Below are 43,006 nucleotides of genomic sequence, written 5' to 3'. Positions count from 1 at the left end.
GGCTACACCCTGGGCCAGGCCGACATCCTGCGTCGCGCGATGGGCAAGAAGAAGAAGGAGGAGCTGGACAAGCAGTTCGCCGGCTTCTCCGCCGGCATGACCGAGCGCGGCTACAGCGGCGCGGCGATCAAGGCCCTCTGGGACACCCTGCTGCCCTTCTCCGACTACGCCTTCAACAAGGCTCACTCGGCCGCCTACGGCCTGGTGTCCTACTGGACCGCCTACCTCAAGGCCAACTACCCGGCCGAATACATGGCGGCCCTGCTGACCTCCACCAAGGACGACAAGGACAAGTCCGCGATCTACCTCAACGAGTGCCGCCGGATGAAGATCCAGGTGCTCCCGCCGGACGTCAACGAGTCCTCCCACCACTTCACCCCGGTCGGGCACGACATCCGTTTCGGGCTCACCGCGGTGCGCAACGTCGGCGCCAACGTCGTCGACGGCATCGTCTCCGGCCGCACCGAGAAGGGCCGCTACGAGTCCTTCGACGACTTCCTCTCCAAGGCGCCTGCCCCGGTCTGCAACAAGCGGGTCATCGAGTCGCTCATCAAGGCCGGCGCGTTCGACGCGATGAAGCACCTGCGCCGGGCCCTGGTCGCCATCCACGAGACCGCTGTGGACCAGTACGTCGACATCAAGCGCAACGAGGCCATCGGCCAGGACTCCCTCTTCGGCGGCATGGAGGACGAGCCCGGGGGCGGCTTCGGCATGACCGTCGCCATCCCCGACATCGACGAGTGGGACAAGACCACCCTGCTCGGCCACGAGCGCGACATGCTCGGCCTCTACGTCTCCGACCACCCCCTGCTGGGCCTCGAGCACGTGCTGTCCAACGGCACCGACTGCACCATCGGTCAGCTGATGCTCGACGAGGAGCGCGCCGACGGGTCCACGGTGACCATCAGCGGCCTGGTGACGACGGTTGCGCGCAAGATCACCAAGCGCGGTGACGCGTGGGCGATGGTCACGCTCGAGGACCTCGACGGCGCCATCGACGTGCTGCTCTTCCCCAGCTCCTACCAGCTGGCCAGCGGCTACCTCGTCGAGGACGCGATCATCACCGTCAAGGGGCGACTGAGCCGGAGCAAGGACACCCCCGAGCTGCACGGCCAGGAGGTGAGCGTCCCCGACCTCTCCGACGGCCCCAGCGGACCGGTCGTGATCAGCCTGCCCTCGACCCGGTGCACGGCGCCGGTGGTCGAGCAGCTCAAGGACGTCCTGGGCACCCACCCGGGGATGACCGAGGTGCAGCTGCGACTGCTGACGCGCGACGCCACCAAGGTGATGCGTCTCGACGACCGGCTGCGGGTGACCCCCACGCCGGCCCTCTTCGCCGACCTGAAGGCGTTGCTAGGCCCCGGGTGCCTGGCCGGATGACGGCAGGCGCGGTGGACGACCGGCTCGGGCGCGCCACGCGCGGGCCGGAGGTCGCGCAGGCCGCCGCGGTGCTCGCGCTGTGCGCCGCGGTGGGGGCCGGGTGCGGCTGGCTGTGGTTCACGATCTGGGACCCGCCGGTGGGGGTCGTCTTCGAGGGCATGTGGTACCTCGACGAGCAGGGCCTGCGCGACGAGTTCACCGCGACCGGGTGGTTCGTCGTCGTCGGGGCGGTGGCAGGGCTCCTGCTCGGCCTGCTCTGCGCGCTGGCCCTGAGCCGCTCGGAGCTCGTGACGCTGGGAGCGCTGCTGGTGGGGGTCGCCCTCGCCACCTACCTGATGTGGCAGGTCGGCCTGCTCCTCGGTCCCGACGACCCCCGCGAGCTCGCCAAGGCGGCCTCCGACGGGGACCGGCTGCCGGGTCAGATCGAGGTGTCGGGGCGCAGCCCCTTCCTGGTGCTGCCCGGCACCGCGCTGGCCGCCCTCGCCATGACCTACGCCACCGTGCCGAGGCGGATCCGCTCCCACGCCTGAACGGAACGCCCGTGGGTAGAGTGCCGTCGAAGCAGCACGGCCCGGCCCGTCGGCACGACGCTGGACCGCACATCCGCACCCGTCCCCTGGGGGTCATCGTGTCCAGCAACCACCCTCCTTCCGGCCCACCATCCGGCCCCCCGTCTGGCCCCCCGTCGGGCCCCCCGTCGGGTCCGCCCGCGGGGCCACCGTCGTCCGGCCCACCGCCAGGGTGGGGACCGCCGTCCGGCCCACCACCGCCACCCGAGTACCTCGAGGCCGGGGGCGGTCGACCGCTGCCTCCCGGTGCACGCGCAGGGTCCGGCAACCGCAAGAAGGTCCTCATCGGTGCCGGCGCGGTCGTCGGCCTCGCCGCCATCGGCACGGGTGTCTGGGCAGCGATGAGCTTCCTCGCCACCGGTCCTCAGCCCGCGGAGGCGCTCCCGGCCGGCACGATCGGCTACGTCAGCGTCGACCTCGACCCCAGCGGCGGCCAGAAGATCGAGGCGCTCCGCACGTTGCGCACGTTCCCCGCCTTCAAGGACGAGGTGGGCCTCGACACCGACGACGACCTGCGCGAGCGGATCTTCGAGGAGATCCAGTCGTCCGGGGCCTGCGAGGGCCTCGACTACGCCGACGACGTCGAGCCCTGGCTGGGTGACCGCTTCGCCGTCGCTGCCGTCGACCTCGGGGAGGAGACCCCCAGCGCGGTCGTCGTGGTGCAGGTGAAGGATGCCGACGCCGCCGACGAGGGCTTCGCCCAGGTGCGTGACTGCGCCGTCGGCGAGGACTCCGCCGACTCCGAGGACGCCGGTGCCGTGGGTGGATGGTCGATCGACGGTGAGTGGGCGGTGATCGCCGAGACCCAGGAGATCGCCGACGACGTGGCCGCCAGGACGGCCGAGGGGTCCCTCGCCGACGACGAGGACTTCCGGACCTGGACGGACGAGGCAGGCGATGCTGGCATCCTGACGGCCTATGCCGCCCCCGAGGCAGGAACGGTCATCGCCGACGCGATCGGTGGCTTCGGCCTCCTCCCGTTCGGCGGCTCGAGCGGCTGTGCCTACGAGGTGGAGCCCTTCGACCCCGAGTCCAGCGAGATCCCGGAGCTGCCGTCCCTCGACAGCTACTGCGACGACACCGGCGGCTCGGAGATGCCGGGAGAGATGATGTCGGCGCTGGAGGACTTCCGCGGCGGTGCGCTCACCGTGCGCTTCGACGACGGATCCCTCGAGGTCGAGGCTGCCTCCGGCACGGACGCCCTGGGGCTGCCGACGCTGCTGGGCAGCGACCAGGGCGGTGCCGCCATGGCGACCCTGCCCGAGGACACCGCCGCCGCCTTCGGCCTGGGCTTCGAGGAGGGCTGGTTCGACGAGGTCCTGGACTACGTCAGCTCGACCATGGGCTCCGAGATGGACATCGAGGGCCTGCTCGCCGACGCGGAGGAGGAGACGGGGCTCTCGCTCCCCGAGGACGCAGAGACCCTGGCCGGGGAGTCGGTCGCGGTGGCGCTCAGCCCCGGCTTCGACCCCGAGCTGTTCTTCAACTCGGGCGGCACCGACGTGCCGGTCGCGGTCAAGATCAAGGGCGACGCCGAGGAGATCCAAGGCGTCCTCGACAAGCTCGTCGAGTCGGCCTCCGCCTCCGACCCCGAGGCGTCGACCATCTTCGGCAGCGACGGCGAGGGTGACTACGTCGTGATCGGGCCCGACGCCGACTACCGTGCCGAGGTGCTCGAGGACGGTGGCCTGGGCGACAGCGACGTCTTCCAGGACGTCGTGCGCGAGGCCGGTGAAGCAGGCTCGATCCTCTTCGTCAACTTCGATGCGGGTGATGGCTGGCTGGCCGGCCTGGCTGAGGGCGACACCGAGGTGCGCGACAACCTGGAGCCGCTCGAGGGCCTGGGCCTGACCGGGTGGCTCGACGACGAGGTCGGTCACGTGCTCCTGCGGGTCACCACCGACTGACGCGGCGACCGACTCTCAGCTCCGACCTCTCAGCTCCGGCCGATCTCGGCCGTGATCGCCCCGGTGATCGCGACCAGGTCGGCCGGAGCGACCTCCACGTCCAGCCCGCGCCGCCCGCCCGAGACGAAGACCGTCGGGTGGGTCAGGGCGGAGGTGTCGAGGACGGTCGGGTGCGCCTTCTTCTGGCCGATCGGGGAGATCCCGCCGGCGACGTACCCGGTGGCCCGCTCGGCGACCTTGACCTCCGCCATCGCGGCCCTGCTCGCGCCGAGGGCCCGGGCCAGCGCCTTGAGGTCCAGCTGGCCGGAGACGGGGACGATGCCGACGGCGAGCCGGCCGTCGACGGTGACCATCAGTGTCTTGAGGACGCGGGCCGGGTCGAGCCCGAGCGCCTCGGCGGCCTCGAGGCCGAACGAGGCGGCCCGGGGGTCGTGCTCGTAGGGGTGGACCCGGTGCTCGATGCCCGCGGCGGTGAGGGCGAGCGTGGCGGGCGTGCCTCCGGACGCTGTCTTCTTGGCCATCGAGGCGTGCGGCGCTAGTTGGGCGACCAGCGCGTGCGAGCCACCTCGGTGGCCGGCAGCGACGGGATCACGTTCATGGCCTGGAGCTCGGTGCGCAGCAGGTCGGTGACCATCACCAGGCGCTCCGTGGCGTCGTCGGCCTCGAGCAGCGCCTGCCGCTCGGGCATCGGCAGGGGAGCGCAGGCGGCCAGCGTCCAGGAGAGGTACGACGGGTCCCGCGGCAGGCTCCCGGAGTAGGGGTCGTTGGCGATCTCGGAGAGCGCCTGTCGATAGGCCGTGAACGTGGCGCGCGCCCGCTCGAGCACCTCGTCCGCGACGGGGTCGACGTTCTCCTGCAGCTCGACCACGTGGCCCACGGGGAAGAGCCCCGTGGTGTCGAGGCGGTCCAGCTTGATCCGGTCCAGGCCCACCGCGACGATGTCGAAGGTCCCGTCGGCGTTGGACTCGACCTCGGTGAGCTGCACCCGGCAGCCCACGCGGTAGAGCGACTGGGCCCCGTGGTCGCCCACCTCGTAGCCCTCGCGGATGCCCACCGAGCCGAAGACCCGCTCGATCGGGTCCTCGACCCGCAGCAGGTGGTGCACCAGGGCGCGGTAGCGGTCCTCGAAGACCCGCAGCGGCACGCTGACGCCGGGGAAGAGCACCGAGTTGAGCGGGAACATCGGCAGCGTCAGGGTCACGGTCGCCACGGTAGTCGGTGCTGCGAGCGGACGGCGGTGGCCCCGGACTGTCCAGCCCAGGTCGCCGATGAGGCAGTGGTGGGGCCGCCTTCGTAGAATCGGGGCATGATTCGGCGCATCGACCTCCGCGGGGCGGCCCAGACCGGCCCCGTCGACTACCGGACTGCCGTGCCTCGGGCCGAGTTCGACATCGAGGCTGCCATCCCCGCCGTCCACGCGATCTGCGAAGCGGTGCGCACCCGTGGCCTCGAGGCCATCTTCGAGATGTCCGCGAAGCACGACGGCGTGACCCAGACCGACATCCGGGTCCCGCGCCAGGCGCTCCTCGACGCCCTCGAGCAGCTCGACCCCGCCATCCGGGCCGGCCTCGACGAGTCGATCCGCCGGCTGCGCGCCACGTGCGCCCAGGAGCTCGAGCAGGACGCCGTCACCGACCTCGGACCCGGCGCGACCGTGACCCACAAGAAGGTGCCGGTCGGGCGCGTGGGGCTCTACGTCCCCGGGGGCCTGGCCCCCCTGGTCTCCAGCGTGCTGATGAACGTCGTCCCGGCCCAGGTCGCCGGCGTGGAGTCGATCGCGCTGAGCTCCACCCCGCAGAAGGCCTTCGGCGGCCTGCCGCACCCGACGATCCTGGCGGCCTGCGAGCTGCTCGGGATCGACGAGGTCTACGCCGTCGGCGGCGCCCAGGCGATCGCGATGTTCGCCTACGGCGTCGGCCCGTGCGAGCGGGTCGACCTGGTCACCGGTCCGGGCAGCATCTGGACCGTGACGGCCAAGCGGCTGCTCAAGGGGCAGGTCGGCATCGACTCCGAGGCCGGTCCGACCGAGATCGCGATCCTCGCCGACGACACCGCCGACGCGGCCTACGTCGCCGCCGACCTGATCAGCCAGGCCGAGCACGACCCCCTCGCCTCGGCCGTGCTCGTCACGACCTCGGAGCGCCTCGCAGCCGATGTCGATGCCGAGCTCGACAAGCAGATCTCGACCACCAAGCACGTCGAGCGCATCCTCACCGCGTTGAGCGGGCCGCAGTCCGGCATCGTCCTCGTCGAGGATCTCGAGCAGGGGCTCAAGGTCGTCGACGGCTACGGCGCCGAGCACCTCGAGATCCACACCGTCGACGCCGCCGCGTGGGCGGCGCGCGTGCGCAACGCCGGCGCGATCTTCGTCGGGTCCCACGCCCCGGTGTCCCTGGGCGACTACTGCGCCGGCTCCAACCACGTGCTCCCGACCGGCGGCTGCTCGTGCCACTCCTCGGGGCTCTCGGTGCGCGCCTTCACCAAGTCCATCCACGTCGTCGACTACGACCGGGGTGCATTGGCCGAGGTGGCCGACCACGTGGTCACCCTCGCCGAGGCGGAGGACCTGCCGGGCCACGGCGCGGCCGTGCGGGTGCGCTTCTCGTGACCTTCCCTCCTCTGCGTGAGGAGCTGCGGGGGATCGAGCCCTACGGCGCGCCGCAGCTCGACGTCCCCGTCCAGCTCAACGTCAACGAGAACCCCTACGCGCCCTCCGACGCCGTCGTGGACGACGTGGCCCGATCGGTCGCCGAGGCGACCCGCACGCTCAACCGCTATCCCGACCGGGAGTTCCTGGAGCTGCGGGGCGCGCTGGCCGACTACCTCGGCCACGGGGTGCGCCCGGAGCAGGTGTGGGCGGCCAACGGGTCCAACGAGATCATGCTCCAGCTGCTGCAGGCGTTCGGCGGTCCTGGGCGCACGGCGCTGAGCTTCGCCCCGACGTACTCGATGTATCCGGAGTACGCCCGCGACTCCAACACCTCCTGGGTGCAGGGGCGTCGCGAGACGGACTTCGCGCTCGACCTCGAGGTCGCCCGTGAGCTCGTCGAGCGGGAGCGGCCCTCGGTGGTGCTGCTGCCCTCGCCCAACAACCCCACCGGCACCGCGCTGCCGCCCGAGGCGGTCAGCCTGCTGTGCGAGGCCGTGGGGGAGACCGGGATCGTGGTGGTCGACGAGGCCTACGGCGAGTTCCGTCGCGCCGGCACCCCGAGTGCGCTCGAGGTCCTGCCGGAGCACCGCAACCTGGTCGTCACACGCACCATGAGCAAGGCGTTCGCGCTGGCCGGTGCGCGGCTCGGCTACCTCGCCGCCGCGCCGGAGATCTGCGACGCCATCCGCGTCGTGCGACTGCCCTACCACCTCTCGGCAGTGACCCAGGCGGTCGCGCTCGCGGCGCTGCGCCACGCGCCCGAGCTGCTAGGCAGGGTCGACCAGCTGCGCGTCGAGCGCGACGCCACGGTGGCCTGGTTGCGCGAGCAGGGGCACCAGGTCGCCGACAGCGACGCCAACTTCTGCCTCTTCGGCACGTTCGCCGACCGCCACGCGGTCTGGCAGGGCCTGCTCGACCACGGTGTCCTGATCCGCGAGACTGGCCCCGACGGGTGGCTGCGGGTCTCGATCGGCACCGCCGAGGAGATGACAGCCTTCAAGCAGGCACTCACAGCAGTCACGGAAGAAGGACAGGCATGAGCAGGACCGCACGCATCGAGCGCCAGACCAGCGAGTCGAAGGTGCTCGTCGAGGTCGACCTCGACGGCACCGGCCGCCACGACATCTCCACGGGTGTCGGGTTCTACGACCACGTGCTCACCGCCTTCGCCCGCCACGCGCTGCTCGACCTGACGGTGCAGACCTCCGGCGACACCCACATCGACGCCCACCACACCGTCGAGGACACCGCGATCGTGCTCGGCCAGGCCCTGCGCGAGGCGCTCGGCGACAAGGTCGGCGTGCGTCGATTCGGCGACGCCACCGTGCCGCTCGACGAGGCGCTGGTCCAGGCCGTCGTCGACGTCTCGGGTCGTCCCTACTGCGTGCACACCGGTGAGCCCGAGGGCCAGGTCTACGTCCAGCTCGGCGGCACCACGCCGGCCTACCTCGGCTCGCTGACCAAGCACGTCTTCGAGACCATCGCGTTCCACGCCCACATCGCCCTGCACGTGCGGGTGCTCGCCGGTCGCGAGCCGCACCACATCGTGGAGACGCAGTTCAAGGCGTTCGCCCGCGCGTTCCGCGACGCGGTCGCGATCGACCCGCGGGAGACCGGGGTCCCCTCCACCAAGGGCAAGCTCTGAGCACCTCGGCCCCCGACGTCGTCGTCCTGGACTACGGGTCCGGCAACCTCCGCTCGGCCGTCCGGGCGCTCGAGCGGGCCGGGGCGAGCGTCGAGCTGACCGGCGACTTCGACCGGGCGCTGGAGGCCGAGGGACTCGTGGTGCCCGGTGTGGGGGCCTACGCCGCGTGCATGTCGGGGCTGCTGGGCATCAAGGGCGAGCGGATCATCGGGCGCAGGCTCGCCGGCGGCCGCCCGGTCCTCGGGATCTGTGTCGGCATGCAGATCCTCTTCGCCCGCGGCGTGGAGCACGGTGTCGAGACCGAGGGCTGCGACGAGTGGCCGGGCGTGGTCGAGCGCCTGCAGGCGCCCGTCGTGCCCCACATGGGGTGGAACACCGTCGACGTACCCGCGGAGACCGCGCTCTTCTCGGGGATCCGCGACGAGCGGTTCTACTTCGTGCACTCCTACGGCGTTCGCGAGTGGACGCTGGTGACCAACGACCGCACCCGCCCCCCGCTGGTGACCTGGGCCGAGCACGGCGGCGACCGCTTCGTCGCGGCCGTCGAGAACGGGCCGCTCAGCGCCACGCAGTTCCACCCGGAGAAGTCCGGCGACGCCGGTGCCGCGCTGCTGCGCAACTGGGTGACGTCGCTGTGAGGCCGGGACGAGCATGAGCAAGGAGCGGGCCCGGCGCCGGGAGGAGCGCGAGCGCGAGGCGGCGGTGCGGGCAGCGGCACGAGCCGCGGAGGCCGAGCGCGCCGAGCGTCGCGCGGCACGCAAGAAGTCGCTCACATCGGTGCTGCCCAAGCCGCGGTCTCGCCCGGCGGGCGTCCTCACCCGGCGGGCGCGTCAGCAGACCTGGGCGACGATCCTGGTCGTGGTGCTGGTCAACCTCGTGGCGTGGGCCTTCCTCGACCACTGGGCCGCGCGGCTGCTGGTCATCATCGTGAGCCTCCTCGGCGCTCCCGTCCTGCACACCCTGCTGTTCCGCCGCCGCTGAGCGCCGGTCCCACCTCACGAACTGGAGACGAGACACCCATGAGCGACTACCTCGAGCTGCTGCCCGCCGTCGACATCGCGGGCGGCCAGGCCGTCCAGCTGGTGCAGGGCGTCGCTGGGTCGGAGAAGCGCTTCGGCGACCCGATCGAGGCCGCGCTGCGCTGGCAGGAGGCCGGAGCCGAGTGGCTGCACCTGGTCGACCTCGACGCAGCCTTCGGCCGGGGCCACAACCGTGAGCTCCAGGCGCAGATCGTCGGCACGCTGGACATCCAGGTCGAGATGAGCGGCGGCATCCGCGACGACGAGTCGCTGGCCGCGGCGATGGCCACCGGGTGTCGCCGGGTCAACATCGGCACCGCCGCCCTGGAGCAGCCAGAGTGGTGCGCCGCCGCGATCGCGGAGTACGGCGACCGCGTGGCCGTCGGGCTCGACGTACGCGGGCGCACGCTCGCGGCCCGCGGCTGGACCCGCGACGGCGGCGACCTCTACGACGTGCTGACCCGTCTCGACTCCGAGGGATGTGCGCGCTACGTCGTCACCGACGTCAACAAGGACGGCATGCTGCAGGGGCCCAACCTCGACCTGCTGCGCGACGTCTGCGCCGTCACCGACCGCCCGGTCGTGGCGTCGGGCGGCATCACCGAGCTGACCGACCTCGAGGCGCTCATCGGCCTGGTCGACCTCGGCGTCGAGGGCGCGATCATCGGCACGGCGCTCTACGAGGGCCGCTTCACCCTCGAGGACGCGCTCGCCCTGACCCTGCCGAAGGCGCAGGCATGAGCCTGGCCATCCGCGTCATCCCGTGCCTCGACGTCGACGCCGGGCGCGTGGTCAAGGGCATCAACTTCCGTGAGCTGCGCGACGCGGGCGACCCCGTCGAGCTGGCCCGCACCTACGACGCGGAGGGCGCCGACGAGCTGACCTTCCTCGACATCTCCGCCTCCCACGAGGGCCGCGCGACGACGATGGAGATCGTGTCGCGCACCGCCGAAGAGGTCTTCATCCCCCTGACCGTCGGTGGGGGAGTGGCCTCCGTCGAGGACGTCGACCGGCTGTTGCGCGCGGGCGCCGACAAGGTCGCGGTCAACACCGCCGCGATCCACCGACCCGAGCTGGTCGCCGAGATCGCCGACCGCTTCGGCAACCAGGTGCTCGTGCTCTCCGTCGACGCCCGGCGTGCCCCGGGCACCGACTCGGGCTGGGAGGTCACCACCCACGGAGGCCGCAAGTCCGCCGGCCTCGACGCGATCGCGTGGGCCGCACGGGCGTGCGAGCTCGGCGCGGGGGAGATCCTGCTCAACGCGATGGACGCGGACGGCACCCAGGACGGCTTCGACCTCGACCTGATCCGCGCCGTACGACGTGAGGTCACCGTGCCCGTCATCGCCTCCGGTGGTGCCGGGGCGACCGAGCACTTCGCGCCGGCCGTCGACGCCGGCGCCGACGCGGTCCTCGCCGCCACCGTCTTCCACTTCGGCACGCTGCGCATCCGCGACGTCAAGGGCGCGCTCGACGCGGCGGGCCACCCCGTCCGCTGAGCCTGGCAGAGTGACGGGCATGGAACTGCGCGTCTTCACCGAGCCCCAGCAGGGCGCCACCTACGACGACCTCCTCGCGGTCGCGCTTGAGGCCGAGGAGCTCGGCTTCGGGGCGTTCTTCCGCTCCGACCACTACCTCGGCATGGGCACGGCCGGGCTGCCCGGTCCCAGTGACGCGTGGATCACGCTCGCCGCGCTCGCCCGCGAGACCAGCACCATCCGGCTCGGCACCATGATGACCAGCGCGACCTTCCGTCACCCCGGGCCGCTCGCGATCAGCGTCGCGAACGTCGACCAGATGAGCGGCGGCCGCGTCGAGCTCGGCATCGGCGCCGGCTGGTTCCAGGCCGAGCACGAGAAGTACGGCATCCCGTTCCCGGGCACGAGGGAGCGCTTCGACCGTTTCGAGGAGCAGCTCGCGATCATCACCGGCCTGTGGGCGACCCCGCTGGACGGTGCGGGCTTCTCGTTCGACGGGCAGCACTACCAGGTCATCGACTCACCGGGACTGCCGAAGCCGACCCAGGCCAAGCCCCCGGTGCTGATCGGCGGGGTCGGCAAGGTGCGCACCCCCGCCCTCGCCGCGTCGTACGCCGACGAGTTCAACCTGCCGTTCGTCGACCAGGCCACCACGACGGCCCAGTTCGGCCGGGTGCGCGCGGCGTGCGAGGCGATCGACCGTGACCCCGACGACCTGGTCTACTCCAACGCGCTCGTGCTCTGCGTCGGCGCCGACGAGGCGGAGGTCGAGCGTCGCGCGGCGGCGATCGGTCGCGACAAGGACGAGCTGCGGGCCAACGGCATCGCGGGCACGCCCGAGGAGGTCGTCGAGCGGATCGGTGACTACGCCGCTCTCGGCAGCGATCGTCTCTACCTCCAGGTCCTCGACCTCGCCGACCTCGACCACCTGCGACTGGTGGCGGCCGACGTGATGCCGCACGTGTGACGTGCCTCCGGCGAGCCGCCCGCGCGGCGGCACCGGTGAAGGGCGATAGCCTGACCTCATGAGCTCGACGTCCCCCTCCGCCCCGGCAACGCCGTTCGGCACGGTCCTCACGGCCATGGCCACCGCGTTCCACGACGACGGTTCCGTCGACCTCGAGGGCACCGCCCGGATCGCGACCCACCTCGTCGACCACGGCCACGACGGCGTCGTCGTCTCCGGCACGACCGGTGAGTCGCCCACGACCACGACCGCCGAGGACGGCGAGATCCTGGCCGCGGTCAAGGACGCGGTCGGTGACCGAGCGGTCGTCGTCGCCGGTGTCGGCACCAACGCCACCGCCACGTCGGTCGAGCTGGCCGTCCAGGCGGAGAAGATCGGCGCCGACGGGCTGCTGCTCGTGACCCCCTACTACAACCGCCCCAGCCAGGCCGGCGTGCTGCACCACTTCCGCAGCGTCGTCGAGGCCAGCAGTGTGCCGGTCATGCTCTACGACGTCCCGGGCCGCACCGGGACGACGATCGCGATGGAGACCTACGCCGCCGCGATCGAGTGGGACGGCGTCGTCGCCGTCAAGGACGCGGTCGGCGACTACGCCCGCGGCGTGCGCCTCATGGAGATGGGCTACGCCGTCTACTCCGGCGACGACGTGGCCAACCTGGGCTGGCTCGCCCACGGCGCCGCCGGCGTCGTCTCGGTCGCGGGTCACGCCGCGGGTCCGTTGCTGCGCGAGATGCACGACGCGTTCGCCGCCGGCGACCACGCCACGGCGCTCCAGGTCTTCACCCGGATGCTCCCCGCGATCGACGCCGTCATGGGCGTCCCCAACTACGGAGCCACCACCGCCAAGGCCACGCTGCAGCTCCTCGGGGTGCTCGACAACCGCAACGTCCGCGCGCCGCTCGTGCCGCTGGACGAGGACGAGGTCGCCGCGCTCCGGGTCGGTCTGGCGGCGTCCGGCCTGCTCTAGCACCGGGGACGCCAGCGTGAGCCACCCGCACCCCGAGCTCTCCGCCCCGCCCGAGCTGCCGTCCGGCGGCCTGCGGGTGATCCCGCTCAGCGGACTCGGGGAGGTCGGGCGCACCATGACCGTCGTCGAGCACGCGGGCCGCCTGCTGATCGTCGACTGCGGCGTGCTGTTCCCCGAGGACCCCGTGCCGAGTCGGCGCAATGGTGCAGATCAGGGCGACCGGGCCTGCACCATCGCGCCGACTCGGCGTACAGGCGGCAACATCGCGCCGACTCGGCGTACGGGCGGCAACATCGCGCCGACTCGGCGTACGGGCGCAGGAGGCCCCGCCGGACGGGTGTCCGACGGGGCCTCCTGGTCGTGCGGGTGGTGCGTGCTGCTGGGTGATCAGCGGGTGAGGCGGACCTTCACGGTGTCGCTGGCAGCCGAGAAGCGCGGCGTGCCGGGGAAGACCACCTTGAGGGTGTAGGTGCCGGGCGTGAGGCCGCGGACCTTGATCCTCGCCTCGCCCTTCTCGGCGTAGCCCTTGCCGACGACCTTGGTGCCCTTGAGCAGCTTGATCGCGCCCTGGGGCGTGGTGCCCTTCGAGCCGTCGCGCTTGACCATGACCACGACCCGGGGCTGCTTGCCCGCCCTCGGGGTCGCCTTGAGCTTGGTCTCGACCTTGCAGATCGACACCTTGATGTCATCGACGTACCAGCCGTCGAGGCCGCCGCAGCCGTCGCGACCCATGTCGAAGCGGACGCGGACCTTCTGGCCCACCCTCGCCCCGAGCTTCTTCAGGTCGATGATCGAGGTGCCCCACGAGCCGCGGTTCTCGCCGCCGTCGGTGCCGGTGAAGCCCTCCTCACCCGCGAGCGGGCTGGTGTTGCCGGGAGCGACCTCCATCTGGGCACCCGGCGCGTTGAAGGCGTAGGCCTTGGTCGGGATGACCCTGAAGGGCTTGCCGCCCACGCTGTACTTCACGTTTCCGCCGTCGTAGCCGTATTCCGTGGCCACGTAGTGCTCGAACGACATCCGCGGCGAGAGGCCCGCCGGGATCGCGAAGGCAGGACTGGTGATCGAGTTGCGGCTCGACACGTCGCCCGCCGTGCCCGAGCAGTCGCCGGCCTCGGCCGGGTCCGGTGCGTAGGCGACGGTGGAGGAGTGGTTGCCGGGCGCGTCGGCGACCGTCTTCCACGAGATGCCCGAAGCGCCGGCGAAGACGACGTCCTCGGTCTTGTCCCAGCCCTTGAGACCGTCCTCGAAGTCCTCCGACCAGACGGTCCTGGCGGTGAAGCCCTTGCCGCACAGCGACGGGGCACCCTTGGCCAGGAGCGGCTTGAACTGGCACTGGGCCTGGGGGTCCAGGGTGAGCTCGACCGCGTCGCTCACCAGCGAGACCGCGGTGCAGTCAGCGGCGGTGATCGGCGCCGCCAGGGTCGGCGTCGCCTCGGGCTCCAGGGTCAGCTCGTTGATCTCCTTGCCGAGCAGGTCGGTGCAGGAGGAGGCGAGGCTCTCGGAGAGGTCGCTGAAGTCGGCGACCGGGAACAGGTACTCGCTCTGCGAGCGCCAGAAGATGGCTGCGGCCTTGTCGCGGCCGATCGCCGGGACGGTGACGCCGTTGTAGGTGCCGCCGTCGACGAGCAGCGCGAACGCGTGGTTGACCACGCCGGAGTTGCTGTGCACGCCGCCGCTGTCGTCCGTGGAGCACTTGTACTCAGCGTCCGACACCTTGCCGGGGTCGCCGTAGCAGGTGGGGTTCCACATGTCGCGGATGGCGCCGCCGAAGGCCGGGTCGGCCTCGCCGGAGAGCCAGCGGTAGGAGTTGTCCTTGTCGGCCTGGTCGATGTCCTTGACCGTGACGTTGACCGTGGTGGCCGCCGACTTGATCTTGGTGCCGGTGTCCTGGCCGACCATCACGCCGTAGATGTCCGCGTCACCCGAGGGGGAGAACGGCGGCTCGGCGACGTTGTTGCCGATGATGATGCCCGCGGCGCCTGCGGCCTCCGCGGCCTGCGCCTTGGCGCCGAACGTGCAGGTGCCACGGTCGACGTAGACGAACGTGCCGGCCATGGCGGCGGCGTTGGTGAACGGCGCGCAGCCGTCGACGGGCGCACCGACGACGACGTCGGTGGTGATGCCGGTCTTGTCGAAGACGGGACCGAACGCCGCCGGGGCGGCGTCGCAGTCGCCTGCGACGTCTGCGGGGGAGTTGATGGTGAGACCCACCGCGCCACGCGTGAACTGCGAGCACAGACCGGCCGTGCGCGGGGTGTTGGGGGTCTCGTTGTAGCGGTCGTTGAGCTGGTCGACCGTCTCGCCCCAGATGTCGGAGAACGCCTCGTTCATCGCGCCCGACTGCCACTGGTAGATCAGGCCGGAGGTGTACTCGGTGTAGGCGTGGCCCCACTCGTGGGCGACGGTGTCGTCGGAGCTGACCCCGGCGCAGTAGTTGGTCGTCGAGCCGTTCCAGTTGGCGTTGGGGCAGTTGATCGACGGCTCGTTGTTGACGGTGACCATCGTGGCGCCCGCGTTGTCGTAGGAGTCACGACCGAACGCGTTCTTGAAGAGCCAGTAGGCCTCGCCCGTGCCCTCGACCTCGCTGAGCTGGTCGACGTCCAGGTCGCCCGGGAGCGCGTCGCCCTCCTCGTAGACCAGGTCGTAGTCGGTCGTGTCATCAGCCGGGTCCTCGGTGCCCTGGTCGTTGACCGACGCCTCGTAGAGCTCGCGGTCCAGCGCGTGCGCCATCATCGAGTAGCGGTTGATGATCTTGCCGCTCTCAGCGTCGAGGAAGACCATGTCGCGCACGGTGCGCTCGTTGGTGACCTCGAGGACGTAGGCGAGGACGGCCTCGCCGGTCTCGCCGCGGGTGGAGCCCATGCGGTAGACCATGAGCTTGTTGCTGGCGACCTTCAGGCCGGCCGTGCTGACGGTGGCATCGGGCGTGGCGGACTTGGTCCTGACGATCGCCAGGGCGCGGGTCGCGGCCTGGGCGGCCGTGAGTCGCGGGGTGACGCTGAGGTCCAGGCCGGGAGCGGCGTAGCCGTTGACCGAGGTCAGGTCGCCGTCGTCGTCGACGTGGGCCCGCAGCTTCGACCCGAAGACCTCCACCCCGCGGTAGCGCTGGGTGTAGTCGACCGTCCAGCCGTAGCGGTCGGCATTGACGCCCGACTGCTCGAGCTGGGCGGCGGTGGCACCGAACGCCCCGGCGTACTCGTCGAGGTAGGCACGGGCCTTGGTCGTGGCCGCGCGCGCCGATGCGCCGTCCAGTCCGGGGAGCAGGTCGCCCTCGCTCCCGGTCGCACGGGCGAAACCGACCTTGCCGGTCGCCCTGTCAGCCGTGATCTGCACGGCTCCTGCCGCCTCGCCCCTCATGCGCTGGACGAGCGACTCCCCGGCGGGTGCCGGGGGAGCGGCCGAGGCCTGCAGCCCGGGCGTGGCCGCGAGGCCGGCTCCGAGCAGGGCGAGGCTCAGCCCTGTGGTGATGATCTTCACTTGTCATTCCCTCCGAGTGGAATCAAAACGTGGCGCACCATTGTGATCTGGCACACCAACCGTCTGACCTTAGGCAACCACGGGCCGATGGTCCAGCACTGCCGAGGTTCTGCCGGCAAATTCGGTGTCATGTCCGTGCCGGACCGCACGATCTGCGGGCGCAGCCCCCGCTCACCCAGCTCGCGGGCGACACGCATGCTGTGATGCAAGTGACGGGTGGGACTGTGGCCTAGTTTGGTCGTATGGCGACCCGTACGTCTTCCCCGCCGGGGTCGCGGAGCAAGAGCACGTCTTCTTCCAGGTCGAGCAGTCGTGGACGAAGCGGTTCGAGCACCCGATCCAGTCGCGCCCGGAAGTCACCCAGCAAGACCCCGACGAAGTCCACGCGCACAAGCGCTCCCAAGCGCCCTGTCACGCGCAAGCCGGCAGCCCGCCCGGCCCCTCGCGCCGTGCGCAACGGCACCGGTCCGGTCGCCCGGATGTTCATCGCCCTCTTCCGTGGGCTTGCCGCCGTGTGGCTGGGCATCGCCCACGGCATCGGCGCCACGGCACGCGGCATCGGCCACACCGCGAGCGAGCTCGAGCCCGAGCAGCGCCGCGACGGCGCCGGGCTGTTCCTCTTCGCGGTCTCGGTCGTCGTGGCCGCCGCCGTGTGGTTCCAGCTGCCCGGCGGTGCCATGGAGCTCACGCGGACCGTGGTCGAGGGCTCGGTCGGCAAGGTCGGCTGGTTCGTGCCGCTGCTGATCGTGCTCGCCGGCTGGCGCCTCATGCGTGACCCGGTCAGCACCGGTCCCGCGGGACGCCAGGTCATCGGCTGGGCCGCCTTCGCCTTCGGCGTCCTGGGCATCGTCCACATCGCCAACGGCAACCCCCAGCCCGAGGTCGGCGACAGCAGCACCCTCCAGCAGGCCGGCGGCGCCGTCGGTTTCGTGGTCTCCTCGCTGCTGCTCGACCTCCTGCAGTCGGCCTACGTCGTCGTCCCGGTCCTCGCACTGCTGGCCTTCTTCGGCCTGCTGGTCATCACGGGCACGCCGCTCTACCGGCTTCCCGAGGCGCTCCGCGACACCTGGGACCACCTGCTCGGCAGGCACCTGGAGGAGGACGGCGACGGTCTCGACGCGACGCAGCCGATGCGCACCCGCGGTCGCAAGGACCCCGACCTCCTGCCCGAGGGTGACCCGGCCTACGACACCCCGGTCATCGAGGAGAAGCCGAAGCGTCGCCGCAAGGCAGACGCGGAGTCGACCGCGGTCCCCGACGCCCTGGACGTGGCGCTCGAGGAGGACGCGGGCCTCGACATCGTGCGCCCCCGCCCCCTCGGTCAGCCGGTCCTGCCCGTCACCCCCGACGCCCTGGGGGAGGACAAGGCCGACCTCGAGCCGCCGCCGCACACGCCGATCCCGCAGCGCGTCGAGCAGCTCTCGCTGTCGGGCGACATCACCTACTCCCTGCCGGAGAACGGCGTCCTGAAGCCGGGCTCGGTGCACAAGGCCAAGTCCGCAGCCAGCGACGACATCGTCGGTCGCCTCACCCAGGTCCTCGACGAGTTCGGCATCGACGCGCAGGTCACGGGCTACACCCGTGGCCCGACGGTCACGCGCTACGAGGTCGAGGTCGGCCCTGCGGTCAAGGTCGAGAAGGTCACGGCGCTGTCGAAGAACATCGCCTACGCCGTCGCCTCGGCCGACGTGCGCATCCTCAGCCCGATCCCCGGCAAGTCCGCGATCGGCATCGAGATCCCCAACCTGGACAAGGAGATCGTCTCCCTCGGCGACGTCCTCCGCTCCAACGCGGCCCGCTCCGACCACCACCCGATGGTGGCCGGTCTCGGCAAGGACGTCGAGGGCGGTTTCGTCGTCGCCAACCTCGCCAAGATGCCGCACCTGCTCGTCGCCGGCGCGACGGGCTCGGGCAAGTCGAGCTTCATCAACTCGATGATCACCTCGATCCTGATGCGCTCCACGCCCGACGAGGTCCGGATGATCATGGTCGACCCCAAGCGGGTCGAGCTCAACGCCTACGAGGGTGTGCCGCACCTGATCACCCCGATCATCACCAACCCCAAGAAGGCCGCCGAGGCGCTGCAGTGGGTCGTGCGCGAGATGGACATGCGCTACGACGACCTCGCCAACTTCGGCTTCCGTCACATCGACGACTTCAACAAGGCCGTGCGAGCGGGGAAGGTCGAGGTGCCGCCCGGGAGCGAGCGCACCCTGACGCCCTATCCGTACCTGCTCGTCATCGTCGACGAGCTCGCCGACCTGATGATGGTCTCGCCGCGCGACGTCGAGGACTCGGTCGTCCGCATCACCCAGCTCGCCCGCGCCGCCGGCATCCACCTGGTGCTGGCGACGCAGCGTCCCTCGGTCGACGTCGTCACCGGCCTGATCAAGGCCAACGTCCCCTCGAGGCTCGCCTTCGCCACGTCCTCCCTCGCCGACAGCCGGGTCATCCTCGACCAGCCGGGAGCCGAGAAGCTGGTCGGCCAGGGCGACGGTCTCTTCCTGCCCATGGGTGCCTCGAAGGCCGTGCGCGTGCAGGGCTCCTGGGTCACCGAGGCAGAGATCCACCAGGTGGTCCAGCACTGCAAGGGACAGCTCGAGCCGACCTACCGCGAGGACGTCACCGCACCCGCGGCAGCCAAGCGTGAGCTCGACGACGACATCGGCGACGACATGGACCTGGTCATCCAGGCCATCGAGCTCGTCGTGTCGACCCAGTTCGGCTCGACGTCGATGCTCCAGCGCAAGCTGCGCGTCGGCTTCGCCAAGGCCGGACGTCTGATGGACATCATGGAGAGCAGGGGCGTGGTCGGGCCGAGCGAGGGCTCCAAGGCCCGCGACGTCCTGGTCAAGCCCGACGAGATCGACGCCGTGATCATGACCCTGCAGGGGGAGCTGTGAGCGCTACGACCACCGACCCGACCACCGACCGCGCGGAGGAGACCTCCGAGCCGACCCGTACGACGGACCTCGAGGTCCGTCGGCACGTCCCGCTGGCTGCGGGGCTCGGCATCACCGCCTCGGTGCTGGCGATCGCCTACCTGGTGCGCGCCTCGGGCACCGGAGCCCCGCTCGACTGGGCCCTGTGCGCGCTGATGGCCGTCGTGGGCGGGCTCAACCTCGCCGCGCTGCTCGATGCCCGCTCGCCCCTGCTTGTCGCCGATGCGCAGGGACTGCGCGTGCGGCGCGGTCGTGTCTGGCACGGCCTGCCGTGGTCGGACGTCGACCGGGTCGAGCACCTCGCCCGGCGTGGTCTGCTGCGCGACGGACGCCTGGACGTCATCGGCAACGACGGCACCGACTGGGCCGTGCGCCTGGGGCTCGCGACTCGAGTGGTGGGTGCCGGCGACGACCTCGCCGAGGCGCTGCTGGAGCGCTCCGACTGGACCGCCGACGTGGTCGAGATCGACCTGGTCCCCGCGGAGGCCCTCGTCGAGGACGCGCACGACGAGCACGACGAGCACGACAAGCACGACACGACGCCGGAGCCCGAGGCCGAGGTCGTCGAGGTCGTGGAGCCCGTGCCGCTCGAGGAGCCCACGGTCGAGACGCCCGTCACGGACGCGCCCGTCGCCGAGAAGGCGCCGGCGTTCGCCAGCCCGACCCCGGGACCGCTGCGCACGCTGGTCAACGCCGCCCGCTTCGAGAGCCGGCGCGAGGCTGCACCCGAGCCGGTCGTGGAGGAGCCGCAGCGCGAGACCGTGCACCTGATCGGCGCCCGCGACGCGACGCCCGTGCGCGAGCAGTCCGAGGCCACGATCGTCATCGACGACACCGTGTCGGCGCCGGTGCCCGACCCCGTGGTCGGTCCCCAGCTCGCGGCCGCCCGCACCCGGATCGGCCTCGGTGTCGACCAGCTCGCCGAGCGCACGCGCATCCGTCCGCACGTCATCGAGTCCATCGAGGTCGACGACTTCGGACCGTGCGGCGGAGACTTCTACGCCCGCGGCCACCTGCGCACCCTCGCCCGCGTGCTGGGCGTCGACGCCGCGCCGCTCCTGGCCTCCTACGACGAGCGCTACGCCGACGCACCTGTCGACCCGCGCCGCGTCTTCGAGGCCGAGCTGGCCACCGGCGCCCACGGCCCGATCCGCGGCACTCGCGGCGGTCCCAACTGGTCGGTGCTGGTCGCTGCCGTCATGGCCGTCGTGCTGATCTGGTCGATCGCCCGCCTGGCGATGGACGGGCCGGTCCAGATGGCCGACACCCCGCGTCTCAACCAGTCGAGCGGCATCAACAACGGCACCAGCAACGCCGGCCCGAAGGTCCCGGTCGTCCTGACAGCGACCGGCGGTGGCGCGGTGGTCGTGGTGCGCGACGGCAGCGGGGCGGTCGTCTTCGACGGCGACGTGGCCTTCATGCAGACCGTCGAGCTCCAGGTCACCCCGCCGGTGCGCGTCCAGTCGACCGACGGCTCGCTCACGGTGAGCATCGACGGAGAGGACCGTGGCGCCCTCGGCGCGACCGGCCAGGAGTCGCAGAACACCTTCGTCGTGCGCGACTGAGGCGGCTCCACCCGGCAACGGGGAACGCGCACCGGCGGCGTCAGACGGCCCGGTGGCGACTCTCGGACCGCCCGCACGAGCCGCTCGCGGTCATCGTCGACGTGATCCCGGCGGTCGAGCCGGGCAGTCGACCGCGTGCGGCGCGTCACTGACGACCGCGGCAACCCGCATGACGACGTGGGCGGGGGGTGGCGCATTTCGCGTCGCCCCCGCCCGGTCGGCATACTCAGTCTCGACTATGACGACCGAGACGACTTCCGCCGCCCCCACCCCGCCCCTGCTGTCCGTGGCGATGGTGACCCTCGGGTGCGCCCGCAACGAGGTCGACTCCGAGGAGCTGGCCGGACGCCTCGAGGCTGACGGGTTCCTGCTGGTCGACGACCCGGCGATGGCCGACACCGTCGTGGTCAACACCTGCGGCTTCGTCGAGGCTGCCAAGAAGGACTCCGTCGACACCCTGCTCCAGGCCGCCGACCTCAAGGCCTCGGCCGACCAGGGCGGGCGGGCGCAGGCCGTGGTCGCCGTCGGCTGCCTCGCCGAGCGCTACGGCAAGGACCTCGCCGAGTCGCTGCCCGAGGCCGACGCCGTGCTGGGCTTCGACGACTACCCCGACATCGCCGCGCGGCTGCGCTCGATCGTCGCGGGGGAGGTCCACCACCCCCACACGCCGTCGGACCGTCGCCTGCTGCTCCCGATCTCCCCGGTCGAGCGCGCGGCGTCGACCGCCGCGGTCCCCGGCCACGGGGACGTCGCCGACGTCACCACCGTCGGCCTGGGCGGGCCCGCGACCGGCCCGCGCGCCGTACGCCGTCGGCTCGACTCCGGACCCATGGCGGCCCTCAAGCTCGCCAGCGGCTGCGACCGCCGCTGCTCCTTCTGCGCCATCCCGGCCTTCCGCGGCTCGTTCGTCAGCCGCCGCCCCAGCGACGTCATCAGCGAGGCGCGCTGGCTGGCCGAGCAGGGCGCCCGCGAGGTCTTCCTGGTCAGTGAGAACTCCACGTCCTACGGCAAGGACCTCGGCGACCTTCGGCTGCTCGAGACGCTGCTGCCCGAGCTGACCGCGATCGACGGCATCGACCGCGTGCGCGTGTCCTACCTCCAGCCGGCCGAGACCCGCCCCGGTCTGGTCGAGGCGATCGCAACCACCCCCGGTGTGGCGCCCTACTTCGACCTGTCCTTCCAGCACGCCAGCGCCACGGTGCTGCGTCGCATGCGTCGCTTCGGCGACCCCGACAGCTTCCTCGGCCTGCTCGACCAGGTGCGCTCGCACGCCCCGGAGGCCGGCGTGCGCTCCAACGTGATCGTGGGTTTCCCCGGCGAGACCGAGGACGACCTCGAGACCCTCTGCGACTTCCTGGTCGCTGCACGCATGGACGTGACCGGTGTCTTCGGCTACTCCGACGAGGACGGCACGGAGGCCGCGTCCTACGACGGCAAGCTCGACGAGGACGAGGTGCGCGCTCGCGTGGAGCACGTCAGCGGCCTCGTCGAGGAGCTCAACGCCCAGCGGGCCGAGGAGCGCATCGGTGAGCAGGTCGTCGTGCTGGTCGAGTCGCTCGACGGAGACATGGCCGAGGGACGCGGTGCCCACCAGGGCCCCGAGGTCGACGGCACGACCACGGTCACCGAGCTCCCGCCGGGCACCAGGGTCGGCGACCTCGTGCCTGCGGTCGTGGTGGCCACGGACGGTGTGGACCTGATCGCCGAGGGGGAGACCCGATGAGCGCCGTCGACCCGCAGATGTCCACCGGCTCCAACTGGAACCTCCCCAACGCGTTGACCACGCTGCGGATCGTGATGGTCCCGTTCTTCGGCTGGGCCCTGCTCGTCGACGGAGGTGACTCCGTGCTCTGGCGCACGATCGCCTACGTGATCTTCGCGCTCGCCATGATCACCGACAAGATCGACGGCGACATCGCCCGGGCACGCAACCTCGTGACCGACTTCGGCAAGATCGCCGACCCCATCGCCGACAAGGCGATCACCGGCATGGCCTTCATCGGGCTCTCGATCGTGGGCGACATCTGGTGGTGGGTCACGATCATCGTGCTGCTGCGCGAGTGGAGCGTGACGATCCTGCGCCTCTCGATCCTCAAGCACGTCGTGATCGCGGCCGCCCAGAGCGGCAAGATCAAGACGACCCTCCAGGCGCTCGCGCTGGGCGGCCTCACGCTCCCGCTGCGCCAGGTCGACGGCGCCCTGGACGTGCCGGGGGACGTGCTCTTCTACGTCTCCCAGGTGCTGCTCGCCGGTGCCGTCGCGATGACGATGTGGTCGGGCTACGAGTTCTTCCGCGACGTCCGACGCCAGCGGTCCTCGGCGACCGCCTCCTGACCCTCGCGCCGGAGGATCTCCCGTGAGGGGACGTCACCTCGAGTGAACGTACGGGGCCGGATCGGGGGGTGTCGTGCTTCCTTTCGGAGGCTAGGGTGCTGCAGGTCACTCTTGAACACCTTCGAAAGGTCACTCCGTGCTCTTCAGTTCTCGGGCTCGTCTGAGCTCGCGCGCGCTGGCGGCAGGTGTGGGTCTCGGGCTGGTCGCGACGCCGCTGGCGCTCGCCGCCCCCGCAGCCAACGCCGCCGATCCGGTCACGATCAACATCCTCGGCATCAACGACTTCCACGGCCGGCTCACGGCCAACGGCACCGAGGCAGGCGCTGCAGTCCTCGCCGGTGCGGTCAAGGAGATCCGGGCCGCGCAGCCCAACACCGTCTTCGCCGCCGCTGGTGACCTGATCGGCGCCTCGACGTTCGACTCGTTCATCCAGCAGGACAAGCCGACGATCGACGCCCTCAACGAGGCCGGCCTCGAGGTCTCCGCCGTCGGCAACCACGAGTTCGACCGTGGCTACGACGACCTGATGAAGCGTGTCATCGCGGCCGAGTCGGCGAGCAACCCCGACGGCGGCGCGATGTGGAAGTACCTCGGCGCCAACGTGAAGCCCAAGGCGACGGCTCCCGCCGACACCCCGGTCCTCGACCCGTCCTGGACCAAGACCTTCGGCACGGGTGACACCGCGGTCACGGTCGGCTTCGTCGGTGCTGTCACCGAGGAGCTGCCCTCGCTGGTGTCTCCCTCTGGCATCGCCGACATCACCGTCAGCGACATCGTCGCGGCGACCAACACCGAGGCCGACAAGCTCAAGGCCGCAGGCTCCGACCTGGTCGTCCTGCTGGTCCACGAGGGTGCTCCGACCACCGACTGCGCCACGATCGCCTCCGACCCGGCCTCCGCCTTCGGCAGCATCGTCACCGGCGTCAACGACAACGTCGACGCGATCGTCTCGGGCCACACGCACCTGGCCTACGACTGCAAGGTGCCCGTCGCCGGTTGGGCCGCTCGCGCCGTCAAGGCTCGTCCGGTCGTCTCCGCCGGCCAGTACGGCGTCAACCTCAACCAGCTGACCTTCCAGGTCGACCCCGCCGACGGCTCGATCGACGGCCTCACGACCGCGATCCTTCCCCTGGTCAAGACGCCCGCCTACGCGCCCGACAAGGCGACCGCCGACATCGTCTCCGCAGCCGTCGCCGAGGCCAACGTGCTCGGCGCCGTCGAGCTCGGTGACCTCGGCGGTGACCTCCGTCGTGCCAAGGCCAACGGCCGCGACGCCCAGGGAGCTCCCGCCCTCGTGGAGAACCGCGGTGGCGAGTCCACCGTCGGCAACCTGGTCGCCGAGGTGCAGCGCTCCGAGACCGGCGCGCAGATCGCGTTCATGAACCCCGGTGGCCTTCGTGCCGACCTGCTCGGCAACAACACGAACGGCTACCCCGCGGCGCTGACCTACCGCCAGGCCGCCAACGTGCAGCCCTTCGCCAACACGCTGGTCAACATGACCATGACGGGTGCGCAGATCAAGGCCGCCCTCGAGCAGCAGTGGCAGCCGGCCGCGTCCTCGCGCCCGTTCCTGCGTCTGGGTGCCTCCCAGGGCTTCGAGCACACCTACGACCCGACCGCTCCTGAGGGCAGCCGCGTCACGAGCATGACGCTCGACGGTGACCCGATCGGTGCGGCCGAGACGTTCTCCGTGACGGTCAACTCGTTCCTGGCCTCCGGTGGCGACAACTTCGGCGCCTTCGCCCAGGGCACCGCTCGCCGCGACACGGGCAAGATCGACCTGCAGACGATGGTCGACTACCTCGAGAAGTTCGCCGCCGACGCCCCGCTTGCGGTCGACTACACCCAGCGCGCGGTCGGTGTCGACTTCGGGGATGCAGCCCCGGCCTCCTACCTGCCGGGTGACACGGTCGCCTTCGACCTGTCGTCGCTGTCGTTCAGCAACGCGACCGACGTCAAGGACGAGAACGTCACGGTCTCCCTGGGTGGCACCGCGCTCGGCACCTTCCCGGTCGACAGCGCCCTGCCCTCCCTCGCTGAGGGCCAGGACCCCAGGACGACGATCTTCGACGAGGTCGGCAGGGCCTCGGTCAGCGTGACGCTGCCCGACTCGGTCGGTGCCGGCGTGCGTCAGCTGGTCGTGAAGGGTGCTGCCACCGGCACCGAGGTCGAGGTCCCGATCACGGTCGCGGCTGCCCCGCAGGCCACGCCCACGATGACGGTCACCGCGCCCGGCAGCGTCAAGCAGTTCAAGGCGGCGCTGGTCAGGGTCGTCGTCAGGGCTGCCGGCATGCCGGCCGAGGGCAACGTGAAGATGACCTACCGCGGCACGTCGGTCACCAAGAAGCTCGACGATGGCGTGGTCACGGACAAGCTCGGCATCTTCAAGCAGCCCGGCGTGGTCACGGTCGCCATCAAGTACCTCGGCAACGCCACGACCTCCAGCGCGTTCCAGACGATCAGGATCCGCGTCATCAGGAAGTAGCACCACCCGAGGGGCTCGCCGGAGATCCGGCGGGCCCCTCGGTCTGCTCATCTCCTCGGTGAGCACCTCCCCCCATCTCTCTCGGAAGGCTTCGTCATGCCCGAACCCACCAGGCGCAGGTCCACCTCGCGCCGCGCTCTCGGAGCGGCCGTCGGCCTCGCCGTGGCCGCGACCGGCCTCGCCGTCGCGGCGCCGGCCCAGGCCGTCAGCCCCTCCCTCGTCATCAGCGAGGTCTACGGCGGCGGCGGCAACGCCGGCTCTACGTTCAAGAACGACTTCATCGAGCTCTACAACCCCGGCCCCACGGCTGTCTCCGTGGACGGCTGGTCGGTGCAGTACCGCTCGGCAGCACCGTCTTCCGCAACCAACACCCAGGTCACGACGTTGAGCGGCAGCGTCGCCCCCGGCGGCTACTACCTGGTCCAGCAGGCGGCGGGCACGGGTGGGACCGTCGATCTGCCCACCCCGGATGCCACCGGAACCATCGCCATGAGCGGGACGGCGAGCCAGGTCTGGCTGTCGGACGGCACCACAGCGCTCAAGCCGGCTGCCGGCAGCGTGCCCACGGGCGCCGGCATCGTCGACTTCGTCGGCATCGGCAGCACGGCCACCTCCTTCGAGAAGGCCCCCGCCCCGGGCACCTCGAACTCGATATCGGTGTCGCGCACCAAGCCCGACGCCGACGACAACAGCCTCGAGTTCACCACCGGTGCGCCGACCCCGCGGAACAAGGGAGCGGTGGAGGAGCCGCCTCCGGCGGAGCCGACCGAGAGGACCATCCGCGAGATCCAGGGCACCGGGCCGACCACTCCGCTGGCCGGTGACCCCGTCATCACCAGCGGTGTCGTCACCGCGGCCTACCCCTCCGGCGGGTTCTTCGGGTTCTACCTGCAGACCCCCGGCACGGGAGGCGCGCGGGACCTCGCGACGCAGACGGTCTCCGACGGCCTCTTCGTCCACCAGGACCGCACGGCCGGTCCGGTGACCGTCACCCCCGGTGACCACGTCGAGGTCACCGGGGTCGCCGGCGAGTACGCCGGTCTGACCCAGGTCACCGTGAGCGCTGCCGCCGACATCGTCGAGCTGACCGAGCCGGCCGCTGCGCCGACCCCGGGCACCACCGTCGCCTGGCCCGCGACCGACGCGCAGAAGGAGTCGCTGGAGGGCATGCTCTACGCCCCCGGCACCGGCTTCACGGTCACCAACACCTTCGCCACCAACCAGTTCGGCGAGGTCGGGCTCGCGCTCGGAGACAGGCCGCTGATCCAGCCGACCGAGGTCGCGGACGCCGGCTCCGCGGAGGCGACCGCGGTCGCCTCCGACAACGCCGCCCGCGCGATCACGCTCGACGACGGCGCGTCGACGAACTTCACCGCCCAGTCGTTCACCGCGAGCGTGTGCGGCACCCGCCCCACGCCGTGCCTGCTCAACGGTGACCAGACGCCGCCGTACGTCTCGACCACCGAGCCGGTCCGTGTGGGAGCCCCCACGACGATCACCGCTCCGGTCATCCTGAGCCAGGGCGGCTCGCCGTCCGCGCCGACCTACCGGTTCCAGCCGACGGCAACCGTCGTCGGCCCGGACAACGCGACCTCGCCCGCGACGTTCGCCGACACCCGCACGGCGGCGCCTGACGCGGCACTCATCGACGCCGAGGGCGCCAGTGACATCCAGGTCGCGTCGTTCAACGTGCTCAACTACTTCACCACCCTCGGTGACGCCGACGACGACAACGTCGGCGACGCGGGGTGTGCGGCGTTCAACGATCGGACGGGCGACGGCAACACCGTCTCGGGCGGCTGCGACCAGCGAGGAGCCTGGGACCCCCAGGACCTCGCCCGCCAGCAGCAGAAGATCGTCGCCGCGATCAACGCGCTCGACGCCGACGTCGTCGGCCTGATGGAGATCGAGAACTCAGCGGCCCTGGTCGAGACGCCCGACGAGGCCACGAACACGCTCGTCGCCGCTCTCAACGCAGCGGCCGGCTCGCAGGTCTGGGCGGCCAACCCGTCCTCGAGCGAGCTGCCCGCCCCCGCCGAGCAGGACGTGATCACCAACGCCATCATCTACCGCACCGCCGCCGTCACCCGGCTCGGCGAGGCCCGTGCGCTCGGCACCCTGAGCGCCGACGGTCAGGCCTTCGGCAACGCCCGTGAGCCCATCGCGCAGGCCTTCACGCCGGTGGGCGGCGGCGAGGACTTCATGGTCGTCGTCAACCACTTCAAGTCCAAGGGCTCCGGCGTCGACGACATGACTGGCCAGGGCAACGCCAACCCCGACCGCGTCGCCCAAGCCACCGCCCTCGCGGCGTGGGTGCCGACGGTCCAGGACGAGACCGGCACCGAGTCGGTCCTGCTCGTGGGCGACTTCAACGCCTACACCCAGGAGGACCCGATGCAGGTCCTCTACGACGCCGGCTACGACGACAGCGAGCTGCTGAGCGGCAACGACGAGTACTCCTACTCGTTCTCGGGTCTCTCGGGCTCGCTGGACCACGTGCTGCTCAACACTGCGGCCCAGGCCAGCTTCACCGGCTCCGACATCTGGAACATCAACTCGGGGGAGTCCGTCGCGCTCGAGTACAGCCGGTTCGACGTCCACGCGACCGACTTCTACGTCCCCGGCCCCTACCGGTCCTCCGACCACGACCCGGTCGTCGTCGGCCTCGACCTGGTCGACGAGCCGGTCCTGCTGCCCGCGACGGTCTCGGTGAAGCAGACGCCCCCGAAGGTCAAGGTCGACAAGACCCGCACCAAGCTCACGATCACCGTCGAGGCCGAGGGCGTCCGACCCGTCGGCACGATCACCATCACCGGAGTCGAGGGCGACCCCGTCACGGTGCAGCTCGAGGGCGGCACGGCCACGGTCAGGCTTCCCGAGTTCACCACCACGGGTGACAAGGAGCTGTCGATCACCTACAGCGGTGACGACGAGGTGGAGCAGACCACGACGACCCACGTCGTGCGCGTGGTCCGCTGACCGACCGCACGACCCGACGCACGAACGGGAGCCGGCCCTGCGGGGTCGGCTCCCGCCGTGCGTCCAGGCCGGCTCGCTTCAGCGGGCCTCGCTCGGCGTGTCCGAGAGCGCCACGCCGAGCGAGGGCTCGTGCCCTGGTGGCACGGCACGAACTCGTCCCCCGAAGTTCCTCGACCGTTTGCAGTGACGTGACGCTGCGAGGGCCGGGCAGCCGTAGTTTCGCGGTCGTTCTGCTCGACATCTCGGCCGAATCCGTGCCCGAGTCCTGCCTCACTCTCCCCACCCTCGAAGGGTTCCTGTCTGTGTTCACGCACGCCTCACCGCGCCGCGGGCTCGTTGCCGCCGCCACTCTCGGCCTGTTGGCCACCTCACTCTCGCTCGCGGTCAGCAGTCCTGCCTCGGCCAACCCCGCCGGCACCGGCCTCGTCATCAGCGAGGTGTACGGAGGTGGGGGCAACGGCGGGGCCACCTATACGCACGACTTCGTCGAGCTGTACAACCCGACAGCGTCGGCCATCAGCCTGCAGGGCCTGTCGGTTCAGTACCGCAGCTCTGGGGGCACCGTGCCCAACGGGGTCAGTCCCGTCGCCCTGAGCGGGTCGCTGGACGCAGGGAAGCACTTCTTGGTTCAGATGGCGTCCACTGCTGCAGTCGGTGCCCCTCTTCCGACTCCCGACGCCTCGGGATCGTATGCAATGTCGGGCAGCAGCGGCCAGGCGTTCCTCGTCAATGGAACCGGTGTCTTCACCGCCACCGGGAACGTGGCGGGGAATCCTGGTCTCGTCGACATGGTGGGCTACGGGACCGGCAACAACACCTTCGAAGGTGCTACCGAAGGCACCGCGCTGACAGCTTCCACCGCGGCCCAGCGTGCGACCAGTGGGGCGGACACCGACAACAACCCGGCGGACTTCTCTGTCGCCACGCCCTCGCCCACGCCGTCAGGTGGTGTCACGCCGCCGCCCCCGCCGCCGGCTCCGGTCGCCAAGACGATCGCCGAGATCCAGGGCACCACCAACGCGAGTCCCCTCGTCACCGAGAACGTCGTGACGACCGGTGTGGTGACGGCGGCCTACCCGACCGGTGGCCTCAACGGATTCTTCCTGCAGACCGGCGGTGCCGGGGGCGCTACCGACGCGACTCCGAACGCCTCCGACGGCATCTTCGTGCAGGCCGCGTCCGCCTCCGTTCCCGCGCTCGGCGCCTCGGTCCGGGTGACGGGCATCGTCAGCGAGTCCTTCGGTCGCACGCAGATCGCGTCGAGCAGCATCGAGTCGATCACCGCGCTGGCTCCGGTGACGCCCCTGTCGCTGCCGTGGACCGAGCTCGACACCGACACCGAGAAGGAGGCCCACGAGGGCGAGCGTCTCGCTCCCCAGGGCCCCTTCACCGTGACCAACAGCTTCACGATCAACACCTTCGGCGAGATCGGCCTGGCATCGGGCACGACGCCCCTGATCCAGCCGACGGAGGTCCGTGACTTCCAGACCGGCAACCCGCAGGAGATCACGGCGGCCAACGACCTGCGCAAGGTCGTCCTGGACGACGGCTCGAGCAGCAACTACCTGACGACCAACCGCAACGTCAACCTGCCGTGGCTCTCGCCGACCACTCCGGTCCGCGTCGGTGCCCCGGTCACGTTCACCGGCCCGGTCATCCTCGACTTCGGCTTCGGTCTCTGGCGCTTCCAGCCGACCAGCCCGATCACCGACACCGGTGCCGGCACGGCGACCTTCGCCAACACCCGGACCGCTGCTCCCGAGTCCGTCGGCGGCGACATCCGACTGGCCACCTTCAACGTCCTCAACTACTTCCCGACCACCGGCGAAGCCTTCGAGGCCAGCGGCAACGGCACCTGCACCTACTTCACCGACCGTGAAGCCAACCGCATCGCCAACAACTCCTGCACCAACAACGGCCCGCGCGGTGCGGCGAACACGGTGAGCTTCGAGCGTCAGCAGGCCAAGATCGTCGACGCGATCAACAAGCTGGGCGCCAGCGTCGTGTCGCTCGAGGAGCTGGAGAACTCGGTCCAGTTCTTCACCGACAACAGCAAGACCACGCGCTTGAATCGCGACTCCGGCATCAGCAAGCTGGTGGAGGCCCTCAACACCGCCAGCGCCCCTGGAACGTGGGCCTTCGCACCGTCGCCGGATGCTGCAGATCTGCCCACTCCCGCACAGGAAGACGTCATCCGCACCGGCTTCATCTACAAGCCCGCCGACGTGCAGCTCGTCGGTGCCTCCGTCGTCCTCAAGGACGAGACCAACTTCGACAACGCCCGTGAGCCACTCGCCCAGGCTTTCAAGGCGGTCGGTGCCCCGGACAACGAGGCGTTCGGCGTCATCGTCAACCACTTCAAGTCCAAGGGAGGCGCCCCGTCGTCGGGCGACAACGCTGACACCGGGCAGGGTGGGTTCAACTTCGACCGCATCGGTCAGGCCACTGCGCTCAAGGCGTTCGCGGCCGACTTCAAGACGCTGCGCGGCATCGAGGCCCTTTTCCTGGCGGGTGACTTCAACTCCTACTCGCAGGAGGACCCGCTCCAGGTGCTCACGGACGGTGGCGCCTACACCCCCATCGAGTCCGACACCGAGGGCGAGGAGACCTACAGCTTCGGTGGTCTCTCCGGCTCGCTGGACCACGTGCTCGCCAACGACGCGGCCCTCTCCCTGGTGACGGGCGCGGACGTCTGGAACATCAACTCGGCCGAGTCGACCGCCTACCAGTACAGCCGCTACAACTACAACCTCAACTCCATCGCCCTCTACAACGCTGACCCGTTCTCCTCCTCCGACCACGATCCCGAGATCGTCGGGCTCGACCTGGCCGAGGTGGTCGTCGAGCCGGCGACCCGCGACATCCAGATCCTGGCGACCAACGACTTCCACGGTCGTCTGCAGAACAACGCGACAGGCGCCGAGGCTGGTGCCGCGGTGCTGGCGGGTGCGATCAAGCAGCTGCGTTCGCAGAACCCGGACACCGTGTTCGCGGCCGCAGGCGACCTGATCGGCGCGTCGACGTTCGAGTCGTTCATCCAGAACGACAAGCCGACCATCGACGCTCTCAACGAGGCCGGCCTCGAGGTCTCCGCGGTGGGAAACCACGAGCTCGACCAGGGGTACGACGACCTGGTGAACCGTGTTCTGGCCCCCGAGTCGGCCGGCAACCCCGAAGGTGGGGCCGCATGGGAGTACATCGCGGCGAACCTGAAGCTCCGGGCCACCGGTGACGACGCCGTGCCTGCGACGTTCATCAAGCAGTTCGGCGCTGTCGAGGTCGGCTTCGTCGGCGCGGTGACCGAGGACCTTCCGTCCCTCGTCTCGCCGGACGGGATCGCGCAGCTCGAGGTCACCGACATCGTGGACTCCGTCAACGAGGAGGCATCGCTGCTCGAGGACGAGGGCGCCGACGTGATCGTGCTCCTCGTCCACGAGGGGGCCGCCACGACGTCCATCGCCTCGGCCACGGACAACTCGGCCTTCGGTCAGATCGTGAACGGTGTCAACGCCGACGTCGACGCGATCGTCTCGGGGCACACGCACCTTGCCTACAACCACGCGGTGGTCGTGCCGGAGTGGGTCACCGAGGCTCGCCCGGTGACGACTCGTCCGGTGGTCTCCGCTGGGCAGTACGGTGCCGCGTTGAACAAGCTGGTCTTCACGGTCGACACCGCCACGGGCGCGGTGACGGCGAAGACACAGGACGTCGTGAACCTGAAGACCGGTCAGACTGCGAACTTCCCGTCCGACGCCACCACGGCCTCGATCGTCTCCGACGCCGTGGCCGAGGCCGAGGTGCTTGGTGCGGTTCCGCTCGGCGACATCGGTGGTGCCTTCAGCCGCGCCAAGCTTGTCGACGGCACCACCGAGAACCGTGGCGGTGAGTCGACCCTGGGCAACCTCGTCGCGGAGATCCAGCAGTGGGCGACAGAGACGCCCGAGGCGGGTGCCGCCCAGATCGCGTTCATGAACCCGGGCGGTCTGCGCGCCGACCTGACCGGCACGGGCACGGGTCCGTTCCCTCGCCAGGTGACGTTCAAGCAGGCTGCCGTGGTGCAGCCGTTCGCCAACACGCTGGTCAACATGCGGTTGACGGGTGCCCAGATCGAGACGGTCCTGGAGCAGCAGTGGCAGCCCGCTGGCGTGTCACGACCGTTCCTGAAGCTCGGGACCTCCGAAGGATTCACCTACACCTACCTGCCGCCGGCAGCGGGATCGCCGGCGGGGACCAAGGGTGAGGTCACAGCCATGTACCTCGACGGTCAGCTGGTCGACGATGCCACGGTCTACTCGGTCACCGTGAACTCGTTCCTCGCCTCGGGAGGGGACAACTTCGGGGGCTTCAACGCCGGCACCGGGAAGCGGGACACCGGCAAGTCCGACCTGCAGGCGCAGGTCGACTACTTCGCCGAGTTCGCCGATGACGCACCGCTGCCGGTCGACTACAGCCAGCGCTCGGTGGGCGTGAAGTTCCCGGCCGGTGCTCCGGCGTCCTACTCGTCGGGCGGCACGGTGGCGTTCGACCTCTCCTCGCTGGCCATGTCGGCTCCGGTGGACCAGGAGGACGCCAACGTGGTCGTGTCGCTCGATGGGAGCGCCATCGGTACCTTCCCGGTGAACAACACGATCGGCACGGCCGTCAACGACGAGTACGGCACTGCTTCTGTCGTCGTGAGCCTTCCGGCCGGCACCACCGGCGGGGCGAAGACGCTCACCGTCCGCGGTCCGACGACGGGCACGGTGGTCGAGGTTCCGATCACCGTCGATGCGCCGGTTCCGCCGACGCCGACGACCGTCAGCGGCACGGCTGCCTCGATGACGTACGGGACGAACGGCTCGGTGCAGGTCACCGTCACACCGGCAGCAGCCACCGGTCTGGTCAGCCTCTCCAACGGGGCGGCCGAGATCGGACAGGCACGACTGTCCAACGGCACTGCGACCATCGCGGTGCCGGGTGACGCACTCGAGCCGGGCACGTACTCGCTCACCCTCCGTTACGCGGGGGACGCGACGCACGCTGCCTCGACCTCACAGGTGGCGCTCACGGTCGCCAAGGGCACCTCGAGCACCACGGCGAGCGCGGCCCCGAGCGAGATCGAGATCGGGGAGACGGCAGAGGTGGCCGTCAACGTTGCGGCCGCAGGAACACCCGCCTCGGGCGTGGTGGAGGCGGTCGTCGACGGCGAGGTGGTCGATTCGGCCACGTTGAGCGGCGGGTCCGCGACGCTGACGGTCGGTCCGTTCACGACCGCTGGTGCCAAGGCGATCGTGGTCCGTTACCTGGGCAGTGCCCGCGTCGCTCCCTCGGAGGCCAGCACCACGGTCACCGTGACCGAGGCCGAGCTGGTCGAGTCCACGACCACCGCGGACGCCCGCCCGGACACGGTCGTCGTGAACCGAGGCCGCAGCACCGTGCGGGTCGAGGTCACGGCGCCAGGCACCACCCCGACCGGGATCGTGACGGCCACGGTCGACGGACGTGCCGTCGACATCGCCTCGCTCGACGATGCCGGGCGGGCGACGCTGCAGGTCGGCCCGTTCGACTCGGCCGGGCGCACCCGCATCCAGGTCCGCTACAACGGCTCGGACACGGTGAAGCCTTCCGCGAGCAGCACGTTCGTGCAGGTCGAGAAGGCTGCGGCGAACGTGAAGGTCGCCGTCGACCCCGGCAAGATCGTGGTCGACCGAACGCGAGCCCGCGTCGAGGTCCGCGTGGTCTCGCAGGGTGAGCCCGTGAACGGCATCGTGCAGGTCCGCGTCGCCGGTGAGGAGTTCACTCGCCGGCTGGGCAACGACGGCACGGTCACGCTGCTGCTGCCGAAGTTCGACCGCGTGGGTCGATACGCGCTCGTGGTCAGTCTCGAGGGCAACGACCAGGTCGCCGCAGAGACCGACCGATCGTTCATCAGGGTCGTTCGGAGGTAGCACCGACTGCCGCACGAGATGCACGAACGGGAGCCGGCCCTGCGGGGTCGGCTCCCGCCGTGCGTCCAGCCCTCCTACGATCGAGGACATGGCACGCGTACGCAGGGCAGGGACCGACGACGCGGCGCTCGTGCACCAGCTGCTCCGCGAGCGTGGTGCGTCGCTGGCCACCGCCGAGTCGTTGACCGGCGGGCAGCTCGCGGCCCGGCTCACCGACGTGCCCAGCGCCTCGGAGACGTACGTCGGCGGCGTGGTCACCTACGCCACCGAGCTCAAGCTCACCCTCCTCGGCGTGCCACGGCAGCTGGTCCTCGAGCACGGCGTCGTGTCGGGGGAGTGCGTGCGGGCGATGGCCGACGGTGTGCGCGGACTGACCGGTGCGGACTACGCGATCGCGACGACCGGGGTCGCCGGTCCGGGGGAGCAGGAGGGCAAGCCCGCCGGCACCGTCTTCGTCGCGGTCGCCGGACCTGGACTGGTCCAGGTGCTCGCCCTGGAGCTCCCCGGTGAGCGTGCGAGCGTGCAGCGACGCACGTGCGAGGAGGGATTGTCGGCGCTTGCTGAGATCCTCCGTCAGGAAGAAACGCCTCTCCGGTAGCGTTGGGGCTACTCATCGGCCACAGATCTGGGAAGGGGAACCCGCATGGTGCTGTTTCGTCGGCTCCTGGGCGACGTGCTTCGCGCGCGCCGCATGCAGCGCGGCATGACCTTGCGCGAGGTCTCCGCCGAGGCCCGGGTCAGCCTGGGCTACATCTCCGAGATCGAGCGCGGTCAGAAGGAAGCCTCCTCCGAGCTCCTCGCCTCGCTGTGCACGGCGCTCGACGCCCCGCTGTCCGAGGTCCTCAGCGAGGTCTCGCTCGCGGTCGCCGTCGAGGAGGCAGCACTCGCCGCCACCCCGATCTCCGTCAACGTGCGCACCGCGCAGGGCGACGTCGTCGCCTCTGCCGCGTGACGAGGTCCACCCACACCTGCGCGTAACCGCTTCCGGACAGGCTCGTTTGGACACCTGACGACCAGTCGGTCGTCGAGGTCCGTCCTCCGTGCCCTGCCCTGGGAGCTCCTCTCGTGTCCGATCGCCGCGTCCGTCCTCTCGCACTCTCCCTCGTGCTGGCCCTGGTGGCAGCCGTCCTCGCGCTGCTGCCGGCCGCCCTGGCCACGGCCGGGCCTGCCCCGGCGTCCGCGCCAGCGCCGGTCGAGGACTCCGTCTTCACCACCCTGCGAGACCTGACCCTGACCGGCGACCGTGTCCGGGTCGCTCCGACCGCGTTCGCCGCCGTCCGGCTGGACGCCGGTCTGGCCCGCCGCGAGCTCGCAGGGGCGCCGTCCCAGCGCGCGGCCGCAGCGGGAGCCGCGGCGCTGCGCTTCGGCGTACCCACTCCTGAGGGGACCGAGGAGGTGTTCGAGGTCGTGACCGACTCCGTCATGGAGCCCGCGCTCGCTGCCCGCCACCCCGAGCTGACGACCTACGCCGGGCGCAGCACCGTCGACCCGAGCCGCACCATCCGGATGGACCTGACGCCGGCGGGCTTCCACGCCTCCGTGCGGGACCTCGACCACAACCGGGCGTGGTACGTCGACCCGGCCTTCAACGGCCGCGGGGTCACCGAGCACGTGAGCTACTTCGCGCGCGACCTGCCGCGCAACGAGGAGACCTACAACGAGATCGGCGTCAACGAGAGCGCCCACGCCATCGCCGGCGAGGCAGCGCAGCGGGCCGCCGCCGGAGAGGTCGTCACCCAGCGCGTCTACCGGATGGCCTGGGTGACCGAGCCGAGCTATGCCAAGTACTTCACCGACAAGGGCGTCGACGTCCTGGCCGAGAAGGTCACCGTCATCAACCGCGCCAGCCATCTCTACAACGACGACATGGCGATCAAGTTCGTCCTCGTCAACGGCAGCGAGAAGCTCAACCTCGATACGCTGGCCAAGGCCACGGGGGTCAATGGTCCCTGCGGGGCGAACGCCTGCTTCGCTGCCGACGACATCGAGTCCTGCGGCGGCGACGTGCTGGACCGCAACAAGTTCGTGACCGGTCAGATCGTCGGCGCCGACAACTTCGACATCGGCCACTTCGGCAGCGGCGCGGGCTCGGGCGGCGTCGCCTACCTCGGCGTCGTCGGCGGCGCCGACAAGGCCGGCGGCTGCACCGCGCTCGACACCCCGGACGGCGACTTCTACGCCGTGGACTTCTTCGCCCACGAGGTGGGTCACCAGATGGGTGGCAACCACACCTTCAACGGCACCAACGGCAGCTGCGCGGGGATCAACCGCAACGCCGAGACCTCCGTCGAGCCGGGCTCCGGCTCGTCGGTCCAGGCCTACGCCGGCATCTGCTTCAACGACGACCTGCAGCCGCACACCGACCCCTACTTCTCCCAGCGCAGCATCGACGAGGTCACCGCCGTCGCGACGGCGGCCCCCGGGTTGCTCGCCGAGCAGCAGGTCGTCAACCTCAAGGGGCTCGACGCCGGCGACACCTTCCAGCTGACCTTCCCGGGGGTCGCGCCGGTCACGATCACGCAGGGCGCGACGTACAACGCCGCCGGCCTGCAGGCCGCGATCCTGACGCTCACCGGCAAGGCCAGCACGGTCACGGGCTACGACGGCGCCAGCGCAGTCGGCCCCGAGGGCTTCACCGTCGACTTCGTGGGCACAGCCGACGTGCAGCGGCTCGGCATCGGCACCACGACCGGTGGCGTGACCGGGTTCGTGGGCGTCCTCCAGAACGGCGGTCCCGAGACCAACGGTGGCACCCGCGTGGTCACGACGAACCGTGCTCCGACCGTCGTCGCACCGGCCGACAAGACGATCCCGGTGCAGACACCCTTCACACTGACGGGCTCGGGCACGGACGCGGACGCGGGCACGTCGCTGACCTACCTGTGGGAGCAGAACGACCCCGGCTTCAACCCGCTGTTCGGGACGCTGCTGGGTGACAACCTCAAGCTCGACGGTCCGCTCTTCCGGGTCTTCGGTCGCTATGCCGACGTCTCGCTCGAGTCCTCGCTGGAGTCGCCCTCGCCGGGGCAGAACCTCGCCGACGGCAATCCCTCGCGCACCTTCCCCGACGTGCGGCAGATCCTCGCCGGCACGACCAACGCCGAGACGGGCACCTGTCCGCCGCCCGCGGGACTGCCGATCGACGCACTCGGGGGCGACACGCTCGACTGCTACTCGGAGTTCCTGCCGACGGCGGCCTACGCGCAGTTCTCGGGCGCCCTCAACTTCCGCCTGACCGCGCGCGACGGCAACCCCAGCGGCGGTGGAGCGTCCTTCGACGACGTCACGCTCACCCTCGACCCGGCTGCCGGACCGTTCCTGGTGACCTCGCGCGGAGCCGCGGACAGCGAGGCCGCCAAGGCCGGCGAGAAGGAGGAGATCACCTGGGACGTCGCCGGGACGGACGCCGCGACCCTCGCGCCCACCGTGAGGATCTCGCTGTCCACCGACGGCGGTCTGACCTTCCCGACCGTGCTCGCCGCCTCGACGCCCAACGACGGCGCCGAGGAGATCACCTGGCCGTCGGTGTCGACCACCAAGGCCCGGATCAAGGTCGAGGCGGTCGGCAACTACTTCTTCGACCTCAGCGACGCGGACTTCGCGATCACGGGCGGCACCATGCCGCCCCCGCCGCCGGGCAGCACCGCGCCGCAGACCACCATCACCGGTGGGGTGGCGCAGAACGGCTTCCTCGTGGGTGACCGCACCACCGTGCGCTACACCTCCTCGACCGCGGGCTCGACCTTCCGGTGCGCGCTGGACGGCAAGGCCCTCGAGTGCGGTCAGGCCGGGGTCGCGCTGACGAAGCTGGCTCCCGGCATGCACCGGTTCGCCGTGGCGGCGACCAGCTCGACCGGGGCCGTCGATCGCACGGCCGCCACGAGGCTCTTCTCCGTCCCGCTGAGCGCCAAGACGTTGAAGCGTGACGCCGGGTGGGCGCTGAAGCAGGACGCGAAGGCCCACCGCGGGGTCTACGTGACCACGCGCGCGCGTGGCCTCGAGCTGCGCTACGCCGTCAGGCGCACCACCCGGGTGGCGCTGGTCGCGACGACCGGCCCCGGCTTCGGTCGCGTCGAGGTGTTCCTCGACGACCGTCGCATCGGTCGGGTGTCCCTCGACTCCGACACGCTGACGCGTCGGGTGCTGATCCCGATCGAGCGGTTCTCCCCGCCGCGCACCGGCACGATCACGATCAGGACCCTCGACGGCAAGCAGGTGCGCATCGAGGGCCTCGGGGTCTTCCTGCGCTGAGCCTGACCGCCGACGATTCTCGTCGTTCGCCGTTCCGTAACCGCCTCTTCGTGGTGTCGTTGGGAAGGTCGTCGACGTCGTCGACCTTCCCGCCCCGCTCCATCCTCCGCCTAGGTGGTTCACCGTGGTCTCTCGCGCCCTCCGTCCGCTGTGCATCGCCGTCGTCCTGGCGCTCGCCGCCGGCCTGCTGCCGCTCCTGCTCGGTGCCTCTGCCCAGGCGGCACCCGCCGCAGGTGCTGCACCGGGCGCGGTCGACCGTCCCGTCGCCCGCGTCTTCGACCGGCTGGCCGGATTCCGCCTCGACCGGAGCCGCGCCGTCACGGTCGTGCCGCGTGCCTACCGGGCGTTCCGACTCGATGCTGCCAAGGCCCGAGCCGCGCTGACCCCGGCGAGGGCGACCAGTGCCCCCCTGCGGGTCGTCGTGCCGACGCCCACGGGCGCGAGCCAGGTCTTCTCGGTCGTCGAGGACTCCGTCATGGCTCCCGCGTTGGCCGCGCGCCACCCCGAGATCCGCACCTACGCCGGCAGGGGCGTCACCGACCCGACCCGCACGATCCGCCTCGACCTGACCCCGCTGGGCTTCCACGCCTCCGTGCGCGGCCCCTCCGGCGCGCGCTCCTGGTACGTCGACCCGGCCTACCGAGGTCGAGGGGTCACCGAGCACCTGAGCTACTTCGGCACCGCCGTCCCGCGCTCGGCCGAGGCGTTCGTGGAGCGCGACCTGGCCGACACCGCCGACATCCTGTCCACGGCGCCGGGCACCGACCTGGCGGCCCGCGCCGGCGAGCTGGTGAAGCGACGCACCTTCCGCCTGGCCCTGGTCACGGACCCGAGCTATGCGGCTGAGTTCGGCACCGCCAACGTGCTCGCGGCCAAGAACACCCTGATCAACCGGGTCAACCAGGTCTACAACGACGACCTCGCGATCACGTTCCAGCTCATCGAGCAGACGCCGGCGCTCAACCTCGACACCCTGGTCAAGGCCACCGGCGTCAACGGGCCGTGCGGCAACAGCGGTTGCTACGACCCGGCCGACATCGACCCCGAGACCGGAGGCTGCACCGGCGCCCTGCTGACGCGCACCGAGTTCGTCCTCGGGCAGATCGTCGGCGCCGACTCCTTCGACATCGGCCACATCGGCCTGGGCATCAACGGCGGTGGCATCGCCGGGCTCGGCGTCGTGGGCGGGGCCAGCAAGGCCTCGGGCTGCACCGGGCTGCCGGACCCCAAGGGCGACTTCTACGCGGTCGACTACGTCGCCCACGAGATCGGTCACCAGATGGGTGGCAACCACACCTTCGACGGCACCCAGGTCAACTGCTCGCTGACCAACCGCAACGGCGGCACGTCGGTCGAGCCCGGGTCGGGCTCCTCGGTGATGGCCTACGCCGGTATCTGCGGCCAGGACAACCTGCAGCCGCACTCCGACCCCTACTTCTCGCAGCGCAGCATCGACGAGATCACTGCGGTGGTGACCGCCGACCCGAGCACCGTCGACGAGGTGCAGACGGTGACCTTCCGCGGCTTTGACGCGCCGACCGACTCCGTCACGCTCGGCTTCGAGGGGCGCACCGCGACGATCACCAACGACTCCACCTACAACGCCCTGCAGCTCCAGCTGAAGATGAACACCCTCACCGGTCGGGTCCCGACCCTCGGCGGCTACGACGGAGACCTGACGCCCAACGACGGCGGCTTCCAGCTGTCCTTCGACAATCCTGGAGTCGGCTCTGGCGAGGACCTGCCACGCCTCCAGGTGCTCAGCACGACCGGCACCATGTCGGCCTTCATCGGCGTCCAGCAGCAGGGCGGCCCGGGGGGCAACCAGGGCAACGTGGTGCAGACCACGACCAACCACGCCCCGACCGTGGTGGCGCCTGCCGACAAGACGATCCCCGCCCAGACGCCTTTCACGCTGACGGGCTCCGGCAGCGACCTCGACGTCGGCACCACGCTGACCTATCTGTGGGAGCAGAACGACGTGGGCTCCGAGGCCCAGGGCACCGCGCTGGTGAGCAACACCAAGACCGCCGGCCCGCTCTTCCGGGTCTTCGGCCGTTACGCCGACGTCAGCCGGGAGGAGTCGCTCCAGTCGCCCTCGCCGGACCAGAACCTCGCCGACGGCAACCCGTCGCGCACCTTCCCCGACCTGGCGCAGGTCGTCTCGGGCAACACCAACGCCAAGACCGGCGCCTGCCCGGAGGCACCTGCTGACACCGCCGTGGCCGTGCCGGTCCCCGTGGTGGAGTGCTTCTCGGAGTTCCTCCCGACCGCCGACTACGGCAACCCGCTGCTCGGCTCCGAGCTCAACTTCCGCCTCACCGCCCGCGACGGCTTCCCCACAGGCGGTGGCGCCAGCTTCGACGACGTCACGCTGACCGTCGACACGGCAGCCGGGCCGTTCCTGGCCACGTCGCGTGCCACCGCCGGCACCCCGGCGGAGGCCGGGGCGATGGAGACCGTGACCTGGGACGTGGCGGGCACCGCTGCCGCCACCCTCGCGCCGATGGTCAAGATCTCGCTCTCGACAGACGGGGGCGTAACCTTCCCGCTGGTCCTCGCGGCCTCGACGCCCAACGACGGCACCCAGGCCGTCGGGCTGCCGTCGGTGTCCACGACCCGCGCCCGGATCAAGATCGAAGCGGTGGGCAACTACTTCTTCGACGTCACCGACGCCGACTTCGCCATCGAGGGCGGGCTCACCGTCACCGATGCGCCGGACGGGGCCGTCGCCTACAGCGACGTCCTCACCGGGGTCACGGCCACGGCGACGTCCACCAGCGTCGACGGCGACCAGCTCACCGCGACCGTGTCCGGGGTGCCCGGGCTGGTCGCGACCCGCACGGCCGCCTCGGCCGACGGGGTGCGTCCCGGCACCGCGACCTTCGCCGTGACCGGTCCGGTCACCGCGTCCCTCGGCGTCGCGACCGCCTCGCTCGAGGTCCGCGAGCCCGGCACGGGTGGCGGTGTCGCCGTCCAGAGCATCCCGGTCACCGTCACCGCCGAGGACGCGACGGTGGCCTACACCGGCGACACCTCCGTCGCCGGCCCCGACGACACGGCCTCGGTGGTGCTGCGCAGCACGGTCACCGACGCCGTGGACGCCAGTCGTGGGGTCGTCACCAACGCCACGGTGCGCTTCGTCGACCGCGCCGACGGCGCCACGCTCTGCACCGCCCCCGTGACCGGTGGCCCCCTCGCGGGCACGGCACAGTGCACCGCGGAGCTGCCCACCTCGGCGAGCGGATCGACGTACGACGTCGGGACGGTGGTGGGTGGGCGCTATGCCCGTGACGCTGCCGCCGACGACGTGGAGGTGACCGCCACCCGCGGGTCCGCCGGAGCACCGCCGCAGACGCGGATCACCGGCGGACTGCCGCAGCACGGGTTCGTCGTGGCCGCTCGGCCGGAGGTGCGCTACGCGTCCTCCGCACCGGGCTCGACCTTCACCTGCGCGATCGACAGCCGACTGCTCGACTGCGACGCGGCCGGTGTCGTGCTCAGCGGGCTCAAGCCCGGGATGCACACCTTCCGTGTGGCCGCCCGCGACTCCTCGGGCACCGCCGACGTCACGCCGGCGTCCCGGCGCTTCACGGTGCCGCAGAGCGCCCGGGTGCTGACCAGGGCGACCAAGGGTTGGAGCGGTGGCAAGACGGCCGGCGCCTACCGCGGCTTCGCTCTCACCACCCGGGCGCGCAACGCCCGGTTGACCTACCAGGTCCGCGGTGCGACGCGGCTCGCGATCGTCGCGGGCACCGCGCCGGGCAACGGCCGGGTCAAGGTCTTCGTGGGCAACCGGCTCCTGACGACGCTGGTCCTCACCGACGACGCCCCTCGCTCGCAGGTGCTCTTCGTGCTCAAGGGCTTCACGTCGCCGGTGAGCGGCACGGTGCGGCTGGTGAGCGTGGACCGGCGGCCGGTGCGGATCGAGGGCCTCGGCGTCCTCACCCGTTGACGGGCTGGCACGACGGGCACCAGCAGGACGCCTGGTCGCGGCGGTAGACCCACATCGGCTCGCGCAGGGGTGCCGGTCGTGGTCTGCTGCGCGCTCCTTGTTGAGCTCGAGCATCTGCTTGCCCCGTCGTACGACGCGCGGCAGCGTCGAAACAGAGCTCGGCCAGGTCGCGAGACGACCAAGCATCATCCGACGTCCTGCGTCCTCGACCGAACGGACCCACACCTCACGCGCGAAGACCTACAGACGACCGACATGACGAAGGCCCAGCAGCTACACAGCACCGTCCTACGCAGACATCGCGATGGCTGTTGCGAGCGCGGTCCTCATGATCAGCGAGGCACTGAAGTCGTACGCAAAGCGCACGATGTCGACGCTCCTCGAAAACTAGGCCAGTAGCGCTCTTCGAAAAGTAGGCCACCCGACCACGATGGATTGGGTGATGACAGTGGAGGACTGGGCTGAGATCCGGCGGCTGCATGCGCAGGAGCAGTTGTCGATCAGGGCGA

26 protein-coding genes and 1 pseudogene are annotated in these 43,006 nt (G+C 70.9%); 24 read left to right on the top strand and 3 right to left on the bottom strand.

Translation table 11 applies throughout. From position 1 onward, the window contains the following. The 3 genes from RMN98_RS06890 to RMN98_RS06880 all read left to right on the top strand — a co-directional run. A partial coding sequence (locus RMN98_RS06890) for an OB-fold nucleic acid binding domain-containing protein (protein ID WP_309648068.1) occupies positions 1-1,380 on the top strand: 1,380 nt, incomplete at its 5' end. Further along, entirely contained in the window at positions 1,377-1,910 is a 534-nt protein-coding gene (locus RMN98_RS06885) for a hypothetical protein (protein WP_309648067.1), read from the top strand. The genes RMN98_RS06890 and RMN98_RS06885, both read left to right, overlap by 4 nt. Before the next feature lie 11 nt (positions 1,911-1,921). Further along, positions 1,922-3,856 (top strand): DUF3352 domain-containing protein, encoded by a 1,935-nt coding sequence (locus tag RMN98_RS06880; RefSeq protein WP_309648066.1) that lies wholly within the window; start codon positions 1,922-1,924, stop codon positions 3,854-3,856. A gap of 29 nt (positions 3,857-3,885) precedes the next feature. Here the strand turns inward: RMN98_RS06880 and ybaK are convergent, their stop codons facing one another. Both ybaK and RMN98_RS06870 read right to left on the bottom strand, forming a co-directional pair. After that, complete coding sequence (gene ybaK / locus RMN98_RS06875) at positions 3,886-4,377, bottom strand: Cys-tRNA(Pro) deacylase (RefSeq protein WP_309648065.1); 492 nt, start codon at positions 4,375-4,377, stop codon at positions 3,886-3,888. Between the two features lie 14 nt (positions 4,378-4,391). Further along, complete coding sequence (locus tag RMN98_RS06870; protein ID WP_309648064.1) at positions 4,392-5,057, bottom strand: LON peptidase substrate-binding domain-containing protein; 666 nt, start codon at positions 5,055-5,057, stop codon at positions 4,392-4,394. A gap of 105 nt (positions 5,058-5,162) precedes the next feature. On the opposite strand from RMN98_RS06870, the gene hisD reads away from it, so the two are divergent. The 10 genes and pseudogenes from hisD to RMN98_RS21015 all read left to right on the top strand — a co-directional run. Beyond that, complete coding sequence (hisD, locus tag RMN98_RS06865) at positions 5,163-6,464, top strand: histidinol dehydrogenase (protein WP_309648063.1); 1,302 nt, start codon at positions 5,163-5,165, stop codon at positions 6,462-6,464. Further along, positions 6,461-7,546: a histidinol-phosphate transaminase gene (locus RMN98_RS06860; RefSeq protein WP_309648062.1), complete on the top strand. Its 1,086-nt coding sequence runs from the start codon at positions 6,461-6,463 to the stop codon at positions 7,544-7,546. Before hisD ends, RMN98_RS06860 begins: the two co-directional genes overlap by 4 nt. Then, a complete protein-coding gene (gene hisB, locus RMN98_RS06855) occupies positions 7,543-8,151 on the top strand; it encodes an imidazoleglycerol-phosphate dehydratase HisB (protein WP_309648061.1) in 609 nt (202 codons plus the stop codon). Before RMN98_RS06860 ends, hisB begins: the two co-directional genes overlap by 4 nt. Further along, a complete protein-coding gene (gene hisH, locus RMN98_RS06850) occupies positions 8,148-8,789 on the top strand; it encodes an imidazole glycerol phosphate synthase subunit HisH (RefSeq protein WP_309648069.1) in 642 nt (213 codons plus the stop codon). The genes hisB and hisH overlap by 4 nt, the downstream gene beginning before the upstream one ends. A gap of 13 nt (positions 8,790-8,802) precedes the next feature. After that, entirely contained in the window at positions 8,803-9,132 is a 330-nt protein-coding gene (locus tag RMN98_RS06845) for a hypothetical protein (RefSeq protein ID WP_309648060.1), read from the top strand. Positions 9,133-9,170: 38 nt separating this feature from the next. Next, positions 9,171-9,911, top strand: coding sequence for a bifunctional 1-(5-phosphoribosyl)-5-((5-phosphoribosylamino)methylideneamino)imidazole-4-carboxamide isomerase/phosphoribosylanthranilate isomerase PriA (gene priA / locus RMN98_RS06840; protein ID WP_309648059.1), 741 nt, complete (start codon positions 9,171-9,173; stop codon positions 9,909-9,911). Beyond that, positions 9,908-10,669 carry an imidazole glycerol phosphate synthase subunit HisF gene (hisF, locus tag RMN98_RS06835; protein WP_309648058.1) on the top strand — a complete coding sequence of 254 codons (762 nt, stop codon included), beginning with the start codon at positions 9,908-9,910 and terminating at the stop codon, positions 10,667-10,669. The genes priA and hisF overlap by 4 nt, the downstream gene beginning before the upstream one ends. Before the next feature lie 19 nt (positions 10,670-10,688). After that, positions 10,689-11,615: an LLM class F420-dependent oxidoreductase gene (locus RMN98_RS06830; protein ID WP_309648057.1), complete on the top strand. Its 927-nt coding sequence runs from the start codon at positions 10,689-10,691 to the stop codon at positions 11,613-11,615. A gap of 58 nt (positions 11,616-11,673) precedes the next feature. Then, complete coding sequence (gene dapA / locus RMN98_RS06825; RefSeq protein WP_309648056.1) at positions 11,674-12,582, top strand: 4-hydroxy-tetrahydrodipicolinate synthase; 909 nt, start codon at positions 11,674-11,676, stop codon at positions 12,580-12,582. 16 nt (positions 12,583-12,598) lie between these two features. After that, positions 12,599-12,772 (top strand): annotated as a pseudogene (locus RMN98_RS21015) (RNase J family beta-CASP ribonuclease); the annotation flags it as partial. Positions 12,773-12,969: 197 nt separating this feature from the next. Here the strand turns inward: RMN98_RS21015 and RMN98_RS06815 are convergent. Further along, positions 12,970-16,059, bottom strand: coding sequence for a M4 family metallopeptidase (locus RMN98_RS06815; RefSeq protein ID WP_309648055.1), 3,090 nt, complete (start codon positions 16,057-16,059; stop codon positions 12,970-12,972). A gap of 242 nt (positions 16,060-16,301) precedes the next feature. Here RMN98_RS06815 and RMN98_RS06810 point away from each other — a divergent pair, with 242 nt between their 5' ends. From RMN98_RS06810 to RMN98_RS06760, 11 genes are all read left to right on the top strand, one after another. After that, positions 16,302-18,962, top strand: a complete 2,661-nt coding sequence (locus RMN98_RS06810) for a DNA translocase FtsK (protein WP_309648054.1) — start codon at positions 16,302-16,304, stop codon at positions 18,960-18,962. Then, a complete protein-coding gene (locus tag RMN98_RS06805; protein WP_309648053.1) occupies positions 18,959-20,566 on the top strand; it encodes a helix-turn-helix transcriptional regulator in 1,608 nt (535 codons plus the stop codon). Before RMN98_RS06810 ends, RMN98_RS06805 begins: the two co-directional genes overlap by 4 nt. Before the next feature lie 238 nt (positions 20,567-20,804). After that, positions 20,805-22,289, top strand: coding sequence for a 30S ribosomal protein S12 methylthiotransferase RimO (gene rimO, locus RMN98_RS06800; RefSeq protein ID WP_309648052.1), 1,485 nt, complete (start codon positions 20,805-20,807; stop codon positions 22,287-22,289). Further along, the gene (gene pgsA, locus RMN98_RS06795) at positions 22,286-22,900 is read left to right on the top strand and encodes a CDP-diacylglycerol--glycerol-3-phosphate 3-phosphatidyltransferase (protein ID WP_309648051.1); all 615 of its coding nucleotides are present in this window, start codon (positions 22,286-22,288) and stop codon (positions 22,898-22,900) included. Before rimO ends, pgsA begins: the two co-directional genes overlap by 4 nt. A gap of 136 nt (positions 22,901-23,036) precedes the next feature. Then, positions 23,037-25,385 carry a 5'-nucleotidase C-terminal domain-containing protein gene (locus tag RMN98_RS06790; RefSeq protein WP_309648050.1) on the top strand — a complete coding sequence of 783 codons (2,349 nt, stop codon included), beginning with the start codon at positions 23,037-23,039 and terminating at the stop codon, positions 25,383-25,385. A gap of 96 nt (positions 25,386-25,481) precedes the next feature. Next, complete coding sequence (locus tag RMN98_RS06785; RefSeq protein ID WP_309648049.1) at positions 25,482-28,364, top strand: ExeM/NucH family extracellular endonuclease; 2,883 nt, start codon at positions 25,482-25,484, stop codon at positions 28,362-28,364. A gap of 137 nt (positions 28,365-28,501) precedes the next feature. Then, positions 28,502-34,291, top strand: a complete 5,790-nt coding sequence (locus RMN98_RS06780) for an ExeM/NucH family extracellular endonuclease (RefSeq protein ID WP_309648048.1) — start codon at positions 28,502-28,504, stop codon at positions 34,289-34,291. An 88-nt stretch (positions 34,292-34,379) separates the two neighbouring features. Further along, positions 34,380-34,889 carry a CinA family protein gene (locus tag RMN98_RS06775; RefSeq protein WP_309648047.1) on the top strand — a complete coding sequence of 170 codons (510 nt, stop codon included), beginning with the start codon at positions 34,380-34,382 and terminating at the stop codon, positions 34,887-34,889. A gap of 45 nt (positions 34,890-34,934) precedes the next feature. Beyond that, positions 34,935-35,243: a helix-turn-helix transcriptional regulator gene (locus RMN98_RS06770; protein ID WP_309648046.1), complete on the top strand. Its 309-nt coding sequence runs from the start codon at positions 34,935-34,937 to the stop codon at positions 35,241-35,243. A gap of 113 nt (positions 35,244-35,356) precedes the next feature. Then, the gene (locus tag RMN98_RS06765; protein ID WP_309648045.1) at positions 35,357-38,542 is read left to right on the top strand and encodes a M12 family metallo-peptidase; all 3,186 of its coding nucleotides are present in this window, start codon (positions 35,357-35,359) and stop codon (positions 38,540-38,542) included. 124 nt (positions 38,543-38,666) lie between these two features. Next, a complete protein-coding gene (locus tag RMN98_RS06760) occupies positions 38,667-42,497 on the top strand; it encodes a M12 family metallo-peptidase (protein ID WP_309648044.1) in 3,831 nt (1,276 codons plus the stop codon). Positions 42,498-43,006 lie beyond the last annotated feature (509 nt).

The sequence above is a fragment of the Nocardioides sp. genome, assembly GCF_031397825.1.
Classification (GTDB): domain Bacteria; phylum Actinomycetota; class Actinomycetes; order Propionibacteriales; family Nocardioidaceae; genus Nocardioides.
Note: the sequence above shows the minus strand (reverse complement) of the source record. Positions and strands in the feature narration are given on the sequence as shown.

Excerpts from the sequence above, each read along its gene's own strand:
- RMN98_RS06845 (WP_309648060.1), top strand. The coding sequence starts at position 8,803 with ATGAGCAAGGAGCGGGCCCGGCGCCGGGAGGAGCGCGAGCGCGAGGCG.
- rimO (WP_309648052.1), top strand. The coding sequence starts at position 20,805 with ATGACGACCGAGACGACTTCCGCCGCCCCCACCCCGCCCCTGCTGTCC.
- dapA (WP_309648056.1), top strand. The coding sequence starts at position 11,674 with ATGAGCTCGACGTCCCCCTCCGCCCCGGCAACGCCGTTCGGCACGGTC.
- RMN98_RS06885 (WP_309648067.1), top strand. The coding sequence starts at position 1,377 with ATGACGGCAGGCGCGGTGGACGACCGGCTCGGGCGCGCCACGCGCGGG.
- ybaK (WP_309648065.1), bottom strand. The coding sequence starts at position 4,377 with ATGGCCAAGAAGACAGCGTCCGGAGGCACGCCCGCCACGCTCGCCCTC.
- RMN98_RS06770 (WP_309648046.1), top strand. The coding sequence starts at position 34,935 with ATGGTGCTGTTTCGTCGGCTCCTGGGCGACGTGCTTCGCGCGCGCCGC.
- hisB (WP_309648061.1), top strand. The coding sequence starts at position 7,543 with ATGAGCAGGACCGCACGCATCGAGCGCCAGACCAGCGAGTCGAAGGTG.
- priA (WP_309648059.1), top strand. The coding sequence starts at position 9,171 with ATGAGCGACTACCTCGAGCTGCTGCCCGCCGTCGACATCGCGGGCGGC.
- hisD (WP_309648063.1), top strand. The coding sequence starts at position 5,163 with ATGATTCGGCGCATCGACCTCCGCGGGGCGGCCCAGACCGGCCCCGTC.
- RMN98_RS06785 (WP_309648049.1), top strand. The coding sequence starts at position 25,482 with ATGCCCGAACCCACCAGGCGCAGGTCCACCTCGCGCCGCGCTCTCGGA.
- RMN98_RS06775 (WP_309648047.1), top strand. The coding sequence starts at position 34,380 with ATGGCACGCGTACGCAGGGCAGGGACCGACGACGCGGCGCTCGTGCAC.
- hisF (WP_309648058.1), top strand. The coding sequence starts at position 9,908 with ATGAGCCTGGCCATCCGCGTCATCCCGTGCCTCGACGTCGACGCCGGG.
- pgsA (WP_309648051.1), top strand. The coding sequence starts at position 22,286 with ATGAGCGCCGTCGACCCGCAGATGTCCACCGGCTCCAACTGGAACCTC.
- RMN98_RS06830 (WP_309648057.1), top strand. The coding sequence starts at position 10,689 with ATGGAACTGCGCGTCTTCACCGAGCCCCAGCAGGGCGCCACCTACGAC.
- RMN98_RS06810 (WP_309648054.1), top strand. The coding sequence starts at position 16,302 with ATGGCGACCCGTACGTCTTCCCCGCCGGGGTCGCGGAGCAAGAGCACG.